The sequence below is a fragment of the Acetobacter fabarum genome (assembly GCF_029069195.1).
Taxonomy (GTDB): domain Bacteria; phylum Pseudomonadota; class Alphaproteobacteria; order Acetobacterales; family Acetobacteraceae; genus Acetobacter; species Acetobacter fabarum_A.
Genome location: NZ_JARDYK010000011.1, coordinates 1 through 57,029, shown reverse-complemented (window position 1 = coordinate 57,029; position 57,029 = coordinate 1). Strand labels below are relative to the sequence as shown.

Genomic DNA, 57,029 nt, shown 5'->3' with positions numbered 1-57,029 from the left:
GGGAGAGCGGGTTTGACACGGTGCAGGCTTATATAGCCCATAACCGCAAGGCTGCCCGCACCAACGCGTAGGAGGGGGCTGGCTCACAGCTGTTTTGTGCGGTGTGTCAGCTTACCATGCGTACCTGGCCTGCCTGCTCCTGACTTGTAGAACCTTCATGCACATGGAAGTGTTAAGGTTAACCCGTGCGGAGGACTGCGCGGGGTCCATCCATACTCAAGGAGAACGCAGGCGTGAGCATTCCTGAACTAACCCTGAACGATGGCCGGAGCTTTCCACTTATAGCTTTTGGTACATACAAACTAAACGGTGCGGCGGGCGTGCAAAGCATGCTCGGTGCGCTGGATGTTGGTTATCGGGCGCTGGACAGCGCGTTTAATTACGAAAACGAAGGGGCCGTGGGCGAGGCCGTGCGCAAAAGCGGACGTGGGCGCGAGACGTTGAGCATTGCTTCCAAACTCCCCGGTCGCCACCAGAAATATGATGAAGCGCTCGCCTGTATTGAGGAATCCCTCTACCGCGCCGGGCTGGATTATTACGATCTGTACTTCATCCACTGGCCCAACCCCAAGCGGGGTCTGTATGTAGAGGCATGGCAGGCGTTGATTGAGGCGCAAAAGCGCGGTTATGTGCGGTCTATTGCCGTGTGTAACTTTCTGGTCGAACATCTGGACAGACTTAAAGCCGATACCGGCGTGCTGCCCACCATCAACCAGATCGAGCTTTCGCCCTACTTCCCGCAGGACGACATGCGGGCCTACCACCAGAAGCATGGTATTGTTACCGAAGGCTGGAGCCCGATTGGCCGGGGCGGTAAAATCCTGTCTGATGAGCTGATAGCAGGCATAGCCAGACGGCTAGGCAGAACACCGGCTCAGGTTGTGCTGCGCTGGCATGTGCAGGTTGGTTCCGTGCCCATTCCCAAGGCGTCACACCGTGAGCGGCAGATCGAGAACATGTCCGTGTTCGACTTTGAACTGACTGATCAGGACATGAAGGACATTGCAACTCTGGCCCGCCCCGATGGGCGCTCCTTCGGGCAGGACCCTGCGACATACGAGGAATTTTAAGGGCTACCGGGGCGGCAATGGCCTCATTGCCGCCCTTTCCGGGCAGATTACAAAGTATGTCGCATACGATCAGAACTGGAAGCGGATATGGGCTTTGGCGCCGCTATCCACGGAGTGGTTGCCATACTGGCCGATATAGGAAAGACCCACATCGATCCGGTCTGTCAGGCGTGCGGTCAGCCCCGTATCCAGTACGGCGGCATTGGTGGACAGGCCAACCCCGGCAATGTCCATTCCAGCGCCGCCCATGCTGGCGAAGTTCTGGTGCTGGGTTGGTACCGTCAGCCCGAAGGCGTGGCGGTAGGCCAGCATTCCGTGGGGAACCAGCAACAGCTTTCCAGCCCGCACGGCTGAAGAAACACGCAGCCCGAACGTGGAGAACGTCACCCCGGTATCCGTGGTTTTTCCGTTCACTGCCCCGGCACTGCCATGTTCATGATAGTTGTTGGTATGGAGATTTACATAGGCGACATTGCCAAAAGGCTCGACAATGCTTTTGCCAGCATGCAGCCTGTAGCTGAGTTCGCCAAAACCCTGCGCCGTGCCGCCCAGATAGTTGCTGCTCAGACGCTGGCCCAGCCCCGGAACTGCCGTTGTCCGGCTTGCGCTGAGCATGTCCCACGTATAGGTCGCCCCCAGCCGCAGGTTGAGATGCCCCCAGTGCGTACCCGCATAGCCACCCACCGAGACATTGTTACTATGCCCCGATGAGGCACGCCCGCCCCCGATATCAAACATGGAGCGGCCATAGCTGACCAGACCACCCACGCGCCATGTTTGCATAACCGGCGCATCCGCCCCCATGACAAAACCCGCAGTCGAATGCTGCATGGTCGCGGCATTGCCATCGCCTGTATTGTGGCCAAGGCTGCCATAGGCTTCGCCCCACAGCATGGCCCTGTCCGTATGGCACCCGTCATCACGCTGGGTGCGCAGGTCTGCCGTACGGATTGTGCCGTCGGCCGAAGCCTTGTCGCACCCGGCATTATCAAGCCGGTCCAGCGCGGCCTGCCTGACAAAAAAACTGTCCTGAATCAGCGCCGTGCGGGCTGAAGCATGAACCTCGCCCGACAGGGCGTTGAACGCCGCGCGCGCACCCCGCAGGCCCAACTGCGAAACAGCACCCACCACGGGGGTATCCGCTGGCAGGCTGTCCAGCGCCCAGCCTATAGCCTTTTCATTGCGGCTATTCCCGACAGAGGCGAAGGTGACAGTGTTACGGGTCTGCATGATATCCACACTCTCTGTTCCATAAACCAGGGAGGGTGTCAGGAATGTGTACGTATTGCCCAGATTGGTGGTCAATCCGTCATAGCGACCGGATACGCCCTTCGCTGACGAAACAATCTGGTAGGCCTGATCATATTGCAGTGTCGGCGCGCCAGCCACATTCAGGCGCACTGTTCCCCCAGAAAGAGTGACCGCTCCCATGACCTTCACCAGATCACTACCCATCTGCTGGTACGACTGGCCATTCATGGACAGGCTTGCACCTGTGGGTGTTCCGGTGGTGTCAATGGCAAGGGTCGATCCGGCGGTCATGACCAGATTGCCATTGACAGTCATGCTTCCGGTCTGACCACTACCCGCCGGTGCAAGAATACCTCCTGCGGCAATCTGCGTGTTTCCGACCGTACCCGTACCGGCAAGTGTGCTGCCGTTACTGACGTTAACAGCTGAACTGGCCAGGGAACCACCGACATCCAGTGTGCCCCCCCTAATATCGGTCGTTCCGGTAAAGGCGCTGTCATCCCCCTCTATTCCGACCACACCCGTTCCAGATTTTGTAAAAGAACCATTCCCTGAAAGGGGGTTTTCCAGAACGCCAGATGTATCCTGTGCGACCTCCAGTGCGGCTCCATCCACGATCCTGCCCGAACCAAAGCTGGAAGTCGTTCCAACCAGACTGCCCCCCGTAATGACCGTGCCCCCGGTATAGGTGTTCACACCCGCCAGTGTTGTCTGCCCGGCACCCGCCTGCGTCACCCGACCAGTGCCATCAATAACCTGACCGAGCGTGACCATATCGCTCCGGTTGACTGCCAGATTGCCGTTGTCATGAATCGCCGCCGATGCCTGGGCACCACCTGCCGTACCGCCATTGCCCAATTGCAGCGTGCCGCCCTCGATAACGGTCGCCCCCCGGTAGGTCTGGTCTTTTGTCACAACAAGCGTGCCAGCATTGGTCTTTACCAAAGACGTGCCACCCTGCACATTCTGGTCATTGATAACCGTATCCAGACGCGCCGTAATGGCAGCACCCGCAGAGGTTCCATCTCCCACATTGACTGTTGTCCGTGCGGTGGTCGCATACAGGTCATCTCCCGTTATGACATAGGTTCGGCCATCATTATTGATAAACTGCATGCTGTTGATCATGACAGGCGCCGCACTGCCGCCCGCATTTCTGTCCAGAACCGTTACCGTTCCGGCGGAGCCTTCAAAAATGGCATAGCCACCTGTATACCATGGCGCATTATGGTTGCCGCTCGCATTGGTCCAGTTATTGTCACCCATGCCGTTCATGGCAGTCCAGACGCCATTGCCACCATCGACCACATTGTTATCCGGTGATCCGCCAGAACTTACGCCAGCGCCGTTAGCGCTACCGTCCCAGAAGGTCAGGCTGCCATCATTGACCACCAGATTGACCTGATGGGCGATGGAGGTCTGCACACCAAGTGTCATACCCTGTGTGGCCTCGATCGTGCCGAGTGTTTCATTCATGGCCCCAGACAGAGAGCCATCATATGTATAGAGACGGTAAACACCCGCCGCCAGATTGCCGCTCTGCGCGTCTGGCCCGGCTGAATCGGCAGCGACATTCAGCAGGCCTCCCAGTGTCAGGTTCCCGCCAACATGAACAAGGTCGTTATAATGACCTCCAGACGTGCTGGCTGCGCCAATCTGGAAGTTCTGGATCGACCCGTTTTCGAGTGTCAGGTCTCTGGCGATTGTGAGGGTGCCAATACCGGTCACGCCATCACCAGCGGAGAGGGTCGCGCCAGAAGCAATCGTTGCGCTACCGCCTATTGTTCCTGTTCCGCTGAGTGTGGCACCGGATGCAACAGTCGTATCACCTGTTCCAGTGGAACCATCGACCTGCAAGGTACCGGCATTAACATCCGTCGTACCCGTATAGGTGTTCTGACCGGACAGAAGCAGTGTGCCAGAACCTGCCTTTGTCAGACTGGCGCTCTCACCTGAAAGAACGCCGGACAGGGTCGTGTTCAGGCCGTTCGTATCAACTGTTGAGTTCGAGCCATTCAGTAATGTGATATTGACCGCACTCGTCAGGTCGGATCCTGTATTCTTCAGTGTGCCGCCTTGTAAAACGAATTCGTAATTGCCAGCGCTTCCCTCATTATCAACAATACCATTTGTGCCACCTACAGCCAGCGTGCCCCCCTGAGCAATGCTCAGGGTACCAGTGCTGCCAGAGGCAACTGTGCTGCCATCTCCGAAAGAGACAGGACCAACGGAACTGATCGTGCCGCCATCTTGGATAGACACAGTCCCGGACCCATCTGCGTTTACGTACAGGCCATAAGAGCCAATGTTTAATTGTGAGCCAGCGCCCGTTACATCAAGGTGGCCACTTCCTGTGGCCTGATTGCCCAGAGCAACAAGGTTCGCAGTCACTGAACTTCCGTTCCGGACCGAGATGACACCAGTGCCATGCTCCCCGGCGACAACAACACTTTCTGTGATACTGGAGTTGTCGACCGTCACGGTGCCGGAACTTCCGGGACCAAAACCTGCCGTTAAAGTCCCTCCTGCCGAATGAATGGTGCTTCCATTCCGCAAGGTCATGTTTGCGGTGGAACCACTGTCAAAGCCAGTCGCAATAACACCTGTCCAGTTTGCTCCCGTGTTGTCTGGAACGGTGATGTCAGCATGATCAAGAACGACTGTTCCGTCATTTTTGATGTTGTTTGTGTTATCCAGGGAACCGCCACCGGAAACAGTCAACATGGCTCCTGAGGAAACACCCGTTGATCCGGTGTAGGTATTACCCCCGCTGAGTGTTTCCGAACCACCTGAAACCAGCAGACCACCACTGCCAGAAATTGTGCCAGAAAATGTATTGCCGAATGTGCTGTTTCCATCTGTAATGGTAACATCTGGACTATAAATATTTGGAGTGCTGCCAGTTACAATATTCCCGGTTCCATCCAGAGACTGAATGGATACAGAACTCTGTGTGCTCCCAGAAATATCCAGTGTCGCGTTGTCATGCACCCCGGCGGAGGAGGCAATGGAACCACTGCCAATCAGGGCAAGGGTGCCGTTACTGATGGTCGTGGCGCCTGTGTAGGTATTGACGCCCGACACGCTCTGCATGACTGCGCCATTCATGAGAATGGACACAGGCCCGGAGGCATTATCTGCGATAATAGCTGAGGAACTGGCCGTGCCGGAAGGCGAAAACGTAACAGTGTTCGGGTCTGCGCTCTGTGCATAGGCGGGAGAGAAAGCCTGAGCCGCTGCTCCGCATAAAAGAGTTGCCAGAAACCCAATCTTTGCCACACCACAATAGGATGCAACCGGGTGTTTCCGGTTCCGCAAAACATCAACCATTTCCGTTTTTCCCTGCATTCGCGCGCTTGCATGAAAAATTGGTTCCGCTCGGGAATGACCTGTTTTTCTACAAGGCTTTGGAAATCAATAAATTATGAAAGGAAGTATTTTCTTCCATCCCATGCGGGATCTACCGCGTGCACCGCGTGAGAGCGGTTAGCCATCATCAGCCCGACCAACATCGAACCCGCCACATAGTGCCCCCGTTTCCGGCTGTATCCGCTTTGAGGTGGTCCGGTTCTTTGCCGGTGGAAGGTAAGAGACTCCAGAACAATTTGGCTTCCCGCCAGAAGCCCGAAGTCAAATGACCCATTATTCTCCCACTCCTTCATCCTGATGAAGTTCCGTGGAGTGCTGCATTACATGGACGACCGTCAGACCTAAGCCCCCATATGGGAGGGGATTAATAAAAATTTATAATGACAAGCTATTCGATATTGACAGCAATTTTATGAGATGGCCCCTCCCATATGGGAGGCTGTCCGCCGCATGGCTTCATGCTAGTGAACTGTCTGTAATAATAAATCGTCCGTATTGGTGAGGTGAGTCTGCCATCAACTACCACAAGGACCTGTCGCTTTATATTTGGCAGGGAAAGTAATTAAATCATGTTATACAAGATAAATGCTCTCATAGAAGGAATTTATTACTGCGCCACAGACGAACATATGTGGCCGGAGGTTTTAAAGGAATTCGCCAGGATCATGGATGTTGCGTCAACCGCTATTGTTCCCCTTGATCCTGAAGCAGAGGAATTATCATTCAGTTCACTTAAAAAATCTGAGCATGATGAAGTATTCAATGACTATTTTCATATAGAATCACCTTATTTCAAGTTAAGCCCATATAATAAATTCTATGAAGGTCAGATGAAACTGATTGGTGATTTTTCCGATATAGATTTTCTGAGCGATAACGAAATCGCGCATGACGCCTATTATCAGGAGTTCTTGAAAAAATACGATTGGGGGCGCACCAGCGCATTTATTCATAAAGACCCTGTTCTGGTTAATGTCAAAATAACCACACAACGATATTATGGAAGTCGGAACGAAACGCCACAGGAACGCGAAATTCGTACGATTATTTCCAGACATATCTGCCGATCACTGGCATTTTCTGTTGGAAATAGAAAATGCCATCTTATGCAGGACGGTTTTTCAGGGTTATGCCATAATATGACCTGCGCTGCGGCGTTACTTGGCAGCGATGCTACTGTTCTCATGATGAATGACAAGTGCAAAGTCCTGATTGGTGAGGCATTTGCATATAAAGACGGAAAGCTTTCTTTGACAAATCGTGAAAACAAACAGCAGATGACTTCACTTATCGATTATGTTCTGTCTGGAGACAGCAATATGCAGATAGACAGAACTGTTTCTGTCAACTGCATAACAAATAAAAAAATTATTGTAAAAATAATAAAGCTTCCAAAAGTGGATACAAAATCTTCCGCACTGAACCGGAAGTCTGCCGTTCTCCTTCTGGCGTGCAGGCCGGGAGAGGCGGGATTCGATGTCTATCAGGCACTGCTTCATTGTAATCTTACAAGGTCGGAGGCACGCTTTGCCGGATATGTCGGCACGGGAACCCCGCCCAAGGCGGCGGCGGAATTAACCGGAATATCGGAGCAATATGCAAGAACCAAGCTCAAGGAGATATTCCGTAAACTTAATGTCAACAGTCAGAGCCAGCTTGCAACTTATGTCGGGACGCTCTCCGCTATCGGATCAACCCAGAAAACACAGGCCCCGCCGATGTGCGATGGCTAGGTTCTGTACAAAACAGCCATTGCATCCTTGGTGGATGTAACCTGGCCAAAGGGTTTTTAAAATTCTGCGGGGCAGGTCCGGGCTTTAATGTCTGAACGCTCCGCAGAATTGTTTGTGTCTTTTTTGTATAATCCTTATTTTTCAGGATATTTTTGCAAGGAACGGGTTATTCGGCCTGTCTGGCATCATGCACTGCCTGTTCCATGTCATGGGGTGTGGCCGTGGTAAAATGGGTCATGACAAAACTGGCAATGTCGGCCAGGTCCCGCTCGCTCAGGCCGCCACCGGCAAAATGCGGCATGATCTGCACGCCCGTTGTTGTTTGCATGCCGCTGCCCTGTACCAGCAGTTGCACAAGGTTACGCCCGTTATCCGCCCCAAGTGAGCGCGCTCCTGCAATGGTGCCAAAGCTGGACTGGCGGCCTGTGCCATCGGGCATGTGGCACCCTGCGCAGGCAGACGCATACAGGCGCGCACCGCGTGTGGTCTGGGGCAATGTGGCGTCACCTGCTGCGGGTGTTCGGGGGACCACCGTATCTTCTGCCGTGCGCAGGGGGGCGATGCTGCGCAGATACACGACCATGGCACGGATGTCGGGTGTGCTCAGGTAGCGCAGGCTGTGGCCAATAACATCGGCCATATCTCCCGCCGCTGTACCATGGCCATCGGCATGGCCGGTGGAAAGATACTGGGCAAGGGCTTCATCACTCCATGCGCCAAGCCCGCTCTGTTTGTCCGATGTCAGGTTATACGCACGCCAGCCATTGACCACATTGCCGCCCAGTGCGCGGCGCTTATCAAGCCCAAAGGTTATTGTGCGCGGGGAGTGGCAGTCCGCACAATGGCCCGGCCCTTCCACAAGGTAGCGGCCACGGTTCCACTCTGCTGGTTTGTCCGGGTCATCGGCATAGCTGGTGGCAGGGCCGTTGAGCATGTTCCAGAAGACCATGAAGCTACGGATCGAGAACGGAAATTTAATAGAATTTTCAGGTGTTTTCTGGGAAGATGGCGGCAGGGTCGCCAGATAGGCGCGTATGTCCCTGACCTGTGCTTCGCTCATGCGGGCATAGGCGGGGTAGGGCATGGCAGGGTAGAGATGCTTCCAGTGGGGGGATAGGCCTTTGCGCACGGCATCCACAAACTGCTGGTCGGTCCATGTGCCAATACCTGCGGTGTTGTCCGGCGTAATGTTGGGAGCGTACATAACCCCCACCCCCGGCAGGTTAAAGGCCCGCCCGCCCGCATAGGGCGTGCCGCCTTCGGCGGTGTGGCATACTTCGCAGTCCGCAGCACGGGCCAGGTAGCGGCCGTTTTCCACACTGGCGGAGGTGGTTGCTGCATGGGCATAGGCTGTGGCGGCCTGCAAGGCTACCCCGCCAAGGACTGCGCCAGACAGGACGTTGCCGAGCACCAGGCGCCCCAGCCCGGCGCCCTGCAAACGGATAAGGAGTAAGGAGATGGGGTTACGCATTAGCCCTGCTCCTTGTGGTCTGCCCCATTGCGGGGGGAAAGGAGGGGCAGCGTGCGGTAGCGCCGCCCCTGTGCCGCTGCCATGGCGTTGGCCAGTACGGGGGCGGCTGCTGCGGTGCCAACTTCGCCAATGCCGCCGGGGTCTTCCGTACTGGGCATGAGCAGGACATCAATTTTGCATGGCGCTTCGTTCATGCGCATGACGCGCCATGTGTTGAAGTTGCTCTGCTGCACACGGCCCCCTTCGAGCGTGATTTCGTTATAAAGGGCTGCGCTAAAGCCAAAGATCAGCCCTCCTTCGATCTGGGAGATCACCTGATCGGGGTTAAGCACTCGCCCGCAATCCACCACGGCGGTTACGCGGTGGATGATCACATTATCGGGTTCGGGCATTTCCACTTCTGCAATGCTGGCCATGTAGGAGCCAAAAGCAAACTGTACAGCCACACCGCGTGCCCGGCCGGGCGGCAGCGGGGTGTTCCAGCCTGCCGCCTGTGCGGCCTTGTCCAGCACGGCCAGGGCGCGGGGGTTCCGGGCCAGCATGGCGCGCCGGTAGGCAACGGGATCAGCCCCTGCGCGGTGGGCCAGTTCGTCAATAAAACCTTCCACCACAAACAGGCCGCGTGTGCCGCCCACACCGCGCCACCATGCAGTCACAATGCCGGGGGCTTCACGCCGGGCAAATTCCAGCCGGTAGGCGGGGTAGGTGTAGGGCGTAATAACGGTGGCGACGGAAAGATCTTCGTCATACCCGTCCTTGGTCAGTTCCGGCGGGTCCCAGCGGGCAACCACGGCGGGGCCGACAATGCGGTGGGTCAGCGCGGTGATAAAACCCCTGCTGTCCAGTGCTGCGGTCATCTGGTCTACATAGGCGGGGCGGTAGCGGTCATGTGTCAGGTCTTCTTCGCGGCTCCAGATGATCTTGAGCGGGTAGGGTACCTGCCGTGCGAACTCCACGCACTGGGTGACGTATTCGTGCTCCAGCCTGCGGCCAAAGCCTCCACCAATATACTGGCAGTGCACACGGACCTTGTCTTTGGGCAGGCCGGTCAGTTCTACCGCCGTGTCACACGCACGGTCGGCAATTTGCGTGCCGGTCCATATGTCACACCCATCGGGGCGCACATGGGCGGTGCAGTTTATGGGCTCCATGGTGGCATGGGCCAGCAGGGGCTGCTGGTAGGTGGCAGTATGTGTGGTCGCTGCGTGGGCAATAATGGCCGGGGCATCGCCCTTTGTGTTGGCCACAATGGCGGGGCCATTCAACCCATCGTGCAACTGGTCGTAGATGGTCTGGGTGGTAACATGGGCATTAAGGCCATCATGCCATTGGAGCCTGAGCGCGCGCAGACCCTTGCGGGCCGCCCAGTAATGGTCGGCCACAACGCACACGGTGTTGTTGGCCGTGTTGACCAGCACGGCCTGCACCCCACGTATGGCAAGGGCTGCGGTCTTGTTCATGCCTGCCAGCGTGCCACCTCCCACCGGGCAGGCGGCCACGGTACCGATTTTTTGCCCCGGCACCTGTACGTCCATGCCAAAAATGGCGCGGCCTTCCACCTTGATCGCGCTATCTATGCGGTGCTGGGGCCTGCCCAGCAGGGTATAGGTGGCAGGGTCCTTGAGTGTGGGCTTTTGCGGCACGAGCAGGGTGGCTGCCTGTGCCGCGACTGTGCCAAAGGGGAGTGTGCGCCCTGTAGGGATATGGACAATTGTGCCCGAGCGGGTGGTGCACTCCGCAACCGCTACCTGCCAGCGGGTGGCCGCGGCCTGTACCAGCATGCTGCGCGCCGCGGCCCCGGCCTGCCGGAGCGGGAGCCACTCGGTCATGACCGAGGTGGAGCCGCCCGTAATTTCGGCTCCGCCCCCGGGGGGGGCGGCCTCAATGTCTACCTGCGCCATGTCTATGCCCAGTTCTTCAGCAATCAGCATGACGGAGGATGTATAAATGCCCTGTCCCATTTCCACATTGGGTAGAATAAGGGTTATGCGGTTGTCTGTTGCAATGCGGATATAGGCGTTGGGGGCAAAGGCTGCCTGCGCGTTGTCCACCAGCATCCCCTGTTCGGGAGCAGCACCTGCGGGCGGAGGAGTTCCCTGTGCCCGGCCCTGACGTGGCGCGGGCCAGAATGTGGCCAGCAGAAGGGCGCTTCCGCCCCCCAGAATCTGCCTGCGGCTGGCAAGGGTGGAGCGGGGTGCCGGAGTAGTCATGCCAGAGCTCCCGCCGCGTGGTGAATGGCTGCGCGAATACGCACATACGTGCCGCAGCGGCACAGATTGGCCGACATGGCGCTATCTATCTGTTCATCCGTGGGGTGAGGGACTGCGCGCAGGAGGGCAATGGCAGCCATGATCTGCCCCGGCTGGCAGTAACCACATTGTACCACGTCCAGCGCCACCCATGCATCCTGCACGGCTTTGGTTACGGGGTCGGCCGGGTTCAGCCCTTCCAGCGTGCTGATACGCCGCTCCCCGATCAGCCCCACCGGCAGGTTGCATGCCCTTACGGCCCGGCCATCCATATGCACGGTGCAGGCACCACACTGGGCTATGCCGCAGCCGAACTTGGTGGCGTTCATGCCCAGAACATCGCGCAGAACCCACAGAAGGGGGGTGTCTGGATCGACATCCACCTGGTGGGATTGTCCGTTTATGTTCAGGCTCAGCATGATGGCTCCTTGGGGTGGGTCTGTGCCTTGCAATGTAATGGAATTGATTTGTTTCCGAAATGGGAAGGATAAAGAATGTGTTCGGTTTTTTTGAAAAAGCATCTGTATATCAATAAATATATCCGCATTTTCGCGCGGGTTTGACGCAGGTCTGGGCGCGTCTTGCAGTGTAAGGAAAAGGATATCGTGCCGGTGGTGGCGTTGCTACAGTCTGCTCCCGCATTCATCATGCACGGAGATACAGCAATCAAGAGGGCGATTCTCCATGAACACTACCCCCGGCACCCCGGATGCACTTTTGTGGAAGCTGACACATCTTGCCGCGGATGTTGAAGACAAGGCTTCTGAAGATACGGCGGTTTCCTTCGATCTGAAGGAAATTGTGCAGGTTTTACAGGATATCAAAAACGCATTGCCTGCGGATAATGAATGGTCGCTCTACCTTACGCCGGGCATTATCTGGTCCACGGTCTGGAGCTTGTACCAAAACGCGCTTGAGCTTGGCGGCTATCAGAACCGGGATGCGATTGTACAGCTTGTCAGGGATGCGGTGGAAAGCCTGAAAAATGCTCTGCTGGGCACGGCGACAACCGCAGGCGTGCGCACCATTGGTATGGAAAACCCAGTGGAGCCAGAGGCACTTATAGCGGGCTAATGCGCGGGGTGTGATCGCCCCATGTGGTGCATGGCCACCCTGACTATGTAAACACGGGAACTGGCGGTTTACAAAAAGCGCAATTTTTTAAGGAAAACAATAACATAACAAGGCGGTTGGTGGAGCTGAGGGGAATCGAACCCCTGACCTCCTCATTGCGAACGAGGCGCTCTCCCATCTGAGCTACAGCCCCGCCTGATCTGTCAGGCAGTGGTTTACAGGGCTTACGATTTTTCTGTCAAGTTGTATTGTAGGGCGTATAACCCCAGAGTGGCCCTGCCGGGCCTGAATCGCAAGGAGCTGGTTTTATATCGTGTTTGTGTTTTCGCTCTTCATGGTGCTGACGCGGATACTGGAGATTTACTGCTGGATTCTCCTTATATCCTGTATTTTTGTTAATCTGTATGCGTTTGGCATACTCGACAGCCGCAACCGGCTTGTCTGGAAAATTGGCATGTTCCTGGAGCGGTTGACCGAACCGGTTCTGGCTCCCGTCCGGCGGGTGCTGCCAACACCGGGAGGGGTCGATTTTAGCCCCATGGTGGTGCTGCTGGGTATTCAGTACGTCATTCAGCCCTTGCTGGCCGACGTGTTCAGCGCACTGATCATGCACTAGGGGCGTTAATACAAAAAAACCGCCAGACCGTGCAGGCTGGCGGTTTTTTTAATCGATAATCCGCCAAAGCTCAGTGATGAGCTTCCGGAGTGCCGTCTTTTTCAATGTGGGTCAGCGTGTAGCTGCTCATAATGATAACCGGCACCAGGAACGCCACAAGCGCCACGCCTATTACAGCGGTGTTGCCGCCGAGCAGGTAAGCGATCAGGTCAATACCCAGAAGTGTTACACACAGATAAATGCCCATTCCAAAAACCCTTTTGTAGCCTGTAGGCAGGAGCTGCTGGTGTTCTGGCGCGGAATGCCTACTGTGCAGAACCTGCCGGATTCATTCACAAATCTGACAGCGTCACACTACTCCTTTGGTTTTGGGGGTCAACAGCTATCTGCTGCATGGCGTTGTGGCATTTTTCGGGCGGTTCGGTCTGCCGGGAGGGGGATCAGCGCCGAATCGCGGGGAGGTTTATGCTTCAGCATTCCGGTTTTTTGTGGGGGGAGATATCAAGAGACAGAATGGCAAGCCATGGCAGAGGCCATAAAAAAGGCAGGGGGGCATGCCAGAGCAAGGCCAGCGCACCAAGCATGGCACCACCGGCAAATCCAATCCAGGAAAGACCGGGCAGCAGAATGGCTCCCGCAGGGAGTGCCGCCCCTGTGCTGGCTCCGCAGCGCAGGGCCACGGCGCTGGCCAGAGCCGATGCGCATTTGAGCATGTTGCTGGTGATGACCACGGTCTGGATTGCATTGCCGGAGAAGCGGGCAATGCTCTCCCCCTGAACTGCCATAAGAGCGGGAAGCAGGACAAGCTCGGCCAGTCGGGCATGTGCCCCAGATTGTGCTGCCTGCACAACCAGCAGGAAAAGTGCTATAAGTCCTATGCCGTTGGCGGCCCCCCAGCGCAGGCGTACAAGACTGGCCAGAAAACCCGCGCTAAAAAAAATGGCGAGCACACCGGCCAGCAGCACGGCGTAGTGCCAGTCGGCATGTGCCAGTGCGGCGGAAAGATGCGTGGTGTTACCAGTCATGGCCGAAGCAAACAGGCCTCCCAGGTGGGCAAAGCTGAGCGCATCGATGTGACCAGCCAGAATGCCAAGAACCAGAATGCGGCGGGCGGATACGGCTACGGGAGTGGCAGGGGCATCTGGCATTTCGGGGCTTGTTGTGCGTTCAGGCTGAAGGCGGGACTGTACTGTGCCCCAGAGGGCAGAATGCTGCAAACATCACCTGACCGGAGGGAGTTCTGCCAGATGCGTGCAAGGGTTATGCCGGAGGTTGACGCTGGAGTGTGCTCAATGGAAAAACAGGTCTTTAAAAACCATAATGCTGCCACCAGATACCGGTATAAAGGACGCAGGCCCTGAATGGAGGGCCGGTTTGGGAATGGAAAAGAGAGAAGCGTATGAAACTGCATCGCGTGATGACTCTGGGACTGACAGGCCTTATGGCCGCAACAGTGGGCGCAACCGTTGTACGGGCCGAACCGGGTGGGTGCCTTAAATACGGCGCAGCAGGTGCGGTTGGCGGGCATCTGGCCGACCATACCATGCTGGGCGCTACCGCCGGGTGTGTAACGGGTATGTACCGCAGGCATGAATATCGTAAGGAAGCCCGGAACAAAGCCAAACTGTATGATCAGGAACACCCCGGCGCAAAAGGCACATACGAGCAGAAAGCCACAGCTTATGATGTGGAACATTCCACGGCTCCGGGTAGTGCTGCGGCTCCCTCCAATGCCCAGCCCGGTACCGCCAAGCCACAGCAGCCTGCCAGCCAGCAGGGGGCGGAACGCCTGTAACCGGGCCTGATGGCCTGCCTGCTTTCAGGTTTCCGGCGTGGATGCAGGCGGAGTATGCCGGGAGGAGAGCGTACGTACGGTATCGAGCACAAACCCCGTTACGTACAGCATGATGCGTTCAAACTCCTCCTGCACATCTTCAAAGGTCAAAAGCTGGTGGCGGAGCAGGATGTGCATGATCTGGGTATGGCAAGCCATATCCGGGTTTGTGTCCAGCCATTCTGTTTCGTTCAGGCGCCGGGCATTGGCCTGACAGACGTTGAGCAGTACGATTTCCAGCGCAATATGCCCGCCCATCACCCGTCCGAGTGGCTGGCTCGGGTTGTAAATGGTGGGGATAAGCGTTTCGGCGTTATAGGTTTCCTTGCATTGTTCATAATGAATTGAATAATACAGGTATTCCGCAAAGGTGATTTTTGTATAAATACCAGTATCGCGCGCCGTTGCCTTGAGAAAATTTTTATAAAGATTGGCGCTGACTTCAAACGGGATTGTACCGTTCAGGTCGGCGAAGCGTTTTGCTACGCTGAGAATACTGGAAACCCGCAACTGTGCCCCTTTGAACGCGCGCAGGGTTATGGCCAGCAGTTCTTCCTGATTGATGCTATGGATAATTGTACGGAATTTCTGGTTATGGTCGTGGGTGAGCTCCACAAATTTATCGTAAAATTTGGCTTTGGTGAGAATAAAAGGCCCGGAAAGTTGGCTGTTGGGCATGGTTTTGCTTTAAAGAATAAGGGATGAAACAGGTAGGGTTTTAAAAACGCGGTGTATCATGACGTGCCTTTGAATCCTTATTTGGAAAGGTTATGCTTAAAATACACTCAGCCTCTTTTGCACAAAAAATGTAAATTTCTGGTTAAAAATTACCTTTAGTGACGGTATAAAATCTTTGTTTGGCACCGTGATCAAAAACGGACCAGCTCCGTTGTGTGATTTTACGGGCTGTTTGTGCATATTTTACGCATGCCGGAAAAGACCGGCATAAAATCCGGTCCATGTCGGTTCTATGCCGCAGGAGCGTTTTAAAAGGTCTGGTGCAGGCGCATGGTTTTTCCGTCCTGTGTATGGAGTACCAGAGTGCCCTCCTCCATGCTCCAGGACTGCACAGTGTGCAACAGCCCCAGAAACAGAGTGGAAACATGGCCATGCGCCCCCGGGCAGGCCATGAGTGTGCTCATGCCCGCCTGTGGTGCCAGACTGACCTTGCCATCAGGGCCAAACACAAGGCCACCGGCATAACGGTTGCAGCCATCCGACCCGGAGACCTTGCCGCTGTCGTTAATATCGAGCGTGGGGGTAAACATGTCTGCAGCCGGGTTGGGGTTTTCGTCCGTGGCGCTGTCATGCGTGTCGGGCAGAATATTGCCGTTGTGCAGTGTATGGCCATCAAGCTGTGTGGCAATCCAGCGTGTGGCGTTCAGCTGTGCGGGGGGGACACTGTTGCCGCCGCAACCGTTAAGCGTTTGCTCCTTGGTGGTAATGCGCACGCTTTGTGTGAACATCTGCCCGCTCATGCTGTCCTGGCAGGGGGTGGACGTTATGGCCACGGCCAGATCCGGGGCTTCGTAATGGCGGGTGTTGCCACGGGTATAGGTCCGGGTGATCATGCGGGTCAGGCGTGGGCCGTCCGGTGTGCTCAGGGCCAGTGTACCCGCTGCCATGCTGAAGTTCCAGAATGGTTCATTCCCACGGGCTTCATACACGCCGTTGCCCGTGTCGGGCGAGCCTGGCTGCTGTGGTTGCGCGGCACACCCGGCAGCAAGGCTCAGGGCGCAGGAAGCCAGAAGGGAACGAATATGCGGCAGGGCCATGGCATGGCTCCTCATTTTATTGCGGACCGTATGCAGTATGGCCCTTTGGTGTGTGGGCACAACGGCTTTCTTGCCCATGGCTGGTGGGAGCAGGTGGGTAGCTGCGTGTATAAAGTACGGTCCGGGCCTGTTCCACCGGGTATTGGGGGATTAAAAGCAGAGTATGATTATTCAGGGTTACAAGTACTTTTGCGATATGCCTGAAGATGCGCGTTACCTGCGCAACGCCCAGCCGGATGAACGGTTTATTGAAGAGAATATGGTGTTCATCCTGCCAGACCGTCTGCGCAAGTTCCGCAGGCATTTGTGGCATGTGCGCCGCAACCCCGGCCCGGTGCATGTTTATGTACCGCTGTTCCGTGTGAATACGCTTGTTGCATCAGACCCGCTGCCTGCGGGGTATGGTGCCGTGCAGGATGTGTATCCGTTTTACACGCACACCACGCGCAGGCGGGCACTCGATTATTATGTGCTGTTTCTTTTCAGGGACAAGGATTCCTACGTCCGGTGTCAGGCTGCGCTTTCCTCGGGCGGTCAGGGCTGACCTGCTCCGTGTTCATGACCGTGTGAGCAGGTGGGCCGCCGCCATGATAGCCCCCTGGGCAGAGGAAAAAATGGTGCCGGAATCGGCCAGAACCGTTGCAATCATCAGGTTAACGGGCAGGCCAAAATCTTCCACCGTCATGTTGTGCGCATCCACCAGTGTTGCGCGGTTATCCAGCATGACCGTGCTCATGCTCGCTCCACTGGCCAGTACACGTTCAGGGTAGGCAGCCATGGGGGTGGCTGTGCTGGCATAGCCAAAAACAGGCAGGCCGAGCGCGTGGGCATACCCTATTTCAAATGCGGTGCCATCATCCACATTGGGGCCACGGAAGGGGGAAAGATCGGCAATAATGGCCCGGCTCTGGCGGATCAGGCCCATATTGGCGCGTGCTATGGCTGCGGCATAGGCGGTGGGGCCAGCATGGGCCTGCGGGTCGAGTGCCGCATCCAGCGGATACAGGCCGCGCAGGCCCGCGCGTGCGCAGGTTGCCACCAGTTGCGCCCCCTGTGCGTGGGCATCCAGCGCAAAGACGCCTGGCCCGGCCAGGTATACGGCAGGTCCTGGTGTGGCGTTCTGGTCTGGCCGGGTGCCTGCCTGATTCTGGGGCATGGTGTGGGGTCCTGCTGGTGGTGGGCAAAGTGGCATGGTTGTCAGATTTTGTGTGCGCTGTCAGGTATAAAGGTGGTCAGGACAGCCGGCGTGGCGGGCAGGCTGGAGGCGCTCGCACTCCGGCAATGGGGATGTGCTTTTTTTGTCTGTGGGGTATGGCGCAAAAGCGCGGTATCCTGTGCACAAATAATCTGGCCATACCAGAGCGGGAGCCGTCCAGACCATGCTGCATAGTTTTCAGTCCACCCGGGGGATGGTTACATCCCCGCACCATCTGGCCAGCCAGAGCGGTCTGGCTATTCTTAAAAAAGGTGGCACGGCGCTGGAGGCGGTAACCGCCATGGCCGCAACCCTGTGTGCTGTTTATCCGCACATGACCGGCATGGGGGGAGATGCGTTCTGGCTGGTCTCCTACCCTGATGGCCGGACCGAGGTGCTGGAAGCCTGCGGCGCCGCAGCCCTGCAGAGCAGTGCGCAAGACTACGCAGCCGCAGGCCATACCAGCGTGCCCTGGCGTGGGGGTATGGCGGCCAACACCATGGCGGGCACGGTTTCGGGCTGGCAGGCTGCACTTGGGCGGAGTGCGGCGCTCCAGCCAGCCTTGCCGCTGGATGCCGTGCTGGAAGATGCCATCTGGTACGCCCGCAACGGTTACGCCCTGACCGCGAGTGAGGCCTGCCTGCTGGCGGAAAAACGGGCCGAACTCCTAGGTAATGCCGCTTTTGCCGCCGCATACGCTCCACAGGGGCGCCTGCCTCAGGCTGGGGATATACGCAAAAATCCGGCTCTGGCGGAAACCCTGCAAAGTCTGGTGCGCCACGGGTTGGGCAGTTTTTATACAGGCGATGTCGGCCGCAGGCTGCTGGCTGACCTGACCCATGCAGGCAGTCCCCTGCGCGCTCAGGACTTTACCCACCACACGGTGGCAACGCCTGCGCCCCTGCATGCCCGCGTGGCGGGTGCACAGGTCTATAATACTCCCCCGCCAACTCAGGGCGTGGCTTCGCTTGCCATTCTCAAGCTGTTTGGAAAACTCAACGTGCGGGAGGTGGATGGTTTTGCCTATGTGCACGCACTGGTCGAGGCCACCAAGCATGCTTTTCTGTTCCGGAATGCGCATGTGGGTGACCCGCGCTGGATGAGTGAGGACGCGCAGGGTTTTCTGGATGATACGGCCCGCTTTAACGCCATGGCGGCCTGCATAGACCCTCACCATGCCATGCCGTGGCCCGCCCCAGAGCAGATGGGGGACACGACCTGGATGGGGGCTGTGGATACCCGGGGGGTGGCGGTCAGTATGATCCAGAGCCTGTATTTTGAATTCGGGTCCGGTGTGTTCCTGCCCCAGACCGGGCTGCTCTGGCAGAATCGTGGTGCGTCCTTCGTGCTGGAGGAAGGGGGGTGGAACGCCTTTGCGCCCGGCCGCAAGCCGTTCCATACCCTCAACCCCGCTCTGGCCCGGTTTGATGATGGACGGGTCATGGTTTACGGCACCATGGGGGGAGAAGGCCAGCCGCAGACACAGGCGGCTCTGTTTACGCGTTATGCCATGTTTGGTGTGCCCTTGCAGCAGGCCATTACCGCGCCACGCTGGCTGCTGGGGCGCACATGGGGCAGTCACAGCCATTCGCTCAAAATGGAAAGCCGGTTTGACGCGGGGGTAATCACCCGGCTGGAGCAGGCTGGGCACGCGGTAGAGCGCGTGGCCCCCTTTACCAGCATGATGGGCCATGCCGGGGCTGTGGTGCGCCACGCCAGCGGCCTGTTCGAAGGGGCGGCAGACCCCCGGAGCGATGGGTGTGTTGGAGCCTACTAGGCTCGGACTCATAACCAGAGCATGCCGGTTGTAGCAAGACAGATAGCCCGGAAGAACCGTGGAGCATCTGTGCCGTAGCGCGTGGCGACACGCCCCCCGTTCTGGGGGGCTGTGTGGCGGTGGGGTCAGGGGGAAGGGATGCTCTTTTTGGCGGCATGCAGGGTTTTGCCGAGCTGTTCCGTATCCAGTGCGTTTTCCCATCGGGCAATGACAATGGTCGCCACGGCGTTGCCTACAAGGTTGGTGAGCGAGCGGCACTCGGACATAAACCGGTCAATTCCCAGTATGAGCGCCATCCCCCCGACCGGCACACTCGGGACAACGGACAGGGTGGCTGCCAGTGTAATAAAGCCAGCCCCCGTAACCCCTGCAGCCCCTTTGGAGCTGACCATGGCTACAAGCAGAAGGGCGAGCTGTTCGCCAAAGCCCAGATGCACGTCTGTTGCCTGCGCAATAAACAGTGCTGCAAGGGTCATGTAGATATTGGTGCCATCAAGGTTGAAGGAATAGCCCATAGGCACCACCAGCCCCACAATGCCCGGTTTGCACCCGGCCTGCTCAAGCTTGCTGATAAGCCCGGGCAAGGCTGATTCGGACGAACTGGTGCCCAGCACAATCAGCAGTTCTTCCTTGAGGAATACCAGCAGCCGCAGGATGCTGAAGCCCGCCAGCCGGGCCACAACCCCCAGAATAACCAGAACAAACACGCCAGCGGTAAAGTAAAAGGTCAGCACCAGCCCCAGCAAATGCACAATGGAGCCAAGGCCAAACCTGCCCACGGTAAATGCCATGGCCCCAAATGCGCCAACCGGTGCCAGATACATAACCAGCCGGACCACACCAAACACCATTTCCGTCAGACTGCGGAACAGGTTCAGCACGTTTTCTCCCGCCTGCCCCATCTGCGCCATGCTGATGCCAAACAGAATGGCCACCAGAAGCACCTGCAGGATCTCGCCCGAGGTAAAGGCTCCCGCCGTGGTGGAGGGAATGATCTGGAGCAGGAAGTCGGTAAAGGAATGGCCGTGCGCTGCCTGTACAAATTGCGCGACCGAAGCACTGTCCAGACTTTGCGGATGGATGTGCATGCCAGCACCGGGGCGCACGATATTGGCTACCACCATGCCTACTGCCAGCGCCAGTGTGGAAAAGCATAAAAAATACAGCATGGCCTTACCTGCCACACGGCCGGTCTGTTTAAGGTCCGCCATGCCGGCAATGCCAGTGCTGACGGTCAGGAAGATAACCGGCGCAATGACCATTTTGATCAGCTTTACAAACCCGTCTCCCAACGGTTTGAGCAGTGTTGCAACAGAGGGGAACAGAGCGCCGACAAGAATACCTGCTGCCACGGCTGCGAGAACCTGAAGATAAAGGAACCGCTGGTGTGAGCTGGAAAGGGGGGTGGTAGAGGGAAGCACGCTGGTTATCTTTCTGTTTTTATTGTTTTTGTTTGAGCGTCCGCAATGGGCGTTGGCGAAAGTTATTCTGTTATATCAAGCCTCTCGATGTAAGCTGGGGGTAGGCTACTCCCACCTGTTGCGGTTTGGAAAGGGTTGCCCCTCTATCCGGGGCATGAAAAAAACAACACTGTTGTGTGTTTGCTTCCGCGCCCGGGCTTATGGCGGATATGTCCGATGCGTTTATCGCCCTGCCCGGTGGCATCCCCCGCAGGAAACAAAATGGATTGCGCAGGATGAGCGCTGCATTTGTGTCAACGCTACATAAATGGGGCGCGAACAAGACTATAGAACTGATGTAAAAGAAATTTTTGTTTCACAATTTCTTAACGCAATCTGAATAAAAAGAGTTTTATCTTGCGGCCATCTTTTTCTGCGCAGGGTGCTTTTATGTCAGATACAATGCTGAGTTCTCCGGTTGGGGGACGTCCGAATATGCGTAAAGGGGAGCATCAGGCTTTCCGCATGTTCTTTTTGGGAGTGATTGCAGCAGCTCTGGCGTTTGTTGGTTACAGCGTGCTGGCCGACCTGCACGCTGTTGGTACCAGTGGCATAGCAACCGGGGCCTTCGCCCTGCTGGCTCTGGCGTTGCTTATTGCTCTGGGCTTTGAATTCGTGAACGGTTTTCACGATACGGCCAATGCGGTCGCAACTGTTATTTATACCAATAGCCTGCCCCCGCTGGTTGCGGTGGTCTGGTCGGGGATGTGGAACCTGCTTGGGGTTCTGACCTCTTCGGGTGCCGTGGCATATAGCGTTGTAACGCTGCTGCCGGTGGAACTGATCCTGCAGGTTGGCAGTGGCGCTGGCCATGCCATGATCTTTGCCCTGCTGCTGTCCGCCATTGTGTGGAACCTGGCAACATGGGCACTTGGTATTCCCAACAGCTCGTCCCACGCTCTGGTAGGCTCCATTCTGGGGGTGGGCCTTGCAAACCAGCTTATGTCGCCATCAGGCACCGCCCTGTATGGCGTGGACTGGATGCAGGTCAAAAAGGTGTTTTCAGCCCTGCTGTTCAGCCCCCTGTGTGGTTTTATTCTTGCCGCTGGCCTGTTTATGGTGCTGCGCGTTGTGGTGCGTAACGCCGCCCTCTACCGTGCGCCTGAAGGCGATGCCCCGCCCCCCCTGTGGATCCGTGGCCTGCTGATTGGCACCTGCACGGGCGTTTCCTTCTTCCACGGCAGCAATGACGGGCAGAAAGGCATGGGCCTGATCATGCTGATCCTGATCGGTGCGGCTCCTACCGCCTACGCTCTGAACCGCGCCATGCCCGACAGCATGATGCCCGGCTTTGTGGAAACCGCACAGCAGGCTACCCATGTGTTTGACGTGCATGCCCAGCCCATGCTCAAGCAGCCCACGGCGGAAGAAGCCCGCGCTCAGGTTACAGATGCGCTGCGTATCAAATCCGTAGCCCGCCCCGAAGTGTATGCCGCCCTGTCCGTGCTGTCGGCGGATATTGCACAGGCCGTAAGCGGTTATCATTCCCTGCACGAAATTCCCGCAGCAACCGTGCCCAACGTGCGTACTGACATGTATCTGGTGGCGGAAGCCATTCATAACATGGGCAAGGGAACAACCTTTAGCGCAGAGGAAGACAGTGAACTGGCCAAGTTCATGAAGCAGCTTAATGCAGGCACCCGCTTTATTCCTGTGTGGGTTAAAATTGCGGTTGCCGTTGCTCTGGGCCTTGGCACCATGGTCGGCTGGAAGCGCATTGTTGTGACCGTGGGTGAAAAAATTGGCAAAAGCCACCTGACCTATGCTCAGGGCGCGTCCGCCGAGTTTGTCGCCATGGGCACTATTGGTCTGGCCGAAGGGTATGGTCTGCCGGTTTCCACCACGCATATCCTCTCCAGCGGCGTTGCTGGCACAATGGCCGCCGGTGGTGGTGGCTTGCAGTGGGGCACTCTGCGCGCCATGGGTATGGCATGGATTACCACCCTGCCTGCCGCTATGCTGATCAGCGGCATACTGTATGTGGTGTTCCGCCACATTTTCTAAAAAACCTCCGCTCTGGCCTGGCGTATGACCACGCCAGACACTGTTTCTCCCAAACTGCGAAGGCAAGATCATGTCTGATGCCAATGTGAACAGCCTTTCTGCCGCCGAGCGTGAACGCGAGCGTATCCGGCAGGAGATCATTGATGATCTGGATGAAGAGATCGAACTCGAATTGCAGGAAGAGGGACTGGGGGGTGATGCCTCTGTGTCTGACCGCAGCTTCCGCCACACCTATTTTAGCGAACTGGTCCGCCTGCAGGGCGAACTGGTGCGTTTGCAGGACTGGGTAAAGGAAACCGGCCACCGCCTGGTGGTGCTGTTTGAAGGGCGCGATGCCGCAGGCAAGGGGGGTGCGATCAAGCGTATTACCCAGCGGCTTAACCCGCGCATCTGCCGCGTGGCTGCGCTGCCTGCTCCCACAGACCGCGAAAAAACGCAGTGGTACTTCCAGCGTTATGTAGCCCAGCTTCCTGCTGCGGGTGAGATCGTTCTGTTTGACCGGAGCTGGTACAACCGCGCCGGTGTGGAACGGGTCATGGGGTTCTGCTCGGATGAGGAATACGAGGAGTTCTTCCGTTCCGTGCCCGAGTTTGAGCGCATGCTGGTCCGTAGTGGCGTCCAGCTTGTCAAATACTGGTTCTCCATCACGGATGACGAGCAGGAAGCCCGCTTCCGTGCCCGGATAGAAGACCCGCTCAAACAGTGGAAGCTCAGCCCGATGGATCTGGAGAGCCGCCGCAGGTGGGAATCCTATACCAAGGCCAAGGAAACCATGCTCGAGCGCTCCAGCATTGCCGAAGCCCCGTGGTGGGTTGTGCAGGCCGTGGACAAAAAACGCGCGCGGCTGAACTGCATCAACCATCTTCTGGCGCAGGTGCCTTATCAGGCTGTGTCTCACCCTGAGGTTGCGCTACCTCCGCGTGTGCACCATGCGGACTATGAACGCCTGCCTACGCCTGAAAGCATGATTATTCCTGAAATCTACTAAGAGTGTTCAAAAACCCTCCCCGCCCTGCGGGGAGGACCTGAAGCGGTTTTCCACGGCTTCAATCAAGGCACGCCCGCTGGCCTCGTCCCGTTTGGGGGCGGTAAAATGCGGTCCAAGCTTTACACTGTAGCGCATGGGCAGGGGAGGGCGTTTTAAAAACGGCCACCCCTGTGACAGATAGGGCGATGTTGTATTTATCAGCACCACCTGTACGTCCGAGCGTGTGCGCTGGGCAATGGCGGCAAAGCCGGGCTGTATGGGGCCGGGCTCGGCTCCTGCCCGTGAACGTGTCCCTTCGGGGAACAGCAGAAGCTGGCAGTCTTCACGCAGGGTCTGGGAGGCCGGACCAATAATCCTGAGCAACGTATCGTGCCGCACATAACCTGCGGTGCGCAGGGTGCTGCCCAGTACTCCACGCTCCCATATGGAGGCTTTGGTCACACATACCATGTGGGGCAGGGCCGAGGCCAGAAGCAGGCAGTCCAGCCGGGAGGGATGGTTGGCAACCAGCACAAGGTTCCGGCGCTGGGCAATGGTGGCCAGTTCCGCCATGTCGCAGTCCAGAATACCGGCGGCATGCAGGTAACGCACGGCCACTTTTGCCATGGAGCACAACCAGCGCCGGGCAATGCGTCTGCGGCGCGCCCCCTCGGGCATGGTATGGCGCAGCACGAACGACCCCGCATCCAGCACCACAAAAACCCCCCCTGTTACCAGCAGGGAGGTATAAAAGCGCGCCGAGGCACTTAGAGCGGAGGGGAACATCGGCATGAGGGGACGGAACAGACCTGCAGGAATACGTAACGGAAGCCAGGGCGGAGGGCAGATCAGGGGGCGGGGGTATCCGCCGCCATGATCTGGCGCAGGCTTGCGGCCATACTGGCCTGATCAGCCTGTGCGTCTATGGTGCCCCGGTAGCGCGTCTGCGGGTCCATCACCACAAACCGGGGGGACATGCGCATGGCATAGTCCCATTCCGGGTCGCTCATTTTTTCAATGGGTGCATGGTATTCCTTTGCCAGATCAGCCAGAGCGAAGGGGGCAGCCGTGCCCGTTACCACGCGGGGGCTTATGTTCTCACCGTACTGGCGCAGGCGTTCGGCGTCATCACGGTCGGGGTCCAGACTTACAAAAATAATGACCATCCTGCGTTTGCCCGGATCAACCTCATCCATGGCGGCAGACATGGTGTGCAGGGCAGGGGTACATGCGTCCTGCCCGCAATGGGTGGCTCCGAACAGCACGAGCATCCACCGGCCCTGAAAGCTTTTGTCCGTCATGGTGCCGGTTGTGGCGTCCATCAGGCGGAAGGAGCCACCCACAGGGTTGCCGTAGGAATTAAGGCTAATGCTGTGCTTGAGTGCAAGCTTGGTGGCCAGCAAGCTGCCCCCCCCGGCAAGAGCCAGAATACCCACACTGATCAGGGCGATGCGTTTTCCTGCTGGTGTCATGGGTCAGTGTGCCTCCGCCCAGTTCTGGGCAATGCCTGTTTCTACCACCAGCGGCACTTTGAGCTCTGCCGCTGCTTCCATAATTGCCTTGGCTTTGTCGGCTACAGCATGCGCCTGTTCCGCATCCACTTCAAACAGCAGTTCGTCATGGACCTGAAGCAGCATGCGTGCGCTGTTCAGCCCTGCGGCCCCCAGCGCTTCGGGCAGGCGCACCATGGCACGCTTGATAATGTCCGCAGCCCCGCCCTGAAGCGGAGCGTTAATGGCCTGCCGTTCCGCGTACTGGCGGCGGACAGCACTTTTTTCATGAATACCCGGCACGTAACAGCGCCTGCCAAACGGGGTCATGACATAGCCGTTGGCGCGGGCTTCGGCCTTGATCTGCTCCATATAATCCCGAATGCCGGGGTAGCGGGCAAAATAGGCATCTATGTAGCTTTTGGCTTCCCCTGCGGGAATACCAAGCTGTTTGCCCAGCCCAAAGGCGGAAATGCCGTAAATAATACCAAAGTTAATGGCCTTGGCGCGGCGGCGGGTCAGGGCGTCCATGCCTTCGAGCGGGATGTTGAACACTTCTGACGCTGTGCGGGCGTGGATGTCCTGCCCCAGTTCAAAGGCTTCGCGCAGGGTGGGAATGTTGGCCACATCTGCCAGTAGCCGCAGTTCGATCTGGGAATAGTCGGCCGAGATCAGCCTGCGCCCGGCAGGGGCCACAAATGCCTGACGGATGCGCGTGCCTTCTTCCGTGCGGACAGGAATGTTCTGGAGGTTCGGGTCGGAGGAGGACAGGCGGCCCGTGGTGGTAATGGCCATCTGGAACGAGGTATGGACCCGGCTTTCCTTGCTGGCCAGCTTGAGCAGGGCGTCGGTATAGGTGGATTTGAGCTTGGCGAGCTGCCGCCATTCCAGCACCCGTACCGGCAGGTCATGGCCCTGATCGGCCAGGTCCTGCAATACGGAGGAATCCGTGCTCCATGCCCCTGCCTTGCCGCGCTTGCCGCCCTTGAGCCCCATTTCGTCAAACAGGATTTCACCAAGCTGGCGGGGGGAGGCTATGTTGAATTCCCGGCCAGCGGCGGCGTAAATGCCCTGCTCCATGTTTTTCATACGACTTTCAAAGTCGGCGGAAAGGCGGGTCAGTTCCGCGCGGTCCACTGCAATGCCATTTTTTTCCATGGTGGCAAGCACCTGTATCAGCGGGCGCTCGACCTGTTCGTACAGGGCCAGCGCCCTGCTGGTGCGCAAGGTGGGGCGCAGTACATGCCACAGGCGCAGGGTAACGTCTGCATCCTCGGCGGCGTAGGTCGTGGCTTTTTCTACGGGCACATGTGCAAAGGGGATACGGTTGCGGCCCGTGCCGGTGACGCTGTCATACGTTATGGGGGTGTGGTTGAGGTGCAGGGCAGACAGTTCGTCCATGCCCTGTCCGTGCAGCCCGGCAGACTGGCTGTAGGAGATCAGCATTGTATCATCCACCGGGGCAATGCTGGTGTGGTCTATGCCTGCGTGGTCAAGCACCAGCAGGTCGAACTTGGCGTTCTGGAAAACCTTGAGAACGCTTCTGTCTTCCAGCAGCGGGCGCAGTAGCTCCAGTGCCTGCGTGGCGTCAAGCTGTTCACCGGTCAGGGCTTCCAGCGTGCCTTCGTGCCGCACGGGCACGTAGCAGGCTTTGCCGGGAGCAGTCGCAAGGGAAAAGCCCAGCATGTTCGCGGTCAGCGGGTCCAGCCCGTCGGTTTCCGTATCCACGGCGCACATGCCTGCTTCCTGAGCCATGCTGACCCATTTTTGCAGGGTCTCGGCGGTGCGCACGGTCTCGTATTCCGCATAGGGTGCGCTCAGCAGGTTGGCGGGGCCGCTGGCGGTGGCGGGAACCGGCATTGCCGGGGGCTGGCCGGGGGTATCCTGCCCGTTTGCGCTGGCATGGGCGGAGGCTCGGGCCGCGCGGTGGGCATGTGCGCCAGCAGGGCTGCCCATACCCATACGGGACATGACAGAGCGGAAGCCCATGCTGTCCAGCCAGTCGGCCAGCACCAGTGTGTCCGGCTCGCGCGTGGCCAGCTCCTCTACCGGTACGGGCAGGGGCACATCCGTTGCCAGTGTCACCAGCTGGAGCGAGAGGCGGGCTGCCTGCGCATGCTCGATCAGCATGTCCCGCTTTTTGGATTTTTTCATGTCCGGGGCGCTGGCCAGCACGTTTTCCAGCGTGCCGAATTCGTTAATCAGGGCCGAAGCCGTTTTGGGGCCAATGCCGGGCACGCCGGGCACGTTATCTGTCGGGTCACCCATAAGGGCCTGTACGTCCGCCACTTTTTCGGGCGGGACGCCAAATTTGACCTCCACTTCCGCCGGGCCAATGGGGGTCTGCTTGATGGGGTCGAGCATGCACACGCCTTGCCCGACAAGCTGCATCAGATCCTTGTCGGAGGAAATAATGGTGCAGGTGCCCCCCATTTTGCGCACGGCCACTGCGTAGGATGCGATCAGGTCGTCCGCCTCCCAGCCCGGCAATTCTATGCCGGGGACGTTAAAAGCCTGCGTGGCATCCCGGATCAGGCCGAACTGGGGGCGCAGGTCCTCGGGGGGGGCGGGGCGGTGGGCCTTGTACTGGGGGTAGAGTTCGGAGCGGAAGGTCTGGCGGCTTGCATCAAACAGCACGGCCAGATGTGTGCCCACATGGTCGCGCAGCAGGCGGGCGAGCATGTTGGTAAAGCCATAAACCGCATTGACCGGCACCCCATCGGGGCTGGTCATGGGGGGGAGGGCATGAAAAGCGCGGAAAATAAAGCCGCTGCCATCCACAAGAACCAGATGCGGCGTGTTGGTCATGGCTGGGGGAACCGTGTGCAGGGGAGGGCGGGCAAAAAAGCAAACATGTTCTGGGGATATGCCGCTTGGGCCGGTCTGTCCAGCATCTCTGCCGGGGGGCATATGCAAAAACACCCCGGTGGTGGCCGGGGTGTGTGTTCGGGGTGCCCTGATGTGGCCTTACGCCACGGTGCTGACCCAGTCATGCGGATCAGCCGCACGGCCAAACTGGATGTCGCACAGGTTCTGGCGCAGCTTTGCCGTGACCTCACCCACCTGATTGTTGTTGATGATGCAACGGTCGGTCTTGCTCTTGAACGCCCCGATGGGGGATACAACCGCCGCCGTGCCACAGGCGAACACTTCCTTGAGTTTACCGGATTTGGCATCGGCAAAAAGCTGGTCAAGGGCGTAGCGCTCTTCCTTTACGGTCATCCCTGCATCACGCGCCAGAGTCAGCAGGCTGTCACGCGTAATGCCGTGCAGAATGGTGCCTCCTTCCAGCGGGGGGGTCAGCAGGGTGCCGTCTTCAAACACCATCATCACGTTCATGCCGCCCATTTCTTCCAGCCAGCGGCGTTCTTCCGCATCCAGAAACAGAACCTGCTGGCAGTCATGGTTCTTGCCTTCCATCTGTGCGGTCAGGCTGGCGGCGTAGTTGCCGCCACATTTGGCCGTACCCGTGCCCCCGCGGGAGGCGCGCACGGTTTCGGTTTCCACCCAGACCGAAACCGGACCGGCATCCTTGGAGAAATATTCCCCCGCAGCACAGGCAATGACAATGAACTTGAACTCGGAGGCAGGTTTGACCCCAAGGGCTGCTTCCGTCGCAATCATGAAGGGGCGGATATAGAGCGTGCCCACCTCGGGTGCGGGCACCCAGTCACGGTCGATTCTGACCAGCTGGGTCACGGCTTCCAGAAACAGGTCTTCGGGCAGTTCAGCCATGGCCATGCGCTCGGCCGATTTCTGGAACCGGCGGGCATTGGCTTCGGGGCGGAAGAGCTGCACCCCGCCATCGGGGGCGCGGTAGGCCTTCATGCCTTCAAAAATTTCCTGCGCGTAGTGCAGCACGGAGGCGGCGGGGTCGAGCATGAGCGGCTGGCGGGGCAGGATTTCAGCCGAATGCCAGCCCCTGCCTTCCGTATAGGTGACAACAGCCATGTGATCGGTAAAAGCACGGCCAAAACCGGGGTTGGCGACCAGACTTTCACGCTCGGCGGCGGGGGTGCCGTCCGTTTTGCGGGTGATCTTGAAGGCAATGCTGTCAGCTACGGTGGTCATGGTATTCTCGCGTTTTCCGCGGCGCTGGTGTGGGGACCAGGGGCCTGGTTGCTCCGGTATACGGGTTTATTCTGTTGCTTCAGGCGCACCATAAGGCAGCCTGCCGGTAGTCCGGTTGGGCTCTTTCCTATCATGTTCGCCGTGTCTGTGCCAGATAGGTGCGAACCGTGGCGTATGTGGTCCGTTCCTGTGTGTTGTGCGGCCGTGGCAGGGCTTGAGCCCCACGCCAGAGTGCCAGGGCTTTTTTGCAAGGTGGTGTAACAATGCCTCATTCCCCCATCCGGCAGGGTTATGCAACGCTGCCCTCCAGCTTTTATACCCGCACGCAGCCCACCCCGGTTGCCCGGCCGGAACTGATTGCGCTGAACAGGCCTCTGGCTGCGGAACTGGGGCTGGACGCGGCATGGCTGGCCGGGCCGCAGGGCCTGGCCATGCTGGCAGGCAACCGGATGCCACAGGGTATGGACCCGCTGGCAACCGTATATGCGGGGCACCAGTTCGGCCATTTTTCCCCCCAGTTGGGTGATGGTCGCGCCCTGCTTTTAGGGGAGGTTGCGGACCGCACTGGCCATATGCGCGAAATCGCACTTAAAGGCTCCGGCCCCACGGCATATTCACGCAGTGGGGATGGACGGGCAGCCCTTGGCCCCGTTCTGCGTGAATATCTGCTGAGCGAGAGCATGGCAGCCCTTGGCATCCCCACGACCCGCGCTCTGGCTGCGGTGGCAACGGGCGAGCGCGTTTACCGTGAAACACCTTTGCCCGGTGCCATTGTGGCGCGCGTGGCGCGCAGCCATATCCGTGTCGGCACGTTCCAGTTCTTTGCCGCCCGGCAGGACACGCAGGCTTTGCGGGCACTAGCCGATTTTGTTATTGACCGGCTTTACCCGCAGGCAGCACAGGACGCGCAGCCTTATGTTGCGCTGCTGCAGGCTGTTGTGGCGGCACAGGCCACTCTTGTGGCGCAGTGGATGCTTGCCGGTTTTATTCATGGTGTCATGAATACTGACAACATGGCCGTATCGGGCGAAACCATAGACTACGGCCCCTGCGCCTTTATGGACACCTACAACCCGGCCACCGTGTTCAGCTTCATTGATAAGCGTGGGCGGTATGCCTACACCAATCAGCCCACCATGGCTCTGTGGAACCTGACCCGTTTTGCCGAGACCCTGCTCCCTCTGCTGGCGGAGGAGGACGGGCAGGCCATCAGTCTGGCCCAGCAGGCGCTGGAGGCGTTCCATCCGCATTTCCATACCGCTTATTTTGCTGGCATGCGCGCAAAGCTGGGGCTGGTGGGAGAGGATAACGCTGACGAAACCCTGTTCAAAACCCTGCTGGACCATATGGCGGCGGAAAAAATGGACATGACCAACACCTTCCGCGCTCTCAGTCATGAGGAGGCGTTGCATGGTCATGGGCTGCCAGCAGGGCTGCCAGCCAGCGCCGGTCCGTGGCTGGCCCACTGGCGTGCACGTGTGGCGCAGCAGGGAGGGGCGGACTATGCCGCCCGCGCCTGCGCCATGCAGCAGGTCAACCCGTGCTATATTCCACGCAATCACAGGGTGGAGGCCATGATTCAGGCCGCCGTAAAACAGCAGGACTACGCACCGTTCAGGGAGATGCTGCATGTGCTGGCCAACCCCTATGTGGAGCAGCCGGGCATGGCGCAGTACGCAGCCCCCCCACAGCCTGCGGAGGTGGTGCCCTATACCTATTGCGGCACATAAGCCGTTACACCACACCTGCAGTGCTGATGAAGCGTTGCCCGTCGCCCCCCGTTTCCACCCTTGCATCAATACGGTACACGGTGCGCAGGTGTGCGGGGGTTAAAACTTCCGCCGGGGGGCCATAGGCCAGAATATGGCCATTGTGCAAAAGGCAGGCCAGATCGCACTGGTTGAGCGCCATGTTCAGGTCATGCAGCACAATCAGGGTGACCAGGTTGCGCTGTGCTGTCTCGCGCCGGATCAGGGCCATAACGGTCTGCTGGTAATACGGGTCAAGCGCGCTCAGGGGTTCATCCAGCAGCAGGGCGCGGGGTTTGCGGCCAAGGGCCTGTGCCAGCCCTGCAAGCTGGCGCTGCCCGCCGGAGAGTTCATGCAGGCTTTGCGTGGCAAGGTGGGCAATGCCCACATCGGTCAGGCAGGTCATGGCGGCATCTATGTCCGCTGCCGTGCTGGTGCTGCCCTGCCTGCCCGTGGCATGGCGGGCGGCCAGCATGGCGTCCAGCACGCTCAGGCGCACGGGCTCTGGCAGGGCCTGGGGCAGGTACAGGCAGTGCTGCGCCCGTTGGGCTCGTGGCAGGGGGGTAAGGTCCATTCTATCCAGTGTTATTGTGCCTGTGGCGTGCAGCAGCCCCCCTGCGGCGCGCAGCAGGGTGGATTTGCCGCTACCATTGGGGCCAAGAACCGCACAGAGCATCCCGTGGGGGAATGGTCCTGCATCCAGCCCGGCCAGCACGGATTTGCGCCCGTACCGTGCGCTCAGGTTGCGCAGCGTTAGCCCTGTTAGCCCTGTTAGCCCTGTTGGCGCTGGGGCGGTCATGGCAGCCCTTCCCCACGGCGCAGCACGATAACCAGAAAAAACGGTATACCCACCAGTGCCGTGACAATACCCGTGGGTACCACCACGCCGGGCACCAGCACCCGTGCCACAAGGGCTGCGAGGGAGAGAATGCATGCCCCGCTCAACATGCTGGCAGGCAGGTAAAAGCGGTGGTCTTCCCCCACAAGGCGACGGGCAATATGGGGGGCCACCAGCCCGATAAAGCCAATAACCCCCACAAAGGCTACAGCCAGTGCACATAAAAGGCTTATGCGCAGCAAGGCCGCACGGCGCAGGCGGGGCACATCCACTCCAAGGCTTGCGGCCCGGTCTTCCCCCATACGCAAGGTGGTGAGCGGCCATGAAGCCCGCAGTGAAAATGGCAGGATACAGGCCAGAGCCCCGCTCAGCAGGCCAAGCGTGCCCCATGTTGCGCGGGTCAGGCTACCAAGGGTCCAGAATACCAGATTTTGCAGAGCGTCCTCGTTCGCCACAAACTGCATGAGGGCAACCAACGCCTGAAACGAAAACACAAGTGCTACCCCGCACAGGATCACCGTGCCTGTTCCGCCCTGGCGCAGTCGCACCAGTATGTCCAGCAGCCACACAGACAGGGCCGCGCAAACAAAAGCGCTCCCCGCAGTCAGCCACATGTCGGGTACATGTTCCATGTGCCAGTCCAGCACAATGGCAAGGGATGCGCCAAACGCCCCGGCGGCAGACAGGCCCAGCGTAAACGGGCTGGCTAGCGGGTTGGCCAGAATTGTCTGCATTTCTGCCCCAGCCAGCCCCAGTGCGGCCCCCACGCATGCGGCCATAAGCGCGTAGGGCAGGCGGATCTGCCAGACAATCAGGCCGGTCTGCTCATCCACCCCGGTAGGGGCAAAAACGGCACGCAGTATTGTGGCGGGGGAAAGCTCCGCAGGCCCTACTGCGCAATCCAGCAGAACAGACAGGGCCAGCACGCCTGAAAGCCCGGCCAGTACAAGGCTGCGGTGGCGCAGGGCATTCTGGTAGGTTCGTGCAATGGCGGGGTGGTGGGTCATGCCCGCACACTATCCCGCCGTATATGGCGCAGGGCAAGAGGGCATGGCGTACGGGCATGCCAAAAGATGCGTAAACCCCGTCGTGGGTTGGGCTGGTGGTTGATCCTGCTGCTTGACGCACGGCCAGCAAGCGGGCTTTGTAAGCGCAATTCCACCCAGTGAGCGTGAATGAGATAAACGGGTTTGGCACAGACAGTTCTCCCACAAGACGAAGCCGCGCCCGGCTTTGCCCCCACCCACGGTACCACACTGGCTTTTACGGTGGGCGCTGCACAGGCGGGCGAACGGGTGGACCGGTTTTTGTCCACCTGCCCCGGAGCCCCTTCGCGCTCACGCATCAAAGGGCTGATCGAGGGCGGGAATCTGTTGTGCAATGGCGTGGTGCTGCGTGAACCTGCCATGCCGGTCAGGCCCGGAATGGTGGTGGTGCTGGACCTGCCCGCCGCAGCGCCCGCCACCCCGCAGGGCGAAGCCATGGATTTTAGTATTCTGTATGAAGATGATGATCTGATCGTTCTGGACAAGCCCGCCGGGCTGGTGGTCCACCCCGCACCGGGGAACGAGACCGGTACGCTGGTCAACGGCCTGATCGCCCATTGCGGCGATAGCCTTAAAGGCATTGGCGGGGAACGCCGCCCCGGCATTGTCCATCGGCTGGATAAGGATACGTCCGGTGTTATGGTGGTTGCTAAAACGGAAAAAGCGCATCTGGCGCTCTCGGACGATTTTGCCGCCCGCCGCATAGACCGCGCCTATCTGGCATTCTGCTGGGGGGTGCCAGCCCCTGCGGAGGGGGATTACGAGGGCGCAATAGGCCGCGACAGGCGGGACCGCAAACGTATGGCGCTGGTTACGCATGGTGGTAAATGGGCCTTGACCCATTACCGCACGCTCAAGGTGTTCAGCGCATCGGCAGCCCTTGTTGCGTGCAAGCTGGCAACCGGGCGTACGCACCAGATACGGGTGCATTTTTCGGCCAATGGTCACCCGCTCATGGGGGACCCGCTTTACCTGCGGCGTGTGCCTGCTGCGGCCCGTGGCCTGCCCCCGGCGGGCAGGGGGGCCGGGCTGGACTTTCCCCGTCAGGCGCTTCATGCGGCGCGGCTGGGTTTTACCCATCCCAGAACGGGCGAAAGCCTGCTGTTTGAAACCCCGATGCCGCCCGACATGCTGGAACTGGAACAGGCCCTGAGCGACTCGTAATGGAGCAGGGAAGCTCCGAGTCAGGGTTAAAGGGGACCGCTGTGGTCTTCTAACTGTGGCAGTTTTGCTACCATGCACATCTGATTTTCTTGACATGGTGCATTTTTCAGGCGCACCCTCTTGTTCGATACCGCTCACTTTTCCGTAAAGCGGGAAGGGGCCTCTGGTCTTTGCTGCTCATACCGAGGGCAGAGGCAGGGGTCGCCATAATTTTCCATCGGGTAATGGAACTCGCCTCTGCAAGTCTGGGTGCGCCTGTAACGGAACAGGAACCAAACGCATCCGTGGGAGTTTCCATCTCAGGAAGGAGTACTCAAATCATGGCTTCCGTCATTGATGTTGGGCCTGAAGGCAATCTTTCAAGGTACCTTCAGGAAATTCGTAAATATCCCCTGCTCACGCCAGAGGAAGAACTCACCCTTTCACGCAAATGGCGCGATAAGGGCGATGTCAAGGCTGCTCATCGTCTGGTGACATCCCACCTGCGTCTGGTTGCCAAGATCGCCATGGGCTACCGGGGTTATGGTCTGCCGATCAATGAACTGATCAGCGAAGGCAATGTGGGGATGATGCAGGCCGTACGCCGCTTTGACCCCGAAAAAGGTTTCCGGCTGGCCACCTACGCCATGTGGTGGATCCGTGCCGCCATTCAGGAATACATCCTGCATAGCTGGTCTTTGGTCAAAATGGGCACAACGGCGGCTCAGAAAAAGCTGTTCTTCAACCTGCGTCGCCTTAAAGGGCAGATGCAGGCGATTGATGATGGTGACCTCCAGCCCGAACAGGTCAACAAGATTGCTACAACCCTTGGTGTATCCGAGCAGGATGTGGTGGACATGAACCGCCGCATGGCGGCACCCGACCACAGTCTGAACGCACCTCTCAAAGCGGATCAGGAAAACGAGTGGCAGGACCGTCTGGTGGACGATCAGGTTAACCAGGAAGAAGTTTACGCCGAAAACGAGGAAATGTCGGGCCGCAAGGCTTTGCTTGCCACAGCGCTCGAAACCCTGAACGAGCGTGAGCGCCGCATTTTTACCGAGCGCCGCCTTAAGGATGATCCGGCAACGCTGGAAGAACTCGCCCATGATTACGGCATTTCCCGCGAGCGGGTGCGCCAGATTGAAGTGCGCGCGTTTGAAAAAGTGCAGGAAGCCATGAAGCAGGAAGTCGCAGCCCGCCGCAACGCCACACAGGGAGAATAATTCTCCCCTGTGGGTGTTCTGCCCGCTTGATGTGCCGCCCTGTACCAGCGCAGTATCGGGGCCGTTCAGGCGCGGGCTACGTCCTGCACAAAAAATGTGGCGTCCGTGCGCCCGTTCCAGCTTTCTGCCCGTAGATAACCCGCCAGATGCAGGGCGGGACGTGTGGCGTCTTCCAGAGCTACTGCAAGCGGGTTGTTATCCGCCTTGAACAGAAGTGCCTTGAGCCTGCTGCCATTGCTGGCGCGGATCTGTACGCGCAGGGTGTTGTTGTCCCGCCCTATGCGGTCGGTGCGCACAATATGTACATTGGGCAGGGCAATCAGCGGTTCGGGGTTGCCTGCGCCAAAAGGGGCAAGGGCCGCCATGTCGGTCGCCAGTTCCGCCGTGGCTCCGCTTACGGCCACAACGGCATCTATGGTCAGGTCGACGGTGGGGGGGAGTTCCGTCGCCTGTGGCAGACGGGTATCGAGAAAAGTGTGGAACTCCGCCAGCCTGTCCGCATGGAGTGAGAAGCCCGCTGCCATGGCGTGCCCGCCCCCTGTTTTAAGCAGCCCGGCCTGACGTGCGGCAATAATAACAGTGCCAAGGTCCAGCCCGGCTACCGAGCGGCCAGAGCCTTTGATGCTCCCGTCCTCCAGTTGTGCGCCAACAAGGGCGGGGCGGTTGAAGCGTTCTTTTATGCGGCCTGCCACAATCCCCACAACGCCGGGGTGCCAGTCCCTGCCTGCGAGCAGAATAACGCCGTGGCCAGCCTCCTTCTGCTCCGCCGCCTGTTCCATGGCGCGGTCCAGAATGTCGGCTTCCACATCCTGCCTGCGGCGGTTGACGGCATCCAGCCGCTCGGCCATCTGCTTGGCTTCATGCACGTCCGGGCAGCGGAGCAGGCGCAGACCAAGCGCGGCTTCGGCTATGCGCCCGCCCGCATTAATGCGTGGCCCCAGTGCAAACCCGCACGAAAACGCATCCGGTGCTTTACTTACACCTGCAATTTCCAGCAGGGCGGCAACCCCCACACGCTGCCGGGCGGCCATGACCTTCAGCCCCTCGGCTACGAACAGGCGGTTGACCCCTTGCAGGGGCATGACGTCACACACCGTGGCCAGTGCTACAAGGTCCAGCAGGGGGCGCAGGTCGGGCTGGGGGTGGGCTGTGTTAAAAAAACCGTTCTCGCGCAGGGTGCGTCTGGTGGCGATGGTGGCCAGAAAACTCAGTGCTGCAGCGCAGATATGCCCAAGGCCGGAGGAGCAGTCCGCCCGGTTGGGGTTTACGGTGGCCAGAATGGCAGGCAGGGCATCTTCCGATTTGTGGTGGTCCAGAACGACCACATCGACCTTGCCTGCAAGCTGGTTCAGAATATCGGCAGAAGCCGTGCCACAGTCCACACAGACCAGCAGTGTGGCGCCTTGGGCGACCAGTGCTTCCAGAGCAGGCAGGTTGGGGCCATACCCCTCGGTCATGCGGTCGGGAATATGGGTCAGAACGGAGCAGCCAAGCTGCTCAAAAAAAGCGGCCAGTACGGCACTGGCGCATGCGCCGTCCACGTCATAATCGCCAAAAATACCTAGGGTTTCCCCCGCCTGTACGGCTTGCGCCATGCGAGCGGCGGCTTTGTCCATATCCGTCAGGCAGGACGGGTCGGGCATAAGGGCGCGCAGGGTGGGAGCCAGAAAATGCGGTGCATGCTCGGGGCTGACCCCGCGCATGGCCAGCAGGCGGCCCACAATTTCGGGTATGCCAAGCTGCTGGGCCAGTGCGGCCCCCAGCCGGTTGGTGGTGGGGTTGTCTGCTCCCTCCCGCCAGGACCAGCGCCGCGCGTTTACGCTGTGCTCCACATCGAGCACGGCCGGGGTGGGGGCGTGCGCCCCCTCTGCTGGTGATACGGTCTGAAGCATCCGGTTAAAAAACGCCTGTTATTGCGGTGTCCATGTTTTGGTTTTGAAGTTGTGGTGCCCTTCAATAAAGCGGGACGTGCCAGATTTGGAACGCATGACCAGTGAATGGGTAACGGCCTGATGCGGGTATTGCCGCACGCCACGCAGCAGCGCGCCGGTGGTAACCCCAGTGGCCGAGAACAGCACCGAGCCTGCCGCCATATCATGCAGGTCCAGCTTGCGGTCGGGGTTTTTGCCGGGGTTCATTTTCTGGGCGCGTTCGCGCTGGGCGTCATCTTCAAATAGCAGGCGCCCCTGCATCTGGCCTTCCACGCAGCGCACGGCGGCGGCGGTCAGCACCCCTTCGGGCGCACCGCCGGAGCCTACGTAAATATCAACCTGACTGCTATCCAGGCAGGCGGCAATGCCACCAGCCACATCGCCATCGCTCAGCAGGCGCACACGTGCACCAGCGGCGCGGGCGCGGGCGATCATTTCCTCATGCCGTTCGCGGTCGAGCGTGCACAGCAGCAGGTCCTGCACACTTTTGCCTTTGGCTCTGGCAAGGTTTTTCAGGTTGGTTTCAATCGTGTTTTCAAGGTCCACCACGCCTGCGGGCAGGTTGGGACCAACCACAATCTTGTCCATGTACACATCGGGCGCGTGCAGAAAGTTGCCACGTTCGGCCAGCGCCACCACCGTAATGGCGTTTGGCATATCCTTTGCGCACAGGTTGGTGCCTTCCAGCGGGTCCACGGCAATGTCCATGGCCGGACCGCCGGAGCCTACTTTCTCACCAATATAGAGCATGGGCGCTTCATCCATTTCGCCCTCGCCAATGACCACGGTGCCATCAATGGCCACGGTGTCAAAGGCGATGCGCATGGCTTCCACTGCGGCGCCATCTGCATCGTTCTTACGGCCGCGGCCCGTCCAGCGGGCAGAGGCAAGGGCGGCCGCTTCGGTCACGCGTACCAGCTCAAGAGCCAGATTGCGGTCGGAAACAACGAAGGGAGAGGGGCCAATGGAATCAGACATGAGAAAGAGGGATCCTTAATTACACAATTGATCGGGCGGGGCTTACGGGGCGCTTCAGGCGGCCTCGATCCGGATTACAACTGTGGAGTCTGTCACAACAGTCAAAGCGTCAATCCGGGTGACGGCATCCTGCATAGCCGCCTCGGATGTCCGATGTGTGACCAGAACAAGGGGAACATAAGGCGTGCTGTCATTTTCCGCCGGATGCTGGAGCATGCTGCGCAGTGATACGCCACAATCACGCAGAATGGCGGTAATGTCGGCAATAACACCGGGGCGGTCTTCTACCATCAGACGCAGGTAGAACGCACCTTCCCCGCTGGAAATGGGGCAGGCCCGCAGCGGGGGCCGGGTGCTGGTCTGCACGCCCCATACGGCAATGGTGTTACCACGTGCAATATCCACCAGGTCCGCCGTAACCGCACTGGCTGTGGGGCCAGCCCCGGCCCCGCGCCCTTCGATCATGATCCGGCCAACAAACTCGCCTTCCGCCACCACGGCGTTAAACACGCCATCCACCTGTGCCAGCGGAGCCTGCTGGGGCACAAGGCAGGGGGTTACGCGTGCGTGCAACCCGGCATCGGTCATGCTGGCAAGACCCAGCAGCTTGATCCGGTAGCCAAGGGCGCGGGCAAAGCTCTGGTCCACAGCACCTATGCGGCGGATGCCTTCTACGTGCACGCTGTCAAACGCTACGGGCTGGCCAAAGGCCAGACCTGCCAGAATGGTCAGCTTGTGGGCTGCGTCCAGCCCGTCCACATCGGTAGACGGGTCGGCTTCGGCGTAGCCGAGGTCCTGCGCATCCTTGAGCACGGTGGCAAAATCCTTGCCCGTCTCGCGCATGACAGTGAGGATGTAATTGCAGGTGCCGTTAAGAATGCCGCCCACACGTAGCAGGCGGTCTGCCGCCAGCCCTTCACGCACGGTTTTAATGGCGGGAATACCGCCCGCAACCGCGGCTTCAAACAGCAGAGGGGCGTTGTTGTCAGCACTCAGGCGGGCAAGGGTGGAGCCATGCAGGGCCAGCAGCGCCTTGTTGGCGGTGACCACAGGTTTGCCAGCTTTAAGGGCTGCTTCCACCAGCGTGCGGGCCGTACCTTCCGCCCCGCCGATCAGTTCCACCACCACGTCCACATCGGGGTCGTTCACCAGATCGGCGGCGTTATCGTACCAGCGCAGGGCGGACACATCCACCCCACGGTCCCGCGAGCGCTCGCGCGCACTTACGGCCACAACCTCCAGCGGGCGGCCTGCCCGTGTGCTGAGCAGGTCCGCATTGGCCCGCAGCAGCCTGATAACGCCCGCGCCAACCGTGCCGAGCCCGGCAATGCCAAGACGAAGAGGGGAAGAAGAGGAACAGGATGTCACGGTGTAACAGACTCCGGTTTTTGGGCTGGGTTGGAGGAGGGAGGGGCCTTGACGCCGTGGGCGGCCATAAAGCCCTTGATGGAACGCAGGGCCTGACGCAGGCGGTGTGTATTTTCCACCAGCCCGATGCGGACATGGTCATCACCATATTCACCAAACCCAAGGCCCGGAGCTACGGCGACCCCGGCTTCTTCAAGCAGGAGTTTGGAGAAGGCAACGCTCCCCATCTCGCGGAAAGGTTCGGGAATGGGCGCCCATGCAAACATGGAGCCTTCGGGGGAGGGCACGTCCCATCCGGCGGAATGCAGGCCCTTGATCAGAACGTCGCGCCGTTCCTTGTACAGGTTGCGCAGGTCAGCCACGCAGTCCTGCGGGCCGTTCAGCGCGGTTACGGCAGCGACCTGAATGGGGGTGAACGCCCCGTAGTCCAGGTAGGATTTAATGCGGGTGAGCGCGGAAATAAGCCGCTCGTTGCCTGCGGCAAAGCCTACGCGCCAGCCAGCCATGGAATAGGTCTTGGACAGGGAGGTAAATTCCACCGCAATGTCACGCGCTCCCGGCACGGCCAGAATGGAAGGGGGAACCAGATCGCCAAAATAGATTTCGGCGTAGGCAAGGTCGGACAGAATCCAGATTTCCTCGCGCCGGGCAAAGGCGACCAGTTCCTTGTAAAAATCCAGATCGGCCAGATACGCCGTAGGGTTGGACGGGAAGTTGACAATCAGCGCCGTCGGCTTGGGCACGGAATGGCGTACCGCACGGTCCAGTGCCCGGAGCATGTCCTCGTTCGGGGTGGCGGGGATGGAGCGCACGGACGCACCCGCAATAATAAACCCGAACTGATGAATGGGATAAGACGGGTTGGGCACCAGAATGGTGTCCCCCGGGCTGGTAATGGCGGAGGCCAGATTAGCCAGCCCTTCCTTGGAGCCAAGGGTGACAATCACTTCGCTGTCAGGGTTGAGTTTGACGTTAAAGCGCCGGTCATAATACCCCGCCACGGCCTTGCGCAGACCGGGGATGCCACGGCTGACCGAATAACGGTGCGAGCGCGGATCGTTGACCGTTTCAATCAGCTTGCTGACAATATGGGGTGGGGTGGGGGTATCGGGGTTGCCCATGCCAAGGTCAATAATATCCTCGCCCCGTGCGCGCGCTGCTGCCTTGGCCTGATTGACAGAGGCGAACACATAAGGCGGCAGGCGGCGGATGCGATGGAACTCTTCGGTCATGGACGTTGGGTGCTCTGAAAGGACAGGGGGCATGGCCCCTGTAGGATGAAGGGAGTGAACATAGTAATCGCCTAAATGGAACAGGCAACTCCTCTGGATGCAAAACCGCAGGGCGGGTGTGTTTTTATCGCATGCAGGGCGGGGCAAAGGGGGGGATCAGGGCGGGGTAACCACCTTTGCCCCCGTGCCAAACGCATCGCCCCGCACGGTTATGGCGCTGGAAGGAATACCGCGCTGGGTCAGTGCCACGGCAAGGCGCTGGGCACGCAGCAGGCCAAGACGCACGGCATCGGCCTGATCCTGCGGACTCATGGACGCGGCATCGCCAAACCCGCGAATGGTCAGGGGGCCGTTCGGCCATTTTTGCACGATCCTGCCCAGCGCCGCGTCCTGCCCGCTGGAGAGCTGGTCGGACTGGGGCACAAAATGGAAAGCCATCCCTTTTATGTCGGTCAGGTCATAGTTGGGGCGCGCGGCATCGGGGAGGTTTGCATCCGTTGGTACGGCAAAACCGGGGAAGTCGGGGGGTGTGGGCGGGGTTTGTGGTATTTGCGGAATCTGGTCAGGGCGTAATTCGGGGATGTCCGCTTTTTTGTACACTTCGGGCATGGCCACTTCCGCCTCGGCTTTTTCTGGCGCGGGGAGGGGGGCTGCGGTGCCTGCTGGCAGGCTGGATACGGCCGCAGGCGGGGGCGCGCTTACGGGCGGCTGGGGAGCGCTGTCTGCCGCATCCATAACCGCGCCGCTTACGCCTGCGGGCAGGGTGGGCTGGGCCGTTTTTTGCGCACCGGTTCTGCCGCCTGCATTGGGGGGAGGTGGAATGTTGGGGATCATGGACCCGTTGGCGGCCATGGTCCGGTAGGTCAGGTTGCGGTCGCGCGTCAGTTGTTCACTCAGCAGGGCGCGAGCCTGAGGGGAGGGAATGTTGGGCGCATCCGTTGGGGTCAGGCCCACTTTGGGGTAAGGGTCGTAGCGTCCCGGCGGTGGTGGGCGCTGCTGGGCAATGATCCCGCCGCGCATGCTGCGTGACCAGTCCAGGGCGGTATCAATCGCATCACGGTGCTGGCAGGCGCTCAGCATACTGCCCAGCGCGACAAGAGCAGCCATGCTGGCAGCCTGCAAAAAGCGGTCTGGCCGGGGGGTATGGGTCCGGCTGGTCGGCTTCTGCTCCAGAGAGGGCTGCTGCATGGCGGGGGGAATGCTCCGAAAAACCTGATATAAAATTGCCCCGCACCTTACCCTTTTCCCTCCTCCGTGGCGAGAGAGCGCATGATTGCCCCTTGGCAGGCACGTTCGGGCAGCGCAGGATAAGGGAATGAACACTGATACGGAACAATGTGCGGAGACAGCAATGACGGGCCTCTTCTCCCGTAACGCCATCAGGCTGGACGATGAACCGGAAACCCCGGAAACCCCCGAAAAAGAGGAAGGTAAAGCCTCTGGCGCCCCGCAGGGCGAACTGGAGCACAAGCTGTTCAAGCAGCGTAAGGTGCTTATTTTTGGTGGGATAAACGACAAGGTCGCGCGCGACGTAACCGGCCGCCTGCTGGCGCTGGCCGGTGAATCTGACAAACCGATTGATGTGTACGTCAATTCTCCCGGCGGGCATGTGGAAAGTGGAGACACGATCCATGACATGATCCGTTTTGTCGATTCGATTGCCCCGGTCAACATGATCGGCACGGGCTGGGTGGCTTCTGCTGGTGCGCTTATTTTTGCCGCAGGTCACAAGGACCGCCGATTCTGCCTGCCCAACACGCGTTTTCTGCTGCACCAGCCGATGGGCGGTGTGCGTGGCCCGGCAACCGATATTGATATCGAAGCGCGCGAAATCATTAAAATGCGCGAACGCCTGAACCATCTTTTTGCGCGTGAAACAGGGCAGCCTTACGAAAAAGTCGTCAAGGACACGGACCGTAACTACTGGATGTCCGCAAAAGAAGCGATAGAGTACGGTTTAGTGACCAAGATCATTTCTAAGCTGGCTGATCTGCACTAACACGGGGGCGTCGCCGCCATTCCCGGTCATGGGAATGGTGGCATGTTTCAGGTTTATTGGACCTTCCAACGTTCCAGCCAGTCAGGGTTGGTTGCAAAAAGGGGAGGTCCCCAGATAACGGGTTCCTCACATGGGTTCTCTGAGCGATATTTACTCCCATCTGCCGGAAAGTATGGATGACCTTCCAGCACCCCCTAATGCCGAGGCTGTAGTCGAGGCGGATTTTCGCGCGCGGCATTGGCTGAGTCCCATTCGCGGGCCGCTCAAACCGGGTTCGGAAGAGCACAAGCGCGCACTTGCGGCCATGTTCCGTGAGACGTTCAACCCGTACAAGCCATCTGTCATTGACTGGCCCAAGCTGGACCCCGAAACCCTGCACCGTGTGACCTCCCTGCCAATCTGGGACATTGCCGTGCAGACCGAGGGCAAGGCCCGCCTGCGCATGGCCGCTTATGCCCGCCTGGTCACCGATCCTGACGTCAAGGACGCCATCTCGCGCAATGCGTGGGAAGAAAACCGGCATAAGGAAGTGCTGGCCAAAATGGTGGCGGCCTACAACATTCCCATGGCCCCCGAGCCCCCGTATGTGGAGCCGAAGGACGTGGAATGGGCCTATCTGGTCACCGGCTTTTCGGAATGTGTGGACAGCTTTTTTGCTTTTGGCATGTTCGAACTGGCCAAGCGTTCGGGCTACTTCCCCGAAGCTCTGACCGACACGTTCGAGCCGATCATGCAGGAAGAATGCCGCCATATTCTGCTTTTTGCCAACTGGCTGGCTTGGTACCGTGCAGTTATGCCGTGGTGGCGTCGCCCGTTCTTTGAAGCAAAGGTATGGGCTGTCTGGGGTTTTCTGGCCTACGAACGCATGAGCCTTGCCCGCACGGTGGATGATAGCGGGCAGGTCCATACGCAGGACAACAACTTTACCGTAACCGGCACCAAGGAAGTGACCAACATCCAGATCAACCTGCCGGATTTTATGGAACTGTGTCTGGAAGAAGATGACCGGCGTTTTGCCGGGTATGACCCGCGCCTGCTGCGCCCGACCACAACCCCCGCGATCGCCAGGGTGATCCGCAATGTGGGGCGGGTGTGGGAATTTACTTCAGGTATTTTCAAGGCCAACGGTAAAAAAGCCGCCTGAGCTTTTGGTGTGTCGTGGTCTGCATGCAGCCTGCCCTTATGGGGCGGGCTGTTTTGTTTTGGGCACAGGTGCAAAACGCAGCACTATATTTGCCCGGCTTTTCATTTTTGTTGAATTTTGTGGATAACCTCAGAGGTATAAAGTCCACAAAGACCGTCGATATGTAGACGAGGAGCGTATTTCGGAAGGTGGATATTCTCACGGGTCTGGATAAAGGGGTGATTTTTCCCTCTTTATGCCATGGAAATCCGTACCTAATTCCTGATCAGTTCGTTTTTTTTAAATCATATGTGCTGGCATGGTGCTGTGTGCAGCATGCCAGTACGATTCTGCGCGGAAGGTCAGGATTTTTTTACAAATTCCGACTTCAGGTTCATGGCCCCGATGCCGCTTATTTTGCAGGCAATGTTGTGGCCGTCCGTGCCATCGACCAGTTTGATGTTTTTGACCTTGGTGCCGCTTTTAACCACCAGAGAAGACCCCTTTACCTTCAGGTCCTTGGTGACCGTAATGGTGTCACCATCAGCCAGAACGTTGCCGTTGGCATCATGAATAACGCCTGAACCCTCTGTATCCGTATCGGCTGCATTGGTGGAGAGTGCATTCCATTCATGTGCGCATTCGGGGCAGACCCACAGCTCGCCATCCTGATAAATATGTTCACAGCCGCATTGCGGGCATTTGTGTTCGTCGCTCATGGTCATCCCCCGTGGTTACAATGCGGCGCAACCTAATACATGCGTCCGGTAATAGAAATAGCAGGGGAAAAAGCAGACCGGAGCGGTCACTGGCCCGGCGGGTCAAAGGCGGAGGCTATGAGGGCTTACGTGGAGGTCTTTGGTTTGCGGTGGGCATGCACGCACAGCAATACGCTCAGCACCACACACCCAAAAGCCAGTGTTTCCATCCGGCCTGGCAGTCGATGCTCCCATATGAAGCCGTAGCAGAGGGAAAACAGGGTTTCGAACAGGATCATCTGCCCCACCAGTGTCAGCGGGAGCAACTGGTTCATCCTGTTCCACAGCGCATTGCCTGCAATGGAGGCCAGCAGGGCAACACCCGTACTGACCAGCGCAAAGTTACGCCATTGCTCCAGCCCGTGGGCCGTGCTGTCCAGCAGAAGGGCAAGGGGGAGCAGGACCACATTCTGGGCACCGGTGGCAAGCCCGGTCAGCAGGCTCCAGTCATGGGCGGAAAAATGTCGCTGGCGCACAAGTGCCCGGCTGTTTCCCACGGCATAGAGTGTCCAGGAGCCAAGGGCTGCCACAGCGCAGAGCAGCCCCAGAAAAGGCGCACGGGCAACGGAATGTGTCTGGGTATGCATGGCCTGCCAGCCAATACATGCCGCCCCGGTCAGGCATAGCAGGATGGAGGGTAAAAGCTGGCGCAGGGGGAGGGCATCCTTGTCACGGCTGCCAACCAGTGTCACCAGCACAGGCAAAAAGCCGATCACAAGAGTGGTGCTGGTAATGCCGCCGTTTTTGACGGCGCTTGAGAGCAGCACATAGTAAGCCGTATTCCCCGCAAAGGAGAGCCAGCTCAGTGTCCACCATGTGCGCAGGCTTACGGTGTGGCTGAGGACCTGCCAGCGTGGTGCAACCATAATGGCGGCGAACAGGCCGTACAGCACGTAGCGTCCACAGGCCATTTCCAGCGCGCTGAAGTTGCGGATCAGCTCAGGGGCCAGAAAAACCAGTCCCCATAACGCCCCTGCCCCAACACCACAGGCCATGCCTTTGCCAAGGTTATGCTGTGCGGCTGGGTGGTGCATGGGGTTGGTCGCCTTGGCCGGGGGGAGGGCCATCAGGCCCGGGCAAATGGTGGGGTGCTCGGGTCCGAGCAGATGACTGGTGCCTCTGGTGCTGTTGAGGCCAGATGGAGGCGGGTTTTACAAAAAACTTTTTTGTATCAGGCGTTTCCGAAGCGTCTGTAGCGGAAGGGCGGCGGCGTTTGGGGGCGTTGGGCAATAGCCTGCGTGACCTGTTTGTGATCGGGGGCCTTATGGCAGACCGGGTCCGCCACATCCGCCTTGCCCGCCAGCGCCAGCGCCTGACAACGGCAGCCCCCCCAGTCTTCCTCCTTGAACGCGCAGGACTGGCAGGGTTCGGGCATCCATTCCGTGCCGCGGAACAGGTTAAAAATAGGGGCATCCTTCCATATGGCGGCAAGACCTGCCTCGCGCACATTGGGGAAGGTGATGTTGGGAATGGTTTCCGCCGCGTGGCAGGGCAACACCTTGCCTGTGGGGGTGATGTTTAAAAAACGCTGGCCCCATCCGCCCATGCAGGGTTTGGGGCGGTCCTCGTAATAATCGGGGGTAACAAAATCTATGCTCATGCGCCCTGCCAGCCGGGTGCGGGCTGCGGTTACGGCTTCGGTTGTGGCTTCTATCTGGGCGCGGTCAGGCAGGAGGGCATCACGGTTGAGCAGACCCCAGCCATAATACTGGGTATGGGCGATTTCCACCCGTCTGGCGCCAAGCTGTTCGGCCAGTTCCAGCATGGCGGGCACACGGTCGGCATTCTGGCGGTGGATGACAAAGTTAAGTGTGAGCGCAAGACCCTCTGCGGTAATCAGGCGTGCCGCTTCCAGCTTTTTGGCGTGTGCACCTGCCATGTTGGCAATGCGGTCCGCGCTGGCGGGGGCCACGTCCTGAAAAGATAACTGGATATGGTCCAGCCCCGCATCGGCCAGAGCGCGCAGGGTGTCCGGGCGGATCAGCACGCCAGAGGTGATCAGGTTGGAATACAGGCCAGCCTGTGCTGCGTGGCGCACCAGTTCTGGCAGGTCAGGGCGGGCCATGGGTTCCCCGCCTGAAAAATGAACCTGCAACACGCCCATCAGCGCTGCTTCGTCCAGCACACGCTGCCATTCTGTGGTGCCCAGTTCCTGCGTTCTGGGGTCGAGCATAAGGGGGTTGGAGCAGTAGGGGCATTGCAGGGGGCAGCGGTGGGTAAGCTCCGCCAGCAGGCTCATGGGGGGAGGGGGCGTGCTCATGCGCGGAGCAGCACCTGTTTTTCGGCCAGTTCCGTCACCATGGCCAGCACGTCCTGCGCGATAATGGCGCGTGGGGCTGCAAATTTTTCGGCCAGCAGGTCTATAATCGTGTGGAGCGGGCGTGCGCCATCCACCAGTTGCAGCACTTCGGCTGCAATGGCATCGGCATGAAACGCGCGCTCGGGGGCCTGAATAAACCAGACCTCCCGCACACGGTCATAGTGCAGGCGGGTGCCCCGCGCAAAGCGTGGCACGGTCGTCTCGCACAGGGTCGGGCCTGTGGCCCCGGTCATGCCTGCGGGCCTGGGCGGAACGCGCCGGGGGGAATGTGCCCGGGGACCACATAGGCGTAATCCAGTGCATCCAGCATGGACCATAGCACGCTGCATTTGAACCTGAGTGCGTTCAGCACCGCTGTCTGCTGCTCCACCGTAAGGGCGTGCTCGCGCACGTAGGCCAGCGCAAAGGCGGAATCCTGCGGGGCCTGTGTCAGCCGGGGTTTGAAGTAGGCGAGCGTCTCCTCGGTAACAAAGTCGTAGTTGCCGAGCATGCCCGCAACCCGTTCGCTGATAATGGTGGGGGAGAAGAGTTCGGTCAGGGAAGAGGCAATGGCCTCCAGAATGGAGCGTTCGCGCACGAACTGCACGTAGGCTTCCACAGCAAAGCGCGTGCCCGGCAACAGCCCGTCGAGCGATTCCACATAGGCGCGGTCCAGCCCGAGGCCATCGGTCAGCCTGAGCCAGCGGGCAACACCACCCGTGCCGGGTTGTGTGCCATCATGGTCTTCCAGCCTGCGCCGCCATTCACGCCGCAGTTCCGTGGTGGGCAGGCGGGCCAGCAGGGAGGCATCCTTGGCGGGAATGCTGGCCTGATAGTAATAGCGGTTTAGCGCCCATGCCTGCACCTGCCCTTTGTTCAGCTTGCCGTCATGCAATGCACGGTGGAAGGGGTGCAGGTTGTGGTAGCGCTCGGCCCCAATGGCGCGCAGGGCGGCTTCCAGTTCATCAGGGGTGAGAAGACGGTCTGTCATAATCTTACCTTCATGCCATCAAAGGCCACTTCCCAGCCCGCAGCTTCGGCCTGCTGGCGTTCGGTGCTGTCGGCCAGCAGAACAGGGTTGGAATTGTTGATGTGGATGAGGATCTTGCGGGTCACGTTCAGGTCCGCAAAGGCGGAAAACGTGCCATCGGGCTGGTCGGCAAGGGACATATGCCCCATGCGGTGGCCGGTTTTGCTGCCAAGCCCTGCGCGCACCATTTCATCATCCGTCCAGAGTGTTCCGTCAAAAAATACGGCGTCGGCTCCCTGGATATGGGTGCGCAGGTCATCTGTCATCATCGCGCAGCCGGGAATGAACAGGGCGCGGGAGGTGCCATCGGTTATTTCCAGCCCGATGGTTTCGCCATTTGTCATGATTTCGGCTGGGTTTTCCGCTTTTTCAGCATAAAGAGGTACTTTGCCGGGAACGGAAAACGGGGTGATGCAAAAGCCCGGTGGGTCCAGGGTAAGGGGGCGGTCGAGCGTCATGGGCAGGCGTGGCACCAGTGTCCGGTCGAGCGCTGTAAAAATGGGGTTGGCATCCAGCTGGTCCAGTACCGGCTGCGTTGCATACAGCTCAAACGCCTGCCGCTCGCGCAGGGTAAGCAGGCCGGTAATGGCGTCAATTTCCCCGCTGGTCAGCACAACCCCGGCAATGGGGGTGGAGCGCAGGCCCGTACGCGGGTGCAGGTCGGGGGTCTGGTTGATCTGGGTCCGCAGGTCGGGCGAGGCATTCAGCACGTACCAGGATGTGCCATTCCCGCTAACGGCTATGGAGGCCTGTGTGCGGGCGGGGGCTGCGGGGTCACCCGCGCGGGCGCGGCGACAGGCGGGGGCGTTGGAGTTCCATTGCGGAAAACCACCACCGGCGGCTGCGCCGAGGACAACAATATCAAGCATACGACGCTTTCTAAACAAAAAAGCCGTCAGGGGGAAAGCTGGTGAGACACCAGCCCGCCTGACGGCCGAGAGAGGGGGTGCCCTCTCTTACTTTTTCTGACCGCAGACATAGCTGTTGATTTCTGCGCCCAACGGAATTTCCGTCACTTTAGGTGCGTTCCAGGCCATGATGTTTCTCCTTGGCATTGGGTGTGGTGTGCACAAAACGCAGCCACACATCGCAGGTACGTGCGGTGCGTCAGAGCCATGCCAGTGTGATGAAAAATAGCAAACGTGCAAGGGTTCTTGCCCCGATAAGGGGGGGAGGTGCGGCTTTATCACGGCAGTGTGATAATGTGCGCCAGCCCTGACAGGCTCATCTGTTTCATTTTGAAACACATTGAACGCTGGCCGCTACAACGTACTGCATGGCGCAGCGGGGGATTGCGGCAAGGCCGGTGGCGTTTTCATGCTCCAGTATGCTGGCCAGCCGTACGTCCAGCGCCGCATGGGACACGTGGCAAAATCCCGCCGAGGCATAGAATGGCGCGTTCCATGGCACATTGACAAACGTAGTCAGCGTGACACGCTGCAAACCTCGCTGCTGTGCCGCAGTGCATACGGCATGCAGCAGGCGACGGCCCAGCCCCTGACCCTGTGCGGCCTGCGTGACCGACATTTCCTGAATATGCAGGTCCAGCCCATAAAGATGCGCCGTTACAAAGCCCAGCAGTTGCCCCGTGGCGCTGGCCGCAACCCAGCAGGTTCGGGCGGCTATGCTGGCCGTATGTGTGGCAAGGTCCAGCCCATCCCCCCCGGTCAGCCAGACCAGTTCCGGTATGGCGGCAAAAGCCTGTGCGGCGTCCTGCTCCAGTGCGGGCAGGTAGGGGGCATCCGCCAGACAGGCGAGGCGGATGGTGCAGGGCATGCGGCTGCCCGTGACAGGGGTGCCCGCATGCCCTGTGGGCCTAGCTGGAGGCTGGTGCGCCATTTTCCAGCGTGACAATAAGCGGCACATGGTCGGACGGGCGCTCCCTGCCGCGTTCCTCCCGGTCGGGGTGCGCTGTTTGCAGGTGTTCGGCCACGCGGGGGGAGAGCAGCATGTGGTCGATCCGCAATCCGCTGTCCCGCGGCCATGCTCCGGCCTGATAGTCCCAGAACGTATAGGCCGCGCCATAGGGGTGCAGGGCGCGCAGGGCGTCAGTCAGGCCCAGCCAGCGCAGGCGCCGCCATGCTGCCCGGCTTTGCGGGCGCACAAGGGCATCACCGGGGGCCAGCGCTCCGGAGGCGCAGTCCTCGGGGGTGGGGCAGATATTGTAATCCCCCGCCAGTACAAAGTCCGTATCCTGCTGCAAAAAATCCTGCGCGCGCGCAGTGAGCGCGGCCAGAAACTCCAGCTTGGTTGCGTAACCCTGCTCTGCACCGGAGTTGCCATTGGGCAGGTACAGATTGCCCAGCACCAGCCCCTGGGTGCGCACCTCCACATACCGGGCGGCAGGGTCTGTAAAGCCGGGCAGATGCTCCGTTGTGACCGTAAAATCCCCACGGACCAGTGTGGCTACCCCGTTATAGGATTTCTGCCCCACAACGGCGCTGCGGTAGCCAGCCTGCTCGAAAACTCCGGAGGGGAACAGATGCGCCTCGCATTTGATTTCCTGCAACATCAGCACATCGGGCTGTTCACGCGCCAGCCAGTCCAGCACCAGGTCCTGCCTCAGACGCACCGAGTTGATGTTCCATGTCGCGATTTTCATGCGAGGGAAAAGCTCGTGCCGCACCCGCAGGAGGACGCCGCATTGGGGTTGGTTACGGCAAAATGCGCCCCCATCAGCTTGTCCTCAAAGGTCAGTTCCGCCCCGGCAAGCAGGTCCAGACTTGTGGGGTCCACCACCACAAGCGCACCATTTTTTTCTATGCGCACGTCATCAGCGGCCAGTCCGCCGGGCGGGGTGAGGATGAACTGATACTGAAACCCGTTGCACCCCCCTGCTTCTACCGCCACGCGCAGGGCAACCGGAGCTTCCTGCGCAGTGGAAGCACTGGCCTGTTTTTTGGCGACTACGCTGGCAATCCGGTTGGCAGCGGAGTCGGAGACGGAAAAAGAGGGGGCTGGCTGTGTCATACCCCATAGATAATCCGCCCGCGTGCAGGTTTGAAGGGGCAAGACGCCTCCAATGGTCAACTTTCCTCCAATAGCCTAAGATCAGGGGGCATGGTCCGCAGGCATTGTGCCGCCCGGACAGGTCAGGAGGTGCGTAATGCTGCAAGCCACACAACGCGATGAGCTGATGCCCTATGCCGTGCAGCCCGGCGAGGGCCGGGGCAGGCGCCTGCATGCGGAGCCTGAATCCCTGACCCGCTCCCCCTGGCAGCGGGACCGGGACCGGGTGGTTCATTCCTCCGGCTTCAGGCGGTTACAGTATAAAACGCAGGTGTTCATCAACCACGAGGGCGATTTTTTTCGCACCCGGCTGACCCATTCGCTGGAGGTTGCTCAGGTGGCCCGCTCCATGGCCCGCTACCTGCGGCTGGATGAAGACCTGACCGAGGCCGTAGCCTTGGCGCATGACCTTGGCCATACCCCCTTTGGCCATGCGGGGGAGGACGCACTGGCCGCGCGTATGCAGGACTACGGCGGGTTTGACCATAATGCACAGGCGCTGCGGCAGGTCATGCTGCTGGAGCGGCGTTATCTGGCGTTTGATGGCCTGAACCTGACATGGGAGACGCTGGAAGGGCTGGCCAAGCACAATGGCCCCGTGCGCAGGCCATCGGCCAGACTGGCGGAGGTGGATGCGCTGTTCCCGCTGGAGCTGGGCGGTTATGCCTCGGCCGAGGCGCAGGTGGCCGCTCTGGCGGATGATATTGCCTACCACGGGCATGATCTGGATGATGGCGTAAAGTCCGGCCTGCTGTCGCTGGATGATCTGGTGGATGTGCCACTGGTAGGGCAGGCTCTGGCCGAAGCCCGCGTACTGGCGGCGGACCTGCCCGGAACCGATACCCGTACCCACCAGCGCATCCGGCACGAAATGGTGCGCCGTGTCATTCATGCTCTGGTCACCGATGTGCTTGTGTGCACACGTGCGCGGCTGGCTGATCTGGCCCCCCGCAGTGTTGAGGATATTCGTGCCGCCAGCGCGCCCGTTGTGGCCTTTGGTCCAGCTATGGACGAGGCTAACAAAGGGATCCGCAAGTTCCTGTTTGCCAGACTGTACAGGCACTGGCGGGTCAACCGCATGACCCATAAGGCCCGCCACGTAACGGGGGAGCTGTTTACCACCCTTACGGAGTCGCCCAACCTGTTGCCAGCCGAATGGCAGCTACGTGTGGGGGATAAAGATAAGGCAGCCGTACACCGCACCGTGGCGGATTACGTGGCTTCCATGACCGATCGATACGCCATGGAAGAACATAGGCGGTTGACGGACCTGGCCGTTGCAGGCTGATAAACGCGTTTGCTGCACCAATTACGGGGTTGAGTGGTCTATGTCCGAGTGTGTTTTCCAGCGTTACCGTCATCATGTTCTGGCCGTTGTGCGTGAACTGTTGCCCGACGTGGCGGAGGAAACGCTGGTCCGTGTGGAACTGACCCCCACGCGAGACCCCGCCCATGGGGATATGGCAACAAACGCCGCCCTGCTGCTGGCCAAAGCCGCGCGCCGCAAACCGGCCGATATTGCAGCCGATCTGGTCAGTGCTTTGCAAAAGGTGGAGGGCATTGCCGCCGTGGCCGCCGCCGGGCCGGGCTTTGTCAACATCACCCTCCAGTCCGCCGTACTACGGGCAGTGCTGCCTGTGGTGCTGAATGTGGGTGAGGCTTACGGCCAGTCCACGGCGGGTAAGGGCGTTCGGGTGAATGTGGAATACGTATCCGCCAACCCTACCGGTCCCATGCATGTCGGTCACTGCCGCGGTGCCGTGGTGGGCGATGCGCTGGCCAACCTTATGGCCAAGGCCGGGTTTGATGTTACCAAGGAATTCTACATCAACGACGCGGGTAATCAGGTCAAGGCGCTGGCATGGGCGGCGTACTGGCGTTACCTGCAGGTGCTGGGCACCAGAATGACGCAGGACGATTTTTCGGCCCTTTCTCCCGGTGGTCTGCAGTATCAGGGCGAATACCTTATTCCTGTGGGTGAGGCACTCGCAGCGGAATTTGGTAACAAGCTGGCCGAAGTGGACGTGGACGGCACGCCCCTGCCTGCCCCCGCCGCAACATGGCAGGAAACCGTGCGCGGCTTTGCCGTGGCCCATATGATGGGCGCGATCAGGGAAGACCTTGCAGCCCTTGGCGTGCACCATGATGTGTTTTCGTCCGAGGCGGATGTGCTGGCCCGTGGCGTGACCGATGCGGCCATAGACCAGCTGGCCAAGGCCGACCTGCTGTACAACGGCGTGCTGGAACCCCCAAAAGGCAAGCTGCCGGAAGACTGGGAGGAGCGCGAACAGCTCCTGTTCCGTTCTACCAGCTTTGGGGATGATGTGGACCGCCCGCTGCGCAAGTCGGACGGCACCAATACCTACTTCGCCAATGATATTGGCTACCATATGGACAAGGTCGCCCGCGGCGCACAGGTCATGATTGACGTGTGGGGCGCAGACCACGGCGGTTACGTCAAACGCATGAAGGCCGCCGTAAAAGCCCTTACGGGTGATACCGTGCCGCTGGAAGTGCTGCTGTGCCAGATCGTGCATATCCTGCGTGATGGTCAGCCGGTCAAAATGTCCAAGCGCGCAGGCACGTTTGTGACCCTGCGTGATCTGATAGACGAGGTCGGGCGCGACGCCGTGCGCTTTACCATGCTCACCCGCAAGAGCGATGCCCAGATGGAGTTTGATCTGGACCTTGTGGTGGCCCAGCAGCGTGATAACCCCGTGTTTTATGTGCAGTATGCCCATGCCCGCTGCCGCTCCGTGCTGCGCAGTGCCGCAGAGGACGGTGCCTATGGCGCAGTGGACAACGCAGCCCTTGCCACCGCCACGCTGGACAACCTGACCTCGGATGCGGAAATGGCTCTGGTGCGCCGTCTGGCCGAATGGCCGCGTATGGTGGAATCGGCCGCCCTTGCGCGTGAACCACACCGTATTGCGTTCTATCTGGCCGAACTGGCGGGTGATTTTCATGCGTTGTGGAACCGTGGGCGAGATGATGCGTCCCTGAGGTTCCTGCAGGCTGGTGCGGTGGAAGCCACACGTGCGCGTCTGGCGCTTGTGGCGGCCACGGCGGCGGTTATCCGTTCCGGCCTTGCGGTTATGGGTGTGGACCCGGTGGAGGAAATGCGCTGATGAGTGAGGAAGACCGCCCCGGCTCTACGGTGGAAGAACGGATCAGCCGTGCGCGTGAGCGCATGAGCATGGATTATGACGACAAACCCACGGCAGGCTCGGCAACAGGCAACAGGCTGATGGATCTGTTCACCAGCTTTTTGGGCAGTGAGTCCGGCACACGGCGGCTGGCCTATGGCGCTGCCGGGCTGGGCGGGCTGCTGGTGCTGGGTATTGGCGGCTGGGCGGTGCTGGGCCACCATCAGAGCGGTATTCCTGTTATGGGCCCCCCCCCTGTTGCCATGCGCACCAAGCCGGTTGATCCGGGTGGGATGCAGCTTGATACACTGACCCTGCCTGATGCGGATGCAAACCAGCAGGGCCACCCCGTACCCGCGCCTGAAAAACCCAACCCCGCAGCTCTTGCCGCGCAGTATGGCGGCCAGTCTGCTCCTGCGGGTGCCGCACCTCCCATAACGGGGGAGAGTGTGGGGGCTGCTCCGGTAGCGGGCGCGGCTACACCGCTCGCACCGGCTACATCAGCCACACCGGCAGCCACACCGGCAGTTCCAGAGTCCGGACCCGTGGCGCAGGGTACCACACCGGCTGAGGGTGCGGCCCTTAAACCCATACCTTCCGCGACCTTGCCTCCGCAGGGGACGGCGGCTCCCGCAGCCGAGGCCGCAGCACCCGAGCCGCTCAAGGAAGCGCCCGTCCCCACGGAGGATGCCTCCGATGGAGAGGAGGAAGCTCCTCCTGTCGCCAAACCCGTTGCAAAAAAAGCCGCTACCGCTCCGCGTGGCGTGGCAGGGGGTAAGTACCAGGTCCAGCTTGCAGCCCTGCAAACCGAAGCAGAGGCCCAAAAGGAATGGGCACGGCTTAAAACCCGTTACCCAACCCTGTTTGGAGGGGTCACTCCCGCCTTTGTCCGTACCGAGCAGAATAACGCCACGTTCTACCGCCTGCGTGTGCTAGGCTTTGGTGCTGTGGCGGATGCAAAGGATTTCTGTTCCTCGGTGCGTGAGCGCGGTATGGCCTGCATGGTGGTGCGTCCCTGACGCCATCTGTGGAACGCCTGATGGAATCCCATGCCGCGCATCAGGCAGGGGAGGGTACGCAGCCCCCCCCTGCTCATAAACAGGGGGGCACGCACACCGCTGCGCTGCATGGTGCTACGCCGGACCACGTGCCGCGTGTACCACTTTTGCGGCTGGAGGGGTTTGAAGGGCCAATGGACCTTCTGCTCGATCTGGCACGGGCGCAGAAGGTGGACCTTGCCCGGATTTCCATCCTGCAACTGGTCGAACAGTATCTGGCCGTGGTGGAAAATGCCCGCCGGGTCAGGCTGGAACTGGCGGCGGACTGGCTGGTTATGGCTGCATGGCTGGCATGGCTTAAATCCCGCCTGCTGCTTCCTGCCGATGATGAACTGGCCATGGAAGGGGAGGAAGCCGCTGAACTGTTGCAGGAGCGGCTGATAGAGCTGGCCTGCATGGGAGAGCTGGCCCGCTGGCTGGAGGCCCGGCCCCGCCTTGGGCGCGACGTGTTTGCCCGTGGCCTGCCCGAAAATCTGCTGGAGGTGGACCGCTCGGGTCTGGCGCTGGATATGCCACAGCTTATGCGGGCTTACCTTGCCTGTGTAAGGCGCACCGCACGCAGGCGCATTTATGCACCCCGCACGATCCGGTTCTGGACCGTGCAGGATGCACTGAGCAGGCTGACCCGCCTGCTGGGTGAAACCCCGCCAAGCTGGAGCACGCTGGATGCTTTTCTGCCCGACAGTCTGCCCGGTCAGGGGGAGGGAGAAGAAGCCCAGCGCCAGCGCCGCGCCGCCATGGCTGGTACCCTGATCGCAGGGCTGGAACTGGCCAAGACCGGGCGGCTTGAGTTGCGGCAGGATGAAACGTTCGGCCAGATCATGCTCCGCCCGCATGAACAGGCAGAGACCACCGACCCGCAGCCCGAAGTGGAGGAAGATCCCGCCCCCGCAGAGGACGCCACGCCCGGGCGCATCAGAGAAAAGAAGCAGGACGCATGACCAGCCCCCCCGCCCCCCGGACTGTGCCAGATGAGGCCGTAAGGCTGGCCGAAGCTCTTGTTTTTGCCTCGACCGAACCCGTGAGTGCCCGCCGTCTGGCAGATATGCTGGAAGGGCGGCAGATCATGCCCGCAGGGGAGGAAGACCTGGGGGCTTTTGTGGCGGCGGTCCTGACAGAACTGGGCAGGCGTTATGAGGGCAGGGGTGTGTTTCTTGTGGAGGTGGCTGGTGGCTGGCAGTTCCGGACCGCTCCCGATCTGGCGCCGCTGTTAACCCGTGTGCTGGAACGGCCAAGGCGGCTGCCCCGCGCGGTGATGGAAACACTGGCCATTATTGCCTACCATCAGCCCTGTACCCGTGTGGAAATAGAAGAAATTCGTGGCGTAAGCCTTGGGCAGAATGTGCTCGATACCCTGATCGAGGCGGAACTGATTGCCCCGCGTGGTCGCAAGGAGGTGCCGGGCAGGCCGGTCCTGTGGGGCACCACGGCTGATTTTCTGCGCCATTTTGGCCTGCGTGCGCTCTCCGACATGCCTCGGCGTGAAGAGCTTATGGTCGATGTGCCTCAAAATCCGGGCGAGGCCGGGTTACCCCAGTCGGCGATGACGTTTCAGGCTGAGGAGCCCGAACCCGCGCGCTCTAGGCTCAGGACCTATTAATTTATTGAACTGAATGTGTTGTTGTGATTCACAGGCTTACCGATGGAGGGTGGGCGTGTGAGTGATGTGTTTATGCTGTCTGAGAGCCAGA

At 59.7% G+C, this 57,029-nt stretch carries 51 protein-coding genes and 1 tRNA gene (1 of these 52 running past the window's edge); 20 read left to right on the top strand and 32 right to left on the bottom strand.

Annotated elements, in window-relative coordinates; translation table 11 throughout:
• Positions 1–71 carry the final stretch of a thioredoxin domain-containing protein gene (locus PY793_RS11805; RefSeq protein WP_275178213.1) on the top strand. It extends 544 nt beyond the left edge of the window, so the window shows 71 of its 615 coding nt (coding positions 545–615); its start codon lies beyond the left edge, outside the window; the stop codon is at positions 69–71.
• A gap of 162 nt (positions 72–233) precedes the next feature.
• Positions 234–1,070, top strand: coding sequence for an aldo/keto reductase (locus PY793_RS11800; protein WP_275178212.1), 837 nt, complete (start codon positions 234–236; stop codon positions 1,068–1,070).
• A 69-nt stretch (positions 1,071–1,139) separates the two neighbouring features.
• Here PY793_RS11800 and PY793_RS11795 read toward each other — a convergent pair whose 3' ends face one another.
• Positions 1,140–5,651 (bottom strand): autotransporter domain-containing protein, encoded by a 4,512-nt coding sequence (locus PY793_RS11795; protein ID WP_275178211.1) that lies wholly within the window; start codon positions 5,649–5,651, stop codon positions 1,140–1,142.
• Between the two features lie 704 nt (positions 5,652–6,355).
• Between PY793_RS11795 and PY793_RS11790 the strand changes: the two genes are divergently transcribed.
• Positions 6,356–7,423: a helix-turn-helix transcriptional regulator gene (locus tag PY793_RS11790; RefSeq protein WP_275178210.1), complete on the top strand. Its 1,068-nt coding sequence runs from the start codon at positions 6,356–6,358 to the stop codon at positions 7,421–7,423.
• Between the two features lie 166 nt (positions 7,424–7,589).
• Here the strand turns inward: PY793_RS11790 and PY793_RS11785 are convergent, their stop codons facing one another.
• Genes PY793_RS11785 through PY793_RS11775 form a run of 3 tightly spaced genes read right to left on the bottom strand, consistent with a single transcriptional unit; the run spans position 7,590 to position 11,562 of the window.
• Entirely contained in the window at positions 7,590–8,894 is a 1,305-nt protein-coding gene (locus tag PY793_RS11785) for a cytochrome c (RefSeq protein ID WP_275178209.1), read from the bottom strand.
• Positions 8,894–11,104 (bottom strand): xanthine dehydrogenase family protein molybdopterin-binding subunit, encoded by a 2,211-nt coding sequence (locus PY793_RS11780; RefSeq protein ID WP_275178208.1) that lies wholly within the window; start codon positions 11,102–11,104, stop codon positions 8,894–8,896. The genes PY793_RS11785 and PY793_RS11780 overlap by 1 nt, the downstream gene beginning before the upstream one ends.
• Positions 11,101–11,562 (bottom strand): (2Fe-2S)-binding protein, encoded by a 462-nt coding sequence (locus PY793_RS11775; RefSeq protein WP_275178207.1) that lies wholly within the window; start codon positions 11,560–11,562, stop codon positions 11,101–11,103. The genes PY793_RS11780 and PY793_RS11775 overlap by 4 nt, the downstream gene beginning before the upstream one ends.
• 265 nt (positions 11,563–11,827) lie before the next feature.
• Between PY793_RS11775 and PY793_RS11770 the strand changes: the two genes are divergently transcribed.
• Entirely contained in the window at positions 11,828–12,217 is a 390-nt protein-coding gene (locus PY793_RS11770) for a hypothetical protein (RefSeq protein WP_275178206.1), read from the top strand.
• A gap of 117 nt (positions 12,218–12,334) precedes the next feature.
• Here the strand turns inward: PY793_RS11770 and PY793_RS11765 are convergent.
• Positions 12,335–12,410: transfer RNA gene (locus PY793_RS11765), tRNA-Ala, on the bottom strand.
• A 120-nt stretch (positions 12,411–12,530) separates the two neighbouring features.
• Here PY793_RS11765 and PY793_RS11760 point away from each other — a divergent pair.
• Positions 12,531–12,833 (top strand): YggT family protein, encoded by a 303-nt coding sequence (locus PY793_RS11760; RefSeq protein ID WP_275178205.1) that lies wholly within the window; start codon positions 12,531–12,533, stop codon positions 12,831–12,833.
• Positions 12,834–12,903: 70 nt separating this feature from the next.
• Here the strand turns inward: PY793_RS11760 and PY793_RS11755 are convergent, their stop codons facing one another.
• Together PY793_RS11755 and PY793_RS11750 are read right to left on the bottom strand one after the other, a co-directional pair.
• Positions 12,904–13,080 (bottom strand): hypothetical protein, encoded by a 177-nt coding sequence (locus tag PY793_RS11755; protein ID WP_275178204.1) that lies wholly within the window; start codon positions 13,078–13,080, stop codon positions 12,904–12,906.
• A gap of 223 nt (positions 13,081–13,303) precedes the next feature.
• Positions 13,304–14,050, bottom strand: coding sequence for a YoaK family protein (locus PY793_RS11750; RefSeq protein ID WP_275178203.1), 747 nt, complete (start codon positions 14,048–14,050; stop codon positions 13,304–13,306).
• Positions 14,051–14,232: 182 nt separating this feature from the next.
• On the opposite strand from PY793_RS11750, the gene PY793_RS11745 reads away from it, so the two are divergent.
• Positions 14,233–14,628 (top strand): hypothetical protein, encoded by a 396-nt coding sequence (locus PY793_RS11745; protein WP_408744705.1) that lies wholly within the window; start codon positions 14,233–14,235, stop codon positions 14,626–14,628.
• 24 nt (positions 14,629–14,652) lie between these two features.
• Here PY793_RS11745 and PY793_RS11740 read toward each other — a convergent pair whose 3' ends face one another.
• Both PY793_RS11740 and PY793_RS11735 read right to left on the bottom strand, forming a co-directional pair.
• Positions 14,653–15,345 carry a hypothetical protein gene (locus PY793_RS11740; protein ID WP_275178202.1) on the bottom strand — a complete coding sequence of 231 codons (693 nt, stop codon included), beginning with the start codon at positions 15,343–15,345 and terminating at the stop codon, positions 14,653–14,655.
• A 308-nt stretch (positions 15,346–15,653) separates the two neighbouring features.
• Positions 15,654–16,442, bottom strand: a complete 789-nt coding sequence (locus tag PY793_RS11735) for an META domain-containing protein (RefSeq protein WP_275178201.1) — start codon at positions 16,440–16,442, stop codon at positions 15,654–15,656.
• 163 nt (positions 16,443–16,605) lie between these two features.
• Here PY793_RS11735 and PY793_RS11730 point away from each other — a divergent pair, with 163 nt between their 5' ends.
• Positions 16,606–16,986: a hypothetical protein gene (locus tag PY793_RS11730; protein ID WP_275178200.1), complete on the top strand. Its 381-nt coding sequence runs from the start codon at positions 16,606–16,608 to the stop codon at positions 16,984–16,986.
• Positions 16,987–16,998: 12 nt separating this feature from the next.
• On the opposite strand, the gene PY793_RS11725 is transcribed toward PY793_RS11730, so the two are convergent.
• The gene (locus PY793_RS11725) at positions 16,999–17,598 is read right to left on the bottom strand and encodes a nucleoside 2-deoxyribosyltransferase (protein ID WP_275178199.1); all 600 of its coding nucleotides are present in this window, start codon (positions 17,596–17,598) and stop codon (positions 16,999–17,001) included.
• A 223-nt stretch (positions 17,599–17,821) separates the two neighbouring features.
• On the opposite strand from PY793_RS11725, the gene PY793_RS11720 reads away from it, so the two are divergent.
• On the top strand, positions 17,822–19,414 hold the full coding sequence (locus tag PY793_RS11720; RefSeq protein WP_275178198.1) for a gamma-glutamyltransferase family protein: 1,593 nt from the start codon (positions 17,822–17,824) through the stop codon (positions 19,412–19,414).
• A 125-nt stretch (positions 19,415–19,539) separates the two neighbouring features.
• Here PY793_RS11720 and PY793_RS11715 read toward each other — a convergent pair whose 3' ends face one another.
• Positions 19,540–20,835, bottom strand: coding sequence for a dicarboxylate/amino acid:cation symporter (locus PY793_RS11715; RefSeq protein WP_275178197.1), 1,296 nt, complete (start codon positions 20,833–20,835; stop codon positions 19,540–19,542).
• Between the two features lie 429 nt (positions 20,836–21,264).
• On the opposite strand from PY793_RS11715, the gene PY793_RS11710 reads away from it, so the two are divergent.
• Together PY793_RS11710 and ppk2 are read left to right on the top strand one after the other, a co-directional pair.
• Positions 21,265–22,878: an inorganic phosphate transporter gene (locus PY793_RS11710; protein WP_275178196.1), complete on the top strand. Its 1,614-nt coding sequence runs from the start codon at positions 21,265–21,267 to the stop codon at positions 22,876–22,878.
• A gap of 70 nt (positions 22,879–22,948) precedes the next feature.
• On the top strand, positions 22,949–23,866 hold the full coding sequence (gene ppk2 / locus PY793_RS11705) for a polyphosphate kinase 2 (protein WP_275178195.1): 918 nt from the start codon (positions 22,949–22,951) through the stop codon (positions 23,864–23,866).
• Positions 23,867–23,872: 6 nt separating this feature from the next.
• Here the strand turns inward: ppk2 and PY793_RS11700 are convergent, their stop codons facing one another.
• From PY793_RS11700 to PY793_RS11685, 4 genes are all read right to left on the bottom strand, one after another.
• Positions 23,873–24,637 (bottom strand): lysophospholipid acyltransferase family protein, encoded by a 765-nt coding sequence (locus PY793_RS11700; RefSeq protein WP_275178194.1) that lies wholly within the window; start codon positions 24,635–24,637, stop codon positions 23,873–23,875.
• Between the two features lie 56 nt (positions 24,638–24,693).
• Positions 24,694–25,317, bottom strand: a complete 624-nt coding sequence (locus PY793_RS11695) for an SCO family protein (RefSeq protein ID WP_275178193.1) — start codon at positions 25,315–25,317, stop codon at positions 24,694–24,696.
• 3 nt (positions 25,318–25,320) lie between these two features.
• Positions 25,321–28,143: a DNA polymerase I gene (gene polA, locus PY793_RS11690; RefSeq protein WP_275178192.1), complete on the bottom strand. Its 2,823-nt coding sequence runs from the start codon at positions 28,141–28,143 to the stop codon at positions 25,321–25,323.
• 159 nt (positions 28,144–28,302) lie between these two features.
• Positions 28,303–29,406, bottom strand: coding sequence for a branched-chain amino acid aminotransferase (locus PY793_RS11685; protein WP_275178191.1), 1,104 nt, complete (start codon positions 29,404–29,406; stop codon positions 28,303–28,305).
• A gap of 263 nt (positions 29,407–29,669) precedes the next feature.
• Here PY793_RS11685 and PY793_RS11680 point away from each other — a divergent pair, with 263 nt between their 5' ends.
• Complete coding sequence (locus tag PY793_RS11680) at positions 29,670–31,136, top strand: protein adenylyltransferase SelO (RefSeq protein WP_275178190.1); 1,467 nt, start codon at positions 29,670–29,672, stop codon at positions 31,134–31,136.
• A gap of 4 nt (positions 31,137–31,140) precedes the next feature.
• On the opposite strand, the gene PY793_RS11675 is transcribed toward PY793_RS11680, so the two are convergent.
• The gene (locus tag PY793_RS11675; RefSeq protein ID WP_275178189.1) at positions 31,141–31,953 is read right to left on the bottom strand and encodes an ABC transporter ATP-binding protein; all 813 of its coding nucleotides are present in this window, start codon (positions 31,951–31,953) and stop codon (positions 31,141–31,143) included.
• Positions 31,950–32,999, bottom strand: a complete 1,050-nt coding sequence (locus PY793_RS11670) for a FecCD family ABC transporter permease (RefSeq protein ID WP_275178188.1) — start codon at positions 32,997–32,999, stop codon at positions 31,950–31,952. The genes PY793_RS11675 and PY793_RS11670 overlap by 4 nt, the downstream gene beginning before the upstream one ends.
• 249 nt (positions 33,000–33,248) lie before the next feature.
• Here PY793_RS11670 and PY793_RS11665 point away from each other — a divergent pair, with 249 nt between their 5' ends.
• A complete protein-coding gene (locus PY793_RS11665; protein ID WP_275178252.1) occupies positions 33,249–34,202 on the top strand; it encodes an RluA family pseudouridine synthase in 954 nt (317 codons plus the stop codon).
• Between the two features lie 320 nt (positions 34,203–34,522).
• Entirely contained in the window at positions 34,523–35,407 is an 885-nt protein-coding gene (gene rpoH, locus PY793_RS11660) for an RNA polymerase sigma factor RpoH (protein WP_275178187.1), read from the top strand.
• A gap of 65 nt (positions 35,408–35,472) precedes the next feature.
• Here rpoH and recJ read toward each other — a convergent pair whose 3' ends face one another.
• The 5 genes from recJ to PY793_RS11635 all read right to left on the bottom strand — a co-directional run bounded on the left by recJ (position 35,473) and on the right by PY793_RS11635 (position 42,104).
• The gene (gene recJ / locus PY793_RS11655) at positions 35,473–37,299 is read right to left on the bottom strand and encodes a single-stranded-DNA-specific exonuclease RecJ (RefSeq protein ID WP_275178186.1); all 1,827 of its coding nucleotides are present in this window, start codon (positions 37,297–37,299) and stop codon (positions 35,473–35,475) included.
• 18 nt (positions 37,300–37,317) lie between these two features.
• Positions 37,318–38,316, bottom strand: coding sequence for a class II fructose-bisphosphatase (glpX, locus tag PY793_RS11650; RefSeq protein WP_275178185.1), 999 nt, complete (start codon positions 38,314–38,316; stop codon positions 37,318–37,320).
• 54 nt (positions 38,317–38,370) lie between these two features.
• Positions 38,371–39,684, bottom strand: a complete 1,314-nt coding sequence (locus PY793_RS11645; protein ID WP_275178184.1) for a homoserine dehydrogenase — start codon at positions 39,682–39,684, stop codon at positions 38,371–38,373.
• The gene (locus tag PY793_RS11640) at positions 39,681–40,916 is read right to left on the bottom strand and encodes an LL-diaminopimelate aminotransferase (RefSeq protein ID WP_275178183.1); all 1,236 of its coding nucleotides are present in this window, start codon (positions 40,914–40,916) and stop codon (positions 39,681–39,683) included. Before PY793_RS11640 ends, PY793_RS11645 begins: the two co-directional genes overlap by 4 nt.
• A gap of 156 nt (positions 40,917–41,072) precedes the next feature.
• Complete coding sequence (locus tag PY793_RS11635; RefSeq protein WP_275178182.1) at positions 41,073–42,104, bottom strand: OmpA family protein; 1,032 nt, start codon at positions 42,102–42,104, stop codon at positions 41,073–41,075.
• A 127-nt stretch (positions 42,105–42,231) separates the two neighbouring features.
• Here PY793_RS11635 and PY793_RS11630 point away from each other — a divergent pair, with 127 nt between their 5' ends.
• Together PY793_RS11630 and PY793_RS11625 are read left to right on the top strand one after the other, a co-directional pair.
• Complete coding sequence (locus tag PY793_RS11630; protein ID WP_275178181.1) at positions 42,232–42,915, top strand: ATP-dependent Clp protease proteolytic subunit; 684 nt, start codon at positions 42,232–42,234, stop codon at positions 42,913–42,915.
• 130 nt (positions 42,916–43,045) lie between these two features.
• Positions 43,046–44,059, top strand: coding sequence for a ferritin-like domain-containing protein (locus tag PY793_RS11625; protein WP_275178180.1), 1,014 nt, complete (start codon positions 43,046–43,048; stop codon positions 44,057–44,059).
• Between the two features lie 341 nt (positions 44,060–44,400).
• Here PY793_RS11625 and PY793_RS11620 read toward each other — a convergent pair whose 3' ends face one another.
• From PY793_RS11620 to PY793_RS11575, 10 genes are all read right to left on the bottom strand, one after another.
• Entirely contained in the window at positions 44,401–44,757 is a 357-nt protein-coding gene (locus PY793_RS11620) for a zinc ribbon domain-containing protein YjdM (RefSeq protein WP_275178179.1), read from the bottom strand.
• A gap of 125 nt (positions 44,758–44,882) precedes the next feature.
• On the bottom strand, positions 44,883–45,863 hold the full coding sequence (locus tag PY793_RS11615) for a DMT family transporter (RefSeq protein WP_342803923.1): 981 nt from the start codon (positions 45,861–45,863) through the stop codon (positions 44,883–44,885).
• Positions 45,864–45,967: 104 nt separating this feature from the next.
• Entirely contained in the window at positions 45,968–47,056 is a 1,089-nt protein-coding gene (gene pqqE / locus PY793_RS11610; RefSeq protein WP_275178178.1) for a pyrroloquinoline quinone biosynthesis protein PqqE, read from the bottom strand.
• Positions 47,053–47,349 (bottom strand): pyrroloquinoline quinone biosynthesis peptide chaperone PqqD, encoded by a 297-nt coding sequence (gene pqqD, locus PY793_RS11605; RefSeq protein ID WP_275178177.1) that lies wholly within the window; start codon positions 47,347–47,349, stop codon positions 47,053–47,055. Before pqqD ends, pqqE begins: the two co-directional genes overlap by 4 nt.
• Positions 47,346–48,086, bottom strand: coding sequence for a pyrroloquinoline-quinone synthase PqqC (gene pqqC, locus PY793_RS11600; RefSeq protein ID WP_275178176.1), 741 nt, complete (start codon positions 48,084–48,086; stop codon positions 47,346–47,348). The genes pqqD and pqqC overlap by 4 nt, the downstream gene beginning before the upstream one ends.
• Entirely contained in the window at positions 48,083–48,994 is a 912-nt protein-coding gene (gene pqqB, locus PY793_RS11595) for a pyrroloquinoline quinone biosynthesis protein PqqB (RefSeq protein WP_275178175.1), read from the bottom strand. The genes pqqC and pqqB overlap by 4 nt, the downstream gene beginning before the upstream one ends.
• Before the next feature lie 87 nt (positions 48,995–49,081).
• A complete protein-coding gene (gene pqqA / locus PY793_RS11590) occupies positions 49,082–49,162 on the bottom strand; it encodes a pyrroloquinoline quinone precursor peptide PqqA (RefSeq protein WP_035370857.1) in 81 nt (26 codons plus the stop codon).
• A 196-nt stretch (positions 49,163–49,358) separates the two neighbouring features.
• A complete protein-coding gene (locus tag PY793_RS11585) occupies positions 49,359–49,901 on the bottom strand; it encodes a GNAT family N-acetyltransferase (protein ID WP_275178174.1) in 543 nt (180 codons plus the stop codon).
• A gap of 40 nt (positions 49,902–49,941) precedes the next feature.
• Positions 49,942–50,727 carry an exodeoxyribonuclease III gene (locus tag PY793_RS11580; RefSeq protein WP_275178173.1) on the bottom strand — a complete coding sequence of 262 codons (786 nt, stop codon included), beginning with the start codon at positions 50,725–50,727 and terminating at the stop codon, positions 49,942–49,944.
• Positions 50,724–51,095, bottom strand: a complete 372-nt coding sequence (locus PY793_RS11575) for a HesB/IscA family protein (RefSeq protein ID WP_275178172.1) — start codon at positions 51,093–51,095, stop codon at positions 50,724–50,726. Before PY793_RS11575 ends, PY793_RS11580 begins: the two co-directional genes overlap by 4 nt.
• 136 nt (positions 51,096–51,231) lie before the next feature.
• Here PY793_RS11575 and PY793_RS11570 point away from each other — a divergent pair, with 136 nt between their 5' ends.
• Genes PY793_RS11570 through scpB form a run of 5 tightly spaced genes read left to right on the top strand, consistent with a single transcriptional unit; the run spans position 51,232 to position 56,938 of the window.
• Positions 51,232–52,422: a deoxyguanosinetriphosphate triphosphohydrolase gene (locus PY793_RS11570; protein WP_275178171.1), complete on the top strand. Its 1,191-nt coding sequence runs from the start codon at positions 51,232–51,234 to the stop codon at positions 52,420–52,422.
• 40 nt (positions 52,423–52,462) lie between these two features.
• Entirely contained in the window at positions 52,463–54,262 is a 1,800-nt protein-coding gene (gene argS / locus PY793_RS11565; RefSeq protein ID WP_275178170.1) for an arginine--tRNA ligase, read from the top strand.
• Positions 54,262–55,299, top strand: a complete 1,038-nt coding sequence (locus PY793_RS11560) for an SPOR domain-containing protein (RefSeq protein WP_275178169.1) — start codon at positions 54,262–54,264, stop codon at positions 55,297–55,299. Before argS ends, PY793_RS11560 begins: the two co-directional genes overlap by 1 nt.
• Before the next feature lie 20 nt (positions 55,300–55,319).
• A complete protein-coding gene (locus PY793_RS11555) occupies positions 55,320–56,279 on the top strand; it encodes a segregation and condensation protein A (RefSeq protein ID WP_275178168.1) in 960 nt (319 codons plus the stop codon).
• Positions 56,276–56,938, top strand: coding sequence for an SMC-Scp complex subunit ScpB (gene scpB / locus PY793_RS11550; protein ID WP_275178167.1), 663 nt, complete (start codon positions 56,276–56,278; stop codon positions 56,936–56,938). Before PY793_RS11555 ends, scpB begins: the two co-directional genes overlap by 4 nt.
• Positions 56,939–57,029 lie beyond the last annotated feature (91 nt).

Excerpts from the sequence above, each read along its gene's own strand:
- argS (WP_275178170.1), top strand. The coding sequence starts at position 52,463 with ATGTCCGAGTGTGTTTTCCAGCGTTACCGTCATCATGTTCTGGCCGTT.
- rpoH (WP_275178187.1), top strand. The coding sequence starts at position 34,523 with ATGGCTTCCGTCATTGATGTTGGGCCTGAAGGCAATCTTTCAAGGTAC.
- PY793_RS11770 (WP_275178206.1), top strand. The coding sequence starts at position 11,828 with ATGAACACTACCCCCGGCACCCCGGATGCACTTTTGTGGAAGCTGACA.
- PY793_RS11700 (WP_275178194.1), bottom strand. The coding sequence starts at position 24,637 with ATGCCGATGTTCCCCTCCGCTCTAAGTGCCTCGGCGCGCTTTTATACC.
- pqqC (WP_275178176.1), bottom strand. The coding sequence starts at position 48,086 with ATGACAGACCGTCTTCTCACCCCTGATGAACTGGAAGCCGCCCTGCGC.
- PY793_RS11560 (WP_275178169.1), top strand. The coding sequence starts at position 54,262 with ATGAGTGAGGAAGACCGCCCCGGCTCTACGGTGGAAGAACGGATCAGC.
- pqqA (WP_035370857.1), bottom strand. The coding sequence starts at position 49,162 with ATGGCCTGGAACGCACCTAAAGTGACGGAAATTCCGTTGGGCGCAGAA.
- PY793_RS11775 (WP_275178207.1), bottom strand. The coding sequence starts at position 11,562 with ATGCTGAGCCTGAACATAAACGGACAATCCCACCAGGTGGATGTCGAT.
- pqqB (WP_275178175.1), bottom strand. The coding sequence starts at position 48,994 with ATGCTTGATATTGTTGTCCTCGGCGCAGCCGCCGGTGGTGGTTTTCCG.
- PY793_RS11740 (WP_275178202.1), bottom strand. The coding sequence starts at position 15,345 with ATGCCCAACAGCCAACTTTCCGGGCCTTTTATTCTCACCAAAGCCAAA.
- PY793_RS11625 (WP_275178180.1), top strand. The coding sequence starts at position 43,046 with ATGGGTTCTCTGAGCGATATTTACTCCCATCTGCCGGAAAGTATGGAT.
- ppk2 (WP_275178195.1), top strand. The coding sequence starts at position 22,949 with ATGTCTGATGCCAATGTGAACAGCCTTTCTGCCGCCGAGCGTGAACGC.
- PY793_RS11620 (WP_275178179.1), bottom strand. The coding sequence starts at position 44,757 with ATGAGCGACGAACACAAATGCCCGCAATGCGGCTGTGAACATATTTAT.
- PY793_RS11780 (WP_275178208.1), bottom strand. The coding sequence starts at position 11,104 with ATGACTACTCCGGCACCCCGCTCCACCCTTGCCAGCCGCAGGCAGATT.
- PY793_RS11635 (WP_275178182.1), bottom strand. The coding sequence starts at position 42,104 with ATGCAGCAGCCCTCTCTGGAGCAGAAGCCGACCAGCCGGACCCATACC.
- PY793_RS11570 (WP_275178171.1), top strand. The coding sequence starts at position 51,232 with ATGCTGCAAGCCACACAACGCGATGAGCTGATGCCCTATGCCGTGCAG.
- polA (WP_275178192.1), bottom strand. The coding sequence starts at position 28,143 with ATGACCAACACGCCGCATCTGGTTCTTGTGGATGGCAGCGGCTTTATT.
- pqqE (WP_275178178.1), bottom strand. The coding sequence starts at position 47,056 with ATGAGCACGCCCCCTCCCCCCATGAGCCTGCTGGCGGAGCTTACCCAC.
- PY793_RS11790 (WP_275178210.1), top strand. The coding sequence starts at position 6,356 with ATGGATGTTGCGTCAACCGCTATTGTTCCCCTTGATCCTGAAGCAGAG.
- PY793_RS11630 (WP_275178181.1), top strand. The coding sequence starts at position 42,232 with ATGAACACTGATACGGAACAATGTGCGGAGACAGCAATGACGGGCCTC.
- PY793_RS11680 (WP_275178190.1), top strand. The coding sequence starts at position 29,670 with ATGCCTCATTCCCCCATCCGGCAGGGTTATGCAACGCTGCCCTCCAGC.
- PY793_RS11710 (WP_275178196.1), top strand. The coding sequence starts at position 21,265 with ATGTCAGATACAATGCTGAGTTCTCCGGTTGGGGGACGTCCGAATATG.
- PY793_RS11675 (WP_275178189.1), bottom strand. The coding sequence starts at position 31,953 with ATGACCGCCCCAGCGCCAACAGGGCTAACAGGGCTAACAGGGCTAACG.
- PY793_RS11755 (WP_275178204.1), bottom strand. The coding sequence starts at position 13,080 with ATGGGCATTTATCTGTGTGTAACACTTCTGGGTATTGACCTGATCGCT.
- PY793_RS11745 (WP_408744705.1), top strand. The coding sequence starts at position 14,233 with ATGAAACTGCATCGCGTGATGACTCTGGGACTGACAGGCCTTATGGCC.
- PY793_RS11730 (WP_275178200.1), top strand. The coding sequence starts at position 16,606 with ATGATTATTCAGGGTTACAAGTACTTTTGCGATATGCCTGAAGATGCG.
- PY793_RS11785 (WP_275178209.1), bottom strand. The coding sequence starts at position 8,894 with ATGCGTAACCCCATCTCCTTACTCCTTATCCGTTTGCAGGGCGCCGGG.
- PY793_RS11615 (WP_342803923.1), bottom strand. The coding sequence starts at position 45,863 with ATGGCCCTCCCCCCGGCCAAGGCGACCAACCCCATGCACCACCCAGCC.
- recJ (WP_275178186.1), bottom strand. The coding sequence starts at position 37,299 with ATGCTTCAGACCGTATCACCAGCAGAGGGGGCGCACGCCCCCACCCCG.
- PY793_RS11685 (WP_275178191.1), bottom strand. The coding sequence starts at position 29,406 with ATGACCACCGTAGCTGACAGCATTGCCTTCAAGATCACCCGCAAAACG.
- glpX (WP_275178185.1), bottom strand. The coding sequence starts at position 38,316 with ATGTCTGATTCCATTGGCCCCTCTCCCTTCGTTGTTTCCGACCGCAAT.
- PY793_RS11670 (WP_275178188.1), bottom strand. The coding sequence starts at position 32,999 with ATGACCCACCACCCCGCCATTGCACGAACCTACCAGAATGCCCTGCGC.
- PY793_RS11735 (WP_275178201.1), bottom strand. The coding sequence starts at position 16,442 with ATGGCCCTGCCGCATATTCGTTCCCTTCTGGCTTCCTGCGCCCTGAGC.
- pqqD (WP_275178177.1), bottom strand. The coding sequence starts at position 47,349 with ATGACCGGGGCCACAGGCCCGACCCTGTGCGAGACGACCGTGCCACGC.
- PY793_RS11555 (WP_275178168.1), top strand. The coding sequence starts at position 55,320 with ATGGAATCCCATGCCGCGCATCAGGCAGGGGAGGGTACGCAGCCCCCC.
- PY793_RS11725 (WP_275178199.1), bottom strand. The coding sequence starts at position 17,598 with ATGCCCCAGAATCAGGCAGGCACCCGGCCAGACCAGAACGCCACACCA.
- PY793_RS11580 (WP_275178173.1), bottom strand. The coding sequence starts at position 50,727 with ATGAAAATCGCGACATGGAACATCAACTCGGTGCGTCTGAGGCAGGAC.
- PY793_RS11575 (WP_275178172.1), bottom strand. The coding sequence starts at position 51,095 with ATGACACAGCCAGCCCCCTCTTTTTCCGTCTCCGACTCCGCTGCCAAC.
- PY793_RS11720 (WP_275178198.1), top strand. The coding sequence starts at position 17,822 with ATGCTGCATAGTTTTCAGTCCACCCGGGGGATGGTTACATCCCCGCAC.
- PY793_RS11585 (WP_275178174.1), bottom strand. The coding sequence starts at position 49,901 with ATGCCCTGCACCATCCGCCTCGCCTGTCTGGCGGATGCCCCCTACCTG.
- PY793_RS11795 (WP_275178211.1), bottom strand. The coding sequence starts at position 5,651 with ATGGTTGATGTTTTGCGGAACCGGAAACACCCGGTTGCATCCTATTGT.
- PY793_RS11640 (WP_275178183.1), bottom strand. The coding sequence starts at position 40,916 with ATGACCGAAGAGTTCCATCGCATCCGCCGCCTGCCGCCTTATGTGTTC.
- PY793_RS11695 (WP_275178193.1), bottom strand. The coding sequence starts at position 25,317 with ATGACACCAGCAGGAAAACGCATCGCCCTGATCAGTGTGGGTATTCTG.
- scpB (WP_275178167.1), top strand. The coding sequence starts at position 56,276 with ATGACCAGCCCCCCCGCCCCCCGGACTGTGCCAGATGAGGCCGTAAGG.